The organism is Roseibium sp. RP-7, assembly GCF_053005225.1.
On sequence record NZ_JBRKQA010000002.1, the window covers coordinates 1,082,472 to 1,140,142 of the forward strand.

The window sequence follows — 57,671 nt, forward strand, 5'->3', positions numbered from 1 at the left end:
GCGTGCCGTCCTGTGGATGCCGCCAAGCCCTCAACATCCCCCCGAAATCTTTTCCTATTACGAAACCCATGATCACAGCTTCGATTTCTTCACGGTCGGCGCTTTCGGTCCGGGGTACCGCACCCAGTTGTACGACTACGAATACGAGAACGTGCGCGGCGTCCCGGGAGAACTTGTTCCCTTGAGGTTTCAGGAGGAAACCGGGCTGCCACCAGGCAAGGTGATGTACTATTACGGCAGCCGCGATATTCACACGCAGCTCCCGGCGCCCTCGATCTCCGCGTCGATCAACCTGCTCCTGCCCAAGACCTATCCGGCACACCGCCGGCAATACGAGATGACCCTGGAAGAAACGCCGGAAGGCGTCTTCGGCAAGCTTATCGCCGGGAATGTCGATCGACAGGCGCAGGAGCGCGCGTTGTTCGAAACAGCAGCGGCTATGGGGGATACCGATCTTCATGAGGCCTTGCGCGACATTGCAAGACATCATGACACGCCGCAGGTGCGGGCACTGGCCTGGCAATCCCTGTTGCCCAACAGCAAGCATCTCGCCGAGGATGTCGGCCTGGTCCGCGACGATGGAGACCCCCATGTTCGCGCCGCCCTTTCGCAGTGGGTGTAGAGCGCTGAGATTTACCAGCCTGGCAAAGTGGTGCCTGCGCCGCTTTGCCAGCGACCATCCGAAGCCGTGCAGGTTGGGAAGGATCAACTCCCTTTGGAACAGGTCGGAAAGTGTGGTAATCGCCAGCTAAACAACATCGGGAATGCACCATTGAGCGAACTGACCGTAGCGGAAGCAACGAACCGCGTTTATGAATCCCTGCAGGCTGACAACGAAGATATCGACCTGCATATCGCAGCTCTCAAGGAAGCGTTGAAACGCGAGGGCCAGAAGGAAGCCGTCTTTGATCCGGCAAAGCTCGTCCAGAACAACCGCTCCGGACGCAAGCTTTTGCAGGCCTACTTTCGCCAGCGCGGCGTGAAGGTCACCTTCGCGGCTTCCTGACACGAAGCTGCCATAGGCCTCCTGCCTCACTGAACCCTGTATCGATGCTCCGGACGTCCGACCGGGTAATCTCCACTGGAGCCGCCGCCTTGGTTTTCACCTGAAGGCGGCGGCGCCCTGCGAAGTCTCCAGACAGGTTTCCACCTCACTCGAAAACAGTACTGCTCTGTTCCTGTTTTCTCAGGTGGGCTTTTTCTGCATGTCGAGCACCGCTCGTAAACATGTACCGTTTCGCAACCAGGGAAATCGCGAACACAAAGATCAACAGCGGCACCACAATGACCATGAGGGAGCCAAGCCCGTTCGCAAGTTCGCCTTGCGAAAGAAGAAACCATACGAACACCCCGGTAATAGCTACCGAAATGGCCAGTTCAACAAGCGTCATCTGAAAAGCGGCCCGCCAGGCGAAACCGCTGTCGGGGATGATTTCGTACTTTTTGTAAAAGTGTCGCCCTGCGTCGCTTGAAGCGCCGAGTACGGCACCAATCTGGTTCACCGAACCGCTCACGCTGAAGCCGGTTAGAGTTTCCAGAATGACACTGAAGATAGCCAGGGCGATCAACAGCCCTGTGAACACCAACGCAAATCTCACCAATCCAACACTTTTCTGCACAATAGCCCCCAGGACTTGAAAACACTTTTTTGATAGCGCCGGGACAGACAAGGCATGCCCCATGCGGTCCCGCCCCGGCATTCCATAGTGGAGAATTCCGGCGACGGCCGTCCGGCTTATAGAAGCTAAATCTTAAGTTGTAATTTCCAGAACCACTTGCATTGACGACAAATGCGTATCCGGTGCTGCATCTTGGGGAGTGTCTCCAACAAGGCACAAGTACCTGCCTGAAGTCTGGACCACGTCATCAACACGACACTTAACTTGGAAAGACGCAGTTTCTTGCTTCTTCGGCTATCGCGTGACGAACCTTTTGCTCGATCTGCTTGCGCTCCGGACCCTTGATACCTTGCTCATCCAGAAACATTGAAAGGATGCCAGTGGCCCTGTTTGCCAGGAAGTCAGCTCTTTCCTGGCTACCATCAATCGTTGTATCGAAAACAGAAAGCGCTGCATCCATTGCCGCAGCTTCACGGTCCAAGGGCCTGGACACAGTCGTTGCCGGGGTGACATCTGAATTTGTTGTAGAACCGTTTCCAAGTTCGCCAAAGCGCCTTGCTATTTCTGCATCGAATGCCGCCCAGGTTGCTTCCCGTTCGGCCGGTGTCATTCGATTTTCCGCTTCGGCCCGCGCAAGCAGGTCAACCATGTCCCGCCGCACCTGAACCAGCCCGAATGTTGGCCGGACTGCTTCATCGAAATCCGCAAGGCCCTTTTCCAGCCAAGCCGCTGCATCGAACGGATCACCGGTTTCGGGATCCCTGGCTTTGGCGGAATGCATTTTTTTCCAGAAGCCCAGCAGCCCAGTCATCAAGCAGCCCCATCCATCAACGCCTCAGGAGGTTCAAGTCCGATCTTTTGGTTCCGGATATTCCTGACTTTTCGAAGATATTTCAAAGTCCGGGGAACCTCTCCCAAACATCGAGCAGACCCATGCGTTTTCCCTCGTCGACAAGAGTGCCTGCAGCGGCGAGCTGGCCGTCAGGCATCCGCAGAAGATCATGATAGACGAGGTTGGCGCCCCCAAAGTGGGCAATAGGTTCGAGCTTGTGATTCAGGAATATGACGTAACCCGCGTCGACCCCGTCGCTTGTGTCGCGAAAGGCCACGGAGACCGCGATCGTGCATTTTACCGGATCGAGAGAGTTCGTCCGTTCCTTGCAACTTCCCTCCATGTCCATCAGGTAGCTCGAGCCGCCTTTGGCGCTCACGAACGCCCGGCTGGTAGTTGGACTGGTTACAACAGCATCGTTTCCAGCTTCCTTGGCACGCCGGACATGCACACCGTAAAAGTTCTTCAGTGGCCAGAGACCGTACACGTTGCTGACGGCATCTATCAGACGGGCACGACTGACCGGCCCGCTATCTCCCTCTCGCCTCCAACGCCCGTTCGGGTCTTCCAACTTGGGCGAAAAGATGCTTGCTTGACCGCGCTTGAGAATGTCCCCTCCCTCGACCATTGAGAAATGGGTGGCGGTGTGATCGCCCAGAACAGCGAAGAAGACCTCCCTTCCGCTGACTTGACCGATGGAGACGCTGTCCAGACGTGCGCCTAGTGTTGTTTGCAGCGTGGAAACCCGGCCGTTCTTGACCACGTGCAAGAGCACACCACCGTCATTGGGGGCTTTGGCAACAGTGACCGAAAAACCGCCGGCACTGTCTCCGGCAACTGGCTCCGGACTTGCCTTGGTTCTTTCGCTCGTCAGTAGTTTGCGCTTTTTGTCCAGGTCGAAAAAGTCAATCGGTCCGAATGCTCCGGTAAAGACAGAGTTTCCTTGTTCTGCAGGCCCGGTAATGCCGCGATACTCCCTGTCCTGAGGACGGCCGACTTCTACGATGTTCGTGGTGCGGTTGGTGCTGGGATTAACGATCGTGACGTAGCGGCTCGTGTCACTGTTGCCCAGCATCGATAAGGAGCTAGAGCCTACTGAATTGAGGCCATAGAGCGTATGAATACCCTGGCGGAGATCACCATTTATCCGTTTCGAAGGCAGGAGCCTTTGCGACTTCGCCCATTCGAGAGCAGTGGAAGGTGCTTGTTGCGCAAAGGCATTGGAACCAAACAAAATAAATGCGGCCGCAAAGGCGCCGGATATTCCAATCTTCATGTACTCTCCCACACTTGGTGCAGGCAGAGTCAAGATTGAACCTGACGCTTCGTCAAGTAGCTTTTCCTCAGGAATGGGAGTGGAACGGCAGGAACCTGCTTGCAGTGCCGTTCACTGCTAATCACCAGGCTTACAACACAGATTTTGGGTGAGATGCCAAACGTGTAATCCTGGTGGCAGCGGTTCACGCAGGTCAACTAGCAGGGCACCGACACGAACGTCCGGCGACCGTTGCCGTCAACGACCAGGGCGGTCAAGGCACCGCCATGAACTGCTCCCGTATCGATACCTGTAGCAAACGGAAACATAGCCGGCCCTTGCATGAAGGGATTGTGGCCAAAAATGACGTGGCCGAAACGACCATCATAACTGTCTGCCCAGAATGGATCACCAGCCGTTTCATGCCCTTGAACCAGGAAAGCACCGGTGTCGGCGCTGACAAACCGCGTACGCAGTATCTTGCGAAAGCTGCGACGGCCCTTGCCTTTCAGCTCAAGCGCTTCGTCCAGACTGGTTGGAAACGCAAGCATGTCTCCGGGAATACCGCCATGAACGGCAAGAATGTCATGCGCGTCCAACCGAAAAAACGGCACAGCGCTTTCAAGAAAGGCGACATCTTCCGGGGCGAGCTGAGCATTCAGGGACGCCAGTTCGCCGTTTCCAGCTTCCTGCTCCGCAGCAACCGTGGGGCGGACAGCCAGATTGACACGATAGCGCGCATGCAGATCTTCATGATTGCCCTCGATGAGAACGGTTTCGAAGGCTGCCTCATCCTTCATTTGGCGGACCATGCGCACAACGCCGGCAGCATCGGGGCCCTTGTCCACCAGATCACCCAGAAAGACGACCCTGTCGCCGGCATCGGGAGCAAGCTTTTCAATAAGCACAGCCAGAGCTTCACTCATTCCATGAATATCGCCAATGAAGATGTGCCTGTTTGCCATGGTCTGACAGGTATAAAACGGCGCGTTTCATTTCAATACCTTGGCTGTACCCCGCTCCTGCCGGACCACCGTGTGGTACACATCCGGCAGCTCCAGGTGCGTCGATTGTCCGATCATACGGTCGGACGCACGCCTGGAACGCCATCTGTCCGAGCACGTTCAGATCAATTGGACGGAAACACTTCAAAACGCCACGAAAATATGTTCATTTTGCCTCGATCTTGAAGCCTTATTTCAGCCCAACAAATACTGATGAATGCATGACATCGAACAACAATAATCGTTTGATATTCAGGGCTGAATTTCCTTTCCGTTTTCTCCGTCGAAGCCAAAAGAGGTTTGGATGACTGTACTCATTACCGGCGGTGCCGGTTATATCGGCTCGCATTGCTGCGTGGCTTTTCTTCAGGCCGGGCACGACATCGTTGTCGTGGACAACATGTCCAACGCGAGCCAGGTCAGTCTCGAGCGGGTAGCGGCCATCACCGGCGCGAAGGTATCTCTGGAAACAGCCGATATCCGGGATCAGTCGCGGATGGAGGAAATCCTCAAGCAGTACCGCTGTACGGCGGTGGTGCATTTTGCCGGCCTGAAAGCGGTCGGTGAATCCACCAAGATCCCCCTCGCCTATTACGACAACAACGTCGTGGGAACTCATCGCCTGCTGTCGGCGATGGCCAATTGCGGCGTGAAGCAAATGATCTTCTCGTCCTCGGCGACCGTTTACGGCGACCCGCAATTCCTGCCCCTGACCGAAGATCACCCGACGAGCGCCGTCAATCCCTACGGCCGCACCAAGCTGATGATCGAGGAAATGCTACGCGATGTCGCCGCCAGCGACCCCTCCTGGCGCTTCGGCATCCTGCGCTATTTCAACCCGGTCGGTGCGCATGAAAGCGGGCTGGTGGGCGAAGATCCGCAAGGCATCCCGAACAATCTCATGCCGTTCATCACCCAGGTCGCGGACGGTCGCCGGGAGGAGCTTTCGGTCTTCGGCAACGACTACGACACGCCGGACGGGACCGGCATCCGCGACTACATCCACGTCATCGATCTGGTTGAAGGCCATCTGAGGGCACATGAAGTGCTCGGATCAGGCTCCGCCCCGTCCAATTGTTTTGCGGTCAACCTTGGCACCGGCAACGGCTACAGCGTGCTGGAGATGGTCAAGGCATTCGAGCGGGCCTCCAACAGACAGATCCGCTACTCCATCGCTCCCCGCCGGGAAGGCGATGTGGCACAGTGTTTCGCAAACACGGAATTTGCGGAAAAACTGCTCAACTGGAAGGCCGAGCGCGGCCTTGAGGACATGTGCCGCGACACCTGGAACTGGGTCTGCAAGAACCCGCGCGGCTACGAAACCGTCGCCTGACCAGGACTGACGCCTGACATGTTTGAGCCGGCAAGCGGACTTGCCGGCTTAATTCATTGGCGGAGCCAATCGTTTCTAGGCTGAAGTGTTCTGAAACACTCTCACGGTGCGGATGCTGGTTGCAGCTCCGGCAACGTCGCCATCGTTCTTGCCGGCAAAGGGCGCGACCGCATTGCTGAGAAGCAGCAGCGCTGGCGTGTGAGCAAAATCGTTGGGTGCGTCAAAGACCTCCATGTCATCGACGTAGAAACGAAATCCCTGCCGGGTCCAGAGCATCGCATAGCGGTGAAAGGTGTCGTCCAGCCGAATATGCGCCCGGTAACTTGCGGCAAGCACCTTCTTTTCCGGGCGCCACCGGCGGGCTGAGACCTGAACGATGTTCGGATATTTGACTTCGGCCACATCCAGTTCGAAATGTGTGTCGCCCTCCGTCTCGCGATCGGATATCAGCCAGAAGGCATTGTTGACACCGGCCTCGCGCGCGATGCGCATCTCACACTCGAAATAGCCGTAAGTCTGGCGGAAGGTCCGGGTCCGAACGTAGCCTCCCGTGAAAGGCCGTTTCGGATCGGCCTGATGGCCGAGTTTGAGGTCGAGTTCGCCTTCCCGCATCACCACGTTTTTCGGGTAGCGCATGGTCGGATGACCGTCCCCTCCGATGCGCATGCGGTCCCAGGTTTGCTGAAACCGGTTAAGGTCGTCGAAATCATCCTGGAAGGTCAACTGCCAGTCGCCGTCCATCCGCTGCAGAGGGGCAGGCAGGTCGTTCGAGGTCAGAGCCAGCAAGCTGCGGGGCGACGCAAGAAGCGCCGCACCCGCCATGCCACCGGCTGCCGCGCCGGTCAGAAACCGGCGACGGCTCAGCACAGGTCCGGGTCGTGTCATGATCCCGCGAACCGGTCAGCTCGCCAGTTTCGCGCCGGCGTCCGGCGATGTCTTCTCGCGAAGCTTCAGTTCCAGGTTCCACGCGCGGCTGCGCAGGGTCTCGATCTCGCTGGTCATGAAATCGACCTCGCCCCGGAACCAGTCGGTTACTTCCTCGGTCGTCTGGTCGATCTTCACAAGGTTCGGCTTGACCAGCGGCTGCTCAGGCGGCGAGGCCACCGGTTTTGCGAGCACGTGGTTGAGGCCGTTCTCGGTGAGGAAGCGATGGTACTCGGCATAATTCAGCCGGTAGACATGCTGAACCTTGGAGAAGTCGGCGCTCTCGAAGATCTTTTCCAGGTTGATCGGCATGTAGTCTTCGATCTCGACGGAAGGGATCGCGAACAGCGTCGACAATTCGCGAATGCGGGAATCGTAGGTGAAGAATACGGCGGGAATGCCCTGGTGCAGGCCGATGACGTTGCCGTGGAGGCGGAAGCCGACCAGAACGTCGACATTGTCCCGCGCATCTGCCGCCCATTCATCAACGTCGAAGAATGCCTGCATCCGCTCGCTCATCAGCGCCTCGACATCCTTGTCGCCCTCCAGATTGTACTTTCCGAGGATCGAACGGATATGCTTCTGCTTGGCTTCGCCGGTCTCGAAGATTGCCAGCGTTTCCTCGCGCTCGCCCTGGGAATAGAGACGATTGGCCGGCCGCTTGGCCACAGCCTCGATGAGCGCCCGTTGCATGCGGTTGGTCTTGGTGGCGTTGGACGCATAGTCGGCGGAAAGATACTTGTTCAGCGTCAGGCCGACACGAGCGTTGGCCGGATCCAGCGGCTTGATCTCGATGGACGGCCTCAGATTGCGGTAGAAGCTCGGGCAGCCGATGATCCGGATGTTCTTGATGCCGATGTCGTTGAAGACCTCGGCGCTGTAGACACCGCGTACGCCGATCGTTTCGCATTTGTCGGCGATGATCTTCCACGCCTCGATGCTGCCTTTCGGCATTTCCAGCTTCTTGTATTTCGCCGCCTGGGCGCCGACACCCACCGGGACGATCGGTCCCTTGAGCTTCTTCAGGAGCGGAATGACATTGCCGATATCGACCGTCTCTGTGAGGTAGTTGGATCCGCGAATGACGGTGGCGTCATAATCGTCGGTCGGCCAGAGTTTCTCGTCGGCCGCATGGGCGAACTGCACGTTGGTGATCTGGTCGTAGGCAAGTGCCTTCAACATCGCGTCATAGACGAGAACGTCGCCCGTGTTGATCCCGCCGCGTGCAAAGGTCGACAGGGGGTCATCGATTTTCAGAAATGCCGACTTGTTGCCCGGCTTGACGGCAGCGCCGCCGTTGAGAACGAAGAGCTTCTTCATGTGAACTGCACCTTTCAAAAATGTGGGCTCGGGCCCTTCGATTACCGGACGGACGTCTGACGTCCGCGTTGCTGCCAGAGCGTTGCTCCGTCAGCCGCACTCCCCCGGACGGTCGTTTCGGATGAACTGGAAATCTGCGCCACCGGCGCCTTGGTTCGGCGGATGCTTTGCAGGCGATCCGGGAACCAGTTGTGCAATTGCCGCAGGAACGGCTGCAGGCTCTTTTCCCAACTGCGCTCTGCACTGCGCTGCGACGCGTTGGTCGATAGGGTTCGAAGCAGCCTCTCCGACTTTGCCAATGTTTCGAGCGCGGTGATCAGATCATGGGTCACCACGCCATCGTCAGAGGAGCGCAGCAACAGGCCATCAACCTTGTTCTCGATCAGCTCGCTTACGGCCCCCACATCGGTGGCGACAGGCACACAGCCAAGACGTTGTGCCTCGATAATCGTGAGCGGCGCACCTTCCCATCTGGACGGCAACACGAAGGCATCGGCCCAGGCCAGCAATCGGCTGAGCCTGCGACTGTCATAGATCGGCGGATCGACGCGGATACCAAGTTCGGCAAACCGCTCCTTCCAAGAACCGCCTGCCCCTGCGTCCATGACGTCGGAACCGACAATGCGCCAGTCGATGTCGACACCCTTGCGCTTCAGAGCACGAGCCGCAGCAAAGATCCGCTCGATGCCTTTCTGCCTGTCCAGCCGCCCCAGGAAGACAGCCCGCAGACGGCCATCGCGGTCTTGCTGACGGTTGTCCGACAGCCGTTTGGCTTCTTCCGGCGCCATCGGGTAACCGGCGGCATTCGGAATATGAAGCAGCTTGGCAACAGGCACGCCCATGCCGTGCAGCCACTCCGCCATGTCCCGCGAACAGGTCAGCACACTGTCGTAGATGTGCTCATAGGCAAGCGTCAGATAGGGATGGCCAGCCGGACGGCCGAGTTCGGAACTGTCCAGCACATGCACGTAGTTGACGACCTTGACCCCGCGCCGGCGAAGTTCGCCGAAAATGGCATTGGCCGGGGCAAGCTGGTTGTTGATCACCACATCAAGGCCGGAAAGGAACCCGAGAACCTGTTCGGCCCGCGCGTTTTCGTCATGCCCCATCAGCAACTCGTGGCCGGAGAACATGTTGGGACCACCCCACAGAGGATAGTCGTCGGCCAGAAAGTTGATGGTGTCGAACACCCCGTCGTTGTCGGAGATGTGGTTGTAGACCGGCTTTCCGAACACATAGAGATGGACCTCGCACCCGGCTTTTTTCAGAACCCGGGCAGCCGCGTAGGCAACCTTCTCGACACCGCCGAACGTTGCGATCGGCAACAACAGACCGACCCTGAGGGGCGCGCCCTCACGGCCAAGACGCGGCATGATCGGGTCTGCCCCCGCACTGTGCCGCAGCAGCTCGAAATACTTGCTGCGGTTCGGGAAGTAGGCAGAACGCCAGATCCAGCGTTCACCGGGCCCGTGGCGATAGCCGGACTCGCGCAGGGCCCCCAGCGTGGCCAGAAGGCTGTTGGTGGCAGACAGGGCGGTGCCCTGAATGTCTTCCGCCGAGAACGGTCCACGCACGACGACTTCGGCTATCTTCGGTGCCGGATTGGCACCTCTCAATGTCCGGATCCAGTCGTCGGACTTGTCCTCGACACATTGCTTCATGATGTCGAGCGAACACATCCAGCCAAGCGGCTTCTTGGCAAGTTCCTTGCCTTCGCCCAGCTCGTTCACTTCGATGGCCAACCGGTCCTTGTCGCTTTCGAACCGAAGCGCGACAAAATGATGGGACGTCGACAGGCGCTCGGTCAGCCACAAGACGTTGTGCAGCAGACCGCAGCTTTTCAGCGCGTCCCTGTGTGCCGGCGACATCCACAGCCAGAACGGAGGTACGCCGTAGGTTTCCGGTTCGGCCTGCGCTGCCCAGAAGGTCTTCACGAATTCCTCGATGCTGCGCTTCTTGTGCGCAACGACAGGATCGGTGAAGAGATCGACCAGGTAGGTATCTGCTCCGAATGCGACGAACCGTGGTGCTTCCTCGTGCTCCCAGCCAAGCAGCGTCTCGGTGGAGAACAGCTTCTTGTGCTTGTCCTTGATGTATCCAAGGATGCTGTCACGGGTTCGGTTGGAATCGCGCAACATGCTTTCGGCGCGCTGGCGGTACTCGAAGCCGAAGAAGGGATAGTTCGCTCCCTTGAAGCCATGAGAAATCGCCTGCAGCCAGAAATCCCAATCCTCGAAGCCGGACTTCATGCTCTCGTCGAAACGAACCCCGGCGTCGAGGAGGGATCTGGAGACCAGGCTGCCGGCCTCGCAGATATTGTCGAAGGTAACGTGCAGAAGGCGCGAATATTCCGCCGTGTAGTTGCCGTTCCACTCGATCCCGAACTTGTCGATATTGGGATAGACCCAATCCACGCCATCACTGGATTTCATGAAGTCGAGAAGAACGCGGATCGCCGAGGGCGTGATCCGGTTGTCGGCATCCAGGAAATAGACCGCTTCCAGATCGGAGAAGCTGCGCAAGGCAAAGTCGATGCCGTAGTTGCGCGCAGAACTCAGACCGCCGTTGGCCTTCCGCAGGTAATAGACATTGTCGTAGGCGAGCGCATAGGCCCGCCCCGTTTGCCCCGTTTCGGGAAAGGGACAGCCATCGTCAACGATCACGACCGCGATGTTGAACGGCGCCTGCTGGGCCAATGCCGCGTCGATGGCCTCGGTCAGAAGGACCGAGTGCTTGTAGACCGGAATGACGATGGCGACCGTGGCCGAGGCCGTGCCGGAACCGCCGAACTGTGCGTAACGCACATTCGGCAAGCCCGGTCTTGAACCAGTGTGCTGGAGCATCCCGGCCTACCCGCTCACGACAGCGCGGAAGTTGGCAAATTTCGCCCAGGCAAAATCGTTACCGGTCGTTTCGTTCATCCGGGTGGCAAAATAGACATTCTGCCAGACGCCGATCCGTTCACCTGCAAAGGCGCTCAGATGTGCCGTCTCGCCGTAGCTGACGGTTTTCCAGCCGGAAAACGCCTCGCCGACCGACTGTTCACGCTCCCCCTTGAAGAGCGCCTTGGCCGCGCCAAGGTCCTTGGCAACCACAATGGCGAAATCGATATCGGCGGCGCGGCTGTTGTCGATGAACGCCTTGGCTGACATGCGGATCACCTGCGGCGGACAAGCTGCCGGAAGTTGCCCGATGGTCATGCCTTCCGCAGGCGGGTGACAGCCGATGGCGCGTTCCGTCGGCAACGGCATGATCGCTTCGAAATCGAAGGACACCTCATCGGAATTGGCAAGGCTTGCGTGCTCCAGGATGCCCGGGGCGATCGGCATGTCACGGAAGCCTTCGTCCAGGTTCACCTGTTGCGACTGCGCCGGAATGTAGTTGGCGTGTGGCGGCATGGAAACGCCCGGAATGCCACCCCACACCTGAAGGGCGAGGCTGTTCTTGAGGACCGACAAGCCGTTGGCGGCATCGCGCACATGGAACATTTCGACCGGCTGCAGACCACCGACGGACAGAAGCGGTACCTCATCCTCGGTCTCTTCAACCTGCATGCGGAATTCCAGCGTTCTGCGCAGGCCCGCAGTCGAGCGCGACAGGCCGAAGATGTTCCAGCCCGTGGACAGATCGCCACTGGAGAAATGCCAGGTATCGACGATCCTCTGGTCCTCCAGCGTCATCAACTGGGCACGCAGCTTGATATCGGGACGGCTGCCGGTCTGTTCGACATGCACCGCCACTCCGCTGACACCGGAACTGGGTACCGGCAGGATCTGGCTGACACCATCGACGGAGGCACTTGCCAGCACATTCGGATTGAGCGGATTTTCGGCCGGTTCATTGCTGAACAGGAGATCCAGCGGCTGCAGACCATGCCGGTTGAGGAACGCTTCAAGTGCGGCAAACCGGTTCTGCAGGTCGTCGTTCAGGCTGCGAAGTGTCTTCAACTCCTTGCTGGACAGAACCAGGCGCCGCGCACCCGATTTCACATGATCGGCAACCAGCCCGACCATCGAGGAAACAGCCTCCACTTCACCGCCACGACCCCAACCGATAACCGGTGGCAACTGAACCACACCGCGTTGCTGCATCCATTTGTGCAGTTCGTCCTTTGCATCCATTGCAGCCGGATCCACGATCACGGCCAGTGGCAGAAGCGGCGCTTCCGACACCTGGTACCGGCCTGCGCTCTCGTCGGAAAACAGGGCGAAGTCGTCCTCGACACCCTCGAACCAGACCGTCTTGACCGCCTCGAGCAACGGCCCGGGAATGTCCTGCCTTGATACGCCCACGACGATCAAGGTCAGCTCCTTCAGCAGCAGCATCTCACGCGTAGCGTTGTGAACGGGAAACGTGTCTTGTGTAGCCACGACTGTCATGCAAGCCCCCATCTGAACTGTGAAGCGTCCCCCTGCCGGAGATCCGCTTGCTCAACTAATATACATGCACAAGATTTATGTTTGTTTGTGACAATAATGCGGCGCAACATAGAATTATGTAAATATATTTATCTACTTATTGCTTTTCACAAAATATAGATGCATTTCTATCGCAATATTACTCAAATAATACGAATAAAATACTTCAAAATTCGAAATGATATCCTTATCAAATCACATGAGAGCCACCACCTTCCGCTGCTGCGCCGGCGCACGCTCCCGCATGACATGCGGCACATTGTTTTCGCTCAGGAAGTCACCCATGGCGTAATAGGTGGCCTCATAGGCCCGGTTGAACCGGTCAAAGAGGCCCTGATCCCAATAGTCGCTCAGGCGAAACACCTTCTCGCTGAAGACGTCGAAGCTCGGGATTCGGAACGTATCCGCAAATTCGCGCGTGCGGCTGTCGTAGGTGAAATAAAGCGCCGGGACGCCATTGGCCAAAGCCATCAGGTTGCCATGGAGGCGATAGCCGAGCACCAGGTCGCAGGCTTTGACGCAGGCATCATAGTCCGCAACAACGTCGGAATAGAACATGGAGTTGCGGTAGAGGCACTCGATGTCGTCGTCCAGATACCACTCGCCAACCCAGGCATTCTCCCGAAGCGAGGAGATCGCCTGGTCCTTTTGCGCAGGCGTTCCAAGTACCAGCTTCTTTTCCTCCAACTCGCCTTGCGCCATCAGAACGGTATCGAAGCGGGCCGCAACCGACTTGATCAGGTCGCGATGGAACGTGAGATACTGCCGGATATCCCTGGCGTATGCCGGCGACACTTCGCGCCGCACGGTCAGGCCGACTTTCCGGATACGGTCGATCTCGGGCAGCGTGATCCTCAGACCGGGGTCGTTGTGGCGAAATGCCGTCGGGCAACCGATGATCCGCGTGTTGGAAATTCCGATGTCTTCCAGCACCTCGGCGGTGTAGGCACCGCGAACGCCGACAGATGTCGTCGAACCTGCAATCAGGCGCAGGACATTCTTCGTGGCATCCGACAGCACAAGCTTGCCGTCCACGGGCGCCTGGGCGCCAATTCCGAAAGCCAGAACCGGAAGCCCGAGCCGGCGCAGTACCTGCTCCGCCATTTCCCAGTCCATCTCGCCGTGAATGTAGTTGGACCCGCGCAACACGACATAGTCGAATTCATCCCGCAACCGGTCGACTTCCGCCGGGTTGAATTCGCGGATCGTCAGGGTTTCGAGCCTGTCGTACTTCAGCAGTTTCAGCGAGGAATCGAAAACGAAGGCATCGCCGATATTGTGATAGTGGTTCAGGTTGCGCTGAATGTCCTGATGGCTGTACCAGCGGACATTGTTGTGATCGTAGACTTCGCCGGACGGTATCATCACCAGAACGCGTGTCATTCCATATTCCTTTGTCTTCTCAGGCGCTTTGCTTGAGGGCACCGGGACGAGACGCGAGGCCGCCATCTAGAACCTCGCGATAAAGGGTCACGTGCTCGCCGGCACTTTCGAGATGCGTTTTGGGTGGCTTGATGCCCGTCCGCAGACGCTGCCACAGACCCGGATCGCGCAAGGCCTCGGCCATGCGGTCCGCCAGGTCTTCCGGGCTTGCCGGCCGGGCGTGCAGTCCGTCGACCTTGTCGCGAACCTTTTCGGCCATGCCACCGATGCCGCTGCAGATAACCGGTCGCCCATGGAAGAACGCTTCCTGGATGATCACAGGTGAGTTCTCCCACCATACGGACGGCATCATCACCCAGTCCGTTTGCCGGATCAGCGACGGCATATCCTTGTTCTGGTAGCTGCCGGCGAAACGCACGCGCGATCCGGCTGCTTCCAGAAGCTCTGAAATTCGACTGCGAAACGCTTCGGGCTGACGTTCCAGATTGCCGCCATGAATGGTCAGCGTGGCATCTTCCCCCCAGATGCTTTCGGGAACTCGCTGGACTGCATCCAGAAGTACATCCACCCCCTTGTAGGGCGTCATCTGGCCGAAGAACGCGAAACGGTTCCGCCGGCCACCGGCCGCCACGGAACGCTGCGTCGCCTGTTCGCTCACGTTCAGGCCGTTTTCGATAACGGTCATCTTGTCCGCCGGCAGCCCCCAGGCGACATAGCGGTCCGCCAGGAAACGGCTGGGCGAGATGTAGCCATCGGCAAGCCCGAGCATGGACTTGATGAACTGCCGCCGGCGCAGGAAACTGGCCGGCGAAATCTCCGGAAAGCAACCGTTGCAGGCAATCGGCGTGGCTGCCTCGCAGAGTTTGTGGCCACCTGCTTTGACCATTTGCCCATGATGATGGCAGATGGACAGGAACTCGTGGAAAGTCACCAGAATGGTGGCGTCCGGCAAGGCGTCGCGCACCGTGTAGAGTGTCTCTAGCCCGAAGCCGATGAAATGATGGAAATGCACCACGTCCGGACGCAGGGTGCGCACAAACCGCCGCAGGTCCCTGTGCAGGTCTCCGGTGTTGCGGTTGGACACCAGGAACGGGTCGTAGTCGTCAGCGTGAAAAAGCAGCTCGTCATCGGCGTCATCGACCCCCATCAGCGCGGACTGGCCGTGCCGCGGATAGCCGTCACCAACCCGCGCCAGGAAGAACGATTGTGTTCCCGGCAGGGCCTTCAGGCCCTGGTGCAGATTGTAGGAAGCCACTTCCGCTCCGCCGAGTGACAGTGTCGGATGGCCGTGAGAAATGACGAGCACGCGCAGAGCCGCGGCCTTGGAAGGTGTTCTTTCCTCGTGAGCAGCCGTCATCGGATATCCTCTGCCAGGTCAGCAAGAAACGGAGACCAGGTTCGCTCGAAACTGCGGCGATCGAGTTCTGACACCAGTTTTTTCCAGAACCGCTCTCCCGGGCGACCGTCCTCGGCGTGGATCATCTCCACCTGAGGCACCCAGAGCGAACCGATGCCCGACAGTTTCAGCCGCAGGGCGGCATCGAGCCCTTTCTCGTCCGTGCCAAGATATTTCCTTGAAAAGCCCCCCGCTTCCGCCAGGGCCGATCTCGGCAGCACACAGCAATCGAACGTTGCCGCGGCAACAGGGCTGACATCCGCGCCATGAAGTGTCCGGCGCGGGTAACCGAGATAATGTTGCTTCAACAGATAGCGGCCGTCTTCCGGCTCGATCCAGGCGCCGCCCCATCTGATGGTTTCGTCTTCATAGAGCAGCGTGGGCGCTGCAATACAGGTAGCATCCTGTGCCTGAAACGCCGCAAGCAGCGGCTCCAGCCAGCCCGGACCGCGCGGCAACACGCCGGAAGACAGGCAAACAACCGTCTCCGCCGGTGAGGCCTCGACGCCCGCCTGAAGCGCATCGAGCGCGTCCTCGACGTGGTCCGCCAGCACCAGGCGGACGGCGAGACCGTAGAAACCGGCAAGTTGCCTGAAGTCTTCAACCTGCTCCAGCGCGTCACCCTGCGAGGCAACCAGGACCACCGGCGCGCTCCGCAGCAGCGGATCAAGCGCACACAGCGACAGCAGGACACGTGATTTCTCGAAATTTCCGTCGAGACCGATCACAACGGCGAAAGCGGCGTTTTCATCCACTATCCCGAAGTCGATCGTCTCGACGATGACTGGTTCGGGCGCATCATTGGCCTGCAACACCGGCAGAAGATGGCGCTCCAGAAAGTCAGGACGGAATGCCGTTGCCGGATCCAGCCCGGAAAGAAGTCGCCTTAGCGCGGAGCGCGGCGAAGCCCTGCCAAGCGCCAGCGGAGCAAAGGCGGACCTGCCATCCTTCAGCACGATCTCCAGATACGTACCCTCGGTGCCGGACATTTCCTCGGCAGGCACATGAACAAGGAACCCGTGCCGTTGCAGTGCATCCGGCCCGTTCAGAAAGGGTGACAATGTTTCGAAAGCGCTTGTCACGTCGGGCCGCAGCTGCGTCGTCCAGCGCGTGTCGAGGCGACAACTCATGCAGCCCGAACGCAGGAAGACCGTCTCGACACGGTCTTCCGGATTGAGCAGCCAGCCCGACAACAGGACGCCGGCCCGATCCAGTGAAGCGCTGAAATCGATACCGACACGAACCGGGACGTCGAGCTCGCTAACCGTTTCCCGGCCATCGAACCGCCGGCCCGCCAGCTCCAGCCGGGCCCTGCCGTCACCCGCGGGGGAGAGCTTCGGCAGAAGGGCCCGTATGTGGGAGGGAAGAGCCCGGGCCGGCGGCATCGTCCTGTGTTCATGAACCTCAACCACGCTCCATCCAGCGCGGCCACGGAAGAAAACCTTGCGAAGTTGCGCGGTATCAAGACCGCCCTCAACCTCGAGCAAACCGGCAAAACCATGTGCCTTGCCACCGGTGTCCTTGCGCTCGAAAAGACTTCCGGCCAGCTGACCGAGTTTCAATGCGCCGTCGAAAACAAACACCCGGCTGGTTCCCACCGGCATGCCCTTGGCCCACCCCTGGAGGTAGATATCTCCGGCGTCGAAGACACCCAGCACCTCGATGAAACCGTCGCGCCCCGCGACAGCATCGACAAGTGTGGCGGCCGTCTGCATTGCCTGAGGTGTGGTTCCCGCGCCAAGCAATGCCTGGACCAGGCCGTCAACGATGTCCGGCACCGATTGAGGTGACAGCTCACCGACACTGTTGAGGAAGCTCTTGAGATCTTCCGCCTGATGCCTGACGCCATAGGGGTAGGCATGCCCCTGGCTGCGGATCGTCACCCGGTCTGGCCGGGTGGCAGAACCTGGCACCGGAGACAGGATTGCGATGAACGGACGCTTTTTTCCCGAAAGGCCGTTTCCGGCTGGCAGGACCGTCACCGTGCAGGGTACGACCATCTTCGGGTCTTCGTTGAGGATAGCCGGCACCCCGCCGGCAAAGGCTTCCCCTACCCCGGCGATCAACAGAGTTTCGCGGTCGAGGTTGACGTAAAGAACCGAATGACCGTCGAGTGGAACCTGCGCCCCTGCGCTCCCCTGCGCCTTCAGCGCAGGTGCCTGCCGCTCTGCTCTTGCGGGCAGCTTCTTCACGCCTTCCAGGGTGACGACAGGCTCCATCGTTCCTTACCTCCAGAGACCGCCTGCGGCGGCAAACAGCATGCCCCCGACAAACCCGAGAAGGATCGCCAGCAGCAGGATATGAACCTTGAGGTTGTTGCGGCTCTTTTCTCCAAGGACCTTCAACCGGTCATCGAAACCCTTCAGCGTCGTATCGAAACGCAGCAGGAAGACTTCCAGTTCCTTGACCTTCTGGGAGAGGTCGCCCTGGCCGTTTTTCAGAAGGGACATGGCTTCGCCCAGTTCGCCTTCGTTCGATGCCAGCGCATCGATCCGCTGTACCGTCTCGCGCAAGACCGCCGTTGCATCACGCTGGCCAACAGCGCTTTGGCGCTGCGCCACGATCAGCCGGTCGACTTTCTCCATCACCACAGCCAGAGGCATGGCGACGGCAGCTTCCGCGGCGCGTTCTTCTGCGCTCGGGCGCGGCAGCTTCAGTTGCGCTTCCCCTTTGGGGGTTTCCGCCACCACAGTCAGACCGCCAGGTGCTGCGGCAACGGCCTGGGGCAACTCGATGTCGAACGCATAATGGCCGTCGCCGATGCCGTTGCGCTTCAAGTCGATGCGCTGGGTTTCGGCAACCTTGCTGAGAACTCGCTCACCGTCGTGGAAGACGTGGATGGTCATGCGGTCGCTCGGGCTCGACGCATCCCAGGCCCAGCCGAGCAGCCGGCCGTTTTCGAATGCATCGACACGCCCCTGAAGCCGCGCGGAAACGGCTTGTTCCCTGGCCTCCGCAACAGCTTGCGGCGGCTTGGCGTCCGATCCGGGTTTTACCTGTTCAAGAGGGGTTACACTCATTCCGTTTTCCTCAGGCAGCAGGTTCACGCGCCGCAGTTTGCCGGTCGGCAAACAGGCGCAGATATTGTTCGGCAACAGCGCTGACGGACGGCGGCTTGCGGATGTTGGCTGCAAGTTTCCGGTACTGCGCGGCATCTCCGGCAGCTGTCGCCATCGCGATTGCCAGGCCGACCGGATCGTTCTTGCGCACATGCAGGCCATCGACGCCGTCCCTGACGGCCTCGGCCATGCCGCCGACACCGCTGGTGATCACCGGCCGTCCGTGCTGCTGTGCTTCTGCAATGACCAGCGGCGCATTTTCCCACCACAGCGAAGGCACCACGACCCAGTCCACGGGCTCCATGAGACCGGCCACATCATCAGGTTTGTAAGCCCCCAGGCGCTGCACTCTGGGTGCGGTTTCCTCGAACAGCTTTTCGATGCGTTTGACGAATTCCTGGTTCTGGAAGGGAGCGCCGCCATGGACCCGCAGCTCGAATTCCATGTCCTTTTCCACCAACAGCTTTGCCGCCTGCAGCAGAACCTCGACACCCTTCCAGGGGGTCAGGTTTCCGAAATAGCCGAATACGGTTTTGGGCGTGTCGTCAGCCGACCGGCTCTTGGCCGGTGCCGCGTCCGGCCTGCCATTTCGAATGATCCTGATTTTCTCCGGCGGCAGGCCCCAGCGCACATAAACGTCACGCAGAAACGCGCTTGGAGATACGAACTCGTCGACGGCCTCCAGATGCGTCTTGATGAACCGCTCGCGCAGACGCATGTCGTTCGGCTTTGCTTCGGGCAGGCACTTGCACAGTCCTCCCGACCCAAGCGCGGCACAGGCTTCGTCCGGGCTTTTCATCAGGACGCCATCGTTGGCGCAGATCGCGTAATAGTCGTGCAGCGTCATAACGATGCGCACGTCGGGCAGCACCCGGCGGATAAGAACCGGCAGTTCGACACCGAACAGCAGCAGATGGTGGATATGGACCACATCCGGCCGGAAGCTTTCCAGCAATGTCCGCATGTCCGGTACAAAGGCTTGCAGATCGATCTGGCTCATGTTGAAACGGTCGAAATGACCGGCCCACATCAGCAACTCGTCACCGCTGTCGCTGATCGCCTGAAAGCTGGTACCCGGATGCGGCTCGCGGTGCAGGTGGTTCGTCGCACCGACAAACAGCGACTGGTGCCCGGCCTTGCGATAGGCCCTTGCCAGGTCAAGCGCGACGGTTTCCGTCCCGCCGGGGTGAAGATCCGGATGATTATGCGCGAAGACAAGGATCCGCATCAGGACACCCCCCGCGACGTTTTCACGGCAACGAAAAAGTCCTGGTAATGCGGAGCCCCGTTGCCGCCGCGCCAATGCCCGAACCGCTTCAGGGCGATTTCGAATCCGGCCGTCTCCAACGCCCTGTCGAGGAAACCATCATCGAAGGCGACCGCTGCGAGCGGCGCTTGCGGGTTGCCGTACCAGGCAGGCCCTTCGCCGTCGCGTCGGAACACGACACGTGGGATCAAGCCTTCGCCGCGGTCCGGCGCAATCACGAATGCCGACAGAAACAACCTGCCTCCCAGCTCGATGAGGCGCGAGATTTCGCGGAAATAGGGCAGGATCTCTTCCGACGGCAGATGGGTGACCACCGATGTCATGATGGCAAAATCGAACGAACCGTTGGCGAACGGCAGGGCAATCTCCGTGCCGCGGATATAGCCGTCGGGATTGTAGAGAGCGTTGGCGATATCCAGATGCATGAACCGGAAATTGGGGTAGACCGACCCGATGTTGCGCGTGCACCATTGAATGCCCGCCGACGCCGGATCGATACCCACATACCGGGCGGTGTCCGGATCCAGATACTGGGTCAGAGGCACTGCCATCCGACCAATGCCGCACCCGACATCAAGCACCCGCTCATGCGCGCGCAAGCCCCCAAGGTCGATAAAGTGGCCCAGAAACTCCGTGCCGATGGCAAGATAGTCACCATCTCCGACGAAGTTGTCCTCGCTCGGGGGAACCGGCAGGAACCTGTTACGGCCGATGTAACCTTGCAGGTCTGCAATCCGCTCACTGCCGAGTGGGGATGTGACCAGACTGGTGGCATCCTTGATGAGAACCGGCGAATTCATGCACTCAGCCCTTTTTCACGCCGCTCCGCAGCTTCCATCAAGGCAACGATGTCGTCCTGCCAGCGGGACTGGTGGAGCCAGCGATTGTATTGAGAGGCGACACCGCGCGTGTAATCTTCGTTCTTGCGAATGGAAACACGCTCGAAGTGGTAGAGTTCGACGTCGCCCAGATAGTAGATCTTGCGATTCAACTTGCGGAGTTTCAGGCACAGGTCGCTGTCTTCGTAGTCACCGACGATAAAGTCCGTCGTGAACCCTCCCACCGTCTCGAAATCGGCTTTCGACAGAACGAGGCAAGCACCGGTTACCCCCGGCACCTCGCGGGAGGTGCTGGCTTCCGGAAACTGACGCGGGAAACCCTTGTAGTAGTGATGGTTGAACCAGCGGCCCTTGTCGTCCTGGATAAACTTCAACCCGGCATGCTGAATGGCGTTGTCTGCATAGAGCAGCTTGCCGCCTACAGCCGCTACCTGCTCGTCCATCATCAGGCTGGCACACAGCTGTTCGAGCCAGCCGGCCTCGACCGGCACGACATCGGAATTGATCATCGCCAGATAGCGCCCGCGCGCCGCTTCCGCACCTGCATTGCAGGCAAGCGCATAGCCGCCGTTACGTTCCATCACGACGAGCCGAACGGGAAGGCCATAAAGAAGATGGAACCCGGCGAGCAGGTCCTCCACATGGGTTACCTGCTCGGGAGAGTCGAGCACGAAAATCACCTCGGCGTTCTCCGCCAGCCAGCTGTCGGCGGAAAACGCCGCAAGCTGCGCCTTGATGAACTCGAACACCTTGTAAAGCGGGATCACGATCGACACGGTCGGATCGGCAAGCGGTTTGCCGAACAGAACTTCGGACGGTTCACCGACCGATTGCCGGAAACGCGACTGGATATCGGACAGGACATTCGACAGACAGGTCGCCAGAACCTCGTCGCTCGCATGGCGCGGTGTCACGACGGAAAGCGCCTTCGCCCTCGTGTCGGGAATGTCACCCGGCTGCGGTGGCGGCACCAGCAGTTCCCGCTCACCCGATGCCAAACGGACTTCGAACCGGGGCTGCAGATTGTGTTGAAGCGCCCTGCCGACCGGCGCAAACGCGACAAAGCGCTTTATCGCGTAACCGCCCTGGGTTTCCGGCAGAACGCCGTCGAACGTGTGTAGCTCAAGCGCAACCGGACCGGCGTCACCGGCAAGAATATCGAGCCCCTGATAGACACGGGCGGGATCGCGCAGCCAGCCACCGACCAGGACACCGGCTTCGCAGGCGACAGCGGTTTCCACTGCACAGAAGGAGCCGGTCTCTGACAGCGAGCCATGACGGCGCGCCGGCAAGGGATCGCTCACCTGCAGGTCCCGTATGGCTGCACGCGCCTCATCGGATTTGGCGCCGACGTCCGACACCAGGTAATCCCGCACTTCCGGCAGCTTGCGCGAATTGGTAGCCCACCATGCACCGACAGTGCGCTTCACGTTGTCGGTAGCCAGTTTCCGGATCGCCAGACCCCAGCTTCCGGACAGCACCAGAAAACCGTTGGCAGGCGGCTGCGGCATGTCGACCGCACCGAGGAACAATCTGCTCTTGCCGCCGTTGTAGGGCGTGTTGCACGTTCCGCTATCCAGCCGCAGAACACCCGTATCACCGATCACGACCGCTGTTTTGATGTCGGTGCTGTCGCTGTTGATGAGAGTTTCCAGCAACCGGACGGAACCGATGCTCGCGACAGCATCCACAACCGGCGGCGCATCGTTGACGGAGCGCAGCAGCTCTCTTGCGAAATTGACGAAACTGCGGGAACGCCCCAGCCGGAACATGCCGGACCAGGCGCTCAGGAAAGTCGTGACGAAAACGGCGCAGGCGGCCTGACTGAGCCCGTTGGTAATGGCAAAGGCATCGGCGGCAGGACCAGGCTTTGCGGCGTCGACAGAAAGCGTCGCCTCGGACCCGACCGCGCCGGCGCTCAACTTCAGACTGAGCCTGGTTTTTTCCTTCAGCGAAACAGCCCAAACGACTCGCGACCGGCCATCAAGCCGGTTCAGCCGGACACTCGCAATGGAGCCGAAGGACTGACCGCCCTGCTCCACAAGCCGGGGCGCAGCATTTACCTGATGCGCCGGATCCCAGACAAGAAGAAGAACCTCCGGCGTAAGTTGGAAGTAATGCGGGGACTCAAAGTCCGCCTCGGCGTATTTGCCCAGGGTCTCGAGCATCTTTGTCCATCACTGTTCTAAGGCCTGAGTTGCGGACGGCCACAGGCCAAAGGCCGGTACCCGGGCACACGGACGACCGCGTGCCCGGGTGCGGGATCATCAGGAAACGACGATGTAGCCGTCAGGATTGTCCTGAAGATCGTCGGCATCGACGTTGTTGAGCGTGACGGTATCGCCGTTGCCGAGATCGATGACCGTGTTGTTGCCCACCTGGGTCGCCCGTGCGGCGACATCGGCAGCAGAGGAAACGCCGGTATCGTTGATGTTGCTCGAGATCTGCACCAGATCGCCAACCTGGAAATCCATGACGATGTCGTTGCCGCCACCGCCGGAGAACACGAAGACATCGTGGTCGCCACCACCGAACATCAGATCGTTGCCGGCACCGCCGTCAATGATGTCGGTTCCTTCGCCACCGAAAATGATGTCGCCGCCGGCACCGCCTTCGATGTAGTCGGAGCCCGCTCCGCCGAAGATGGTATCGCTGCCTTCACCACCAAGAATGACGTCTTCGCCACCTTGCCCGAAAATCTTGTCGGCACCCTCTCCGCCGACGATCAGATCTCCACCTCGGCCACCGAAGAGGAAGTCGTCCCCTTCATTGCCGAGCAGAACATCCGATGAGCCCAATCCGAATATGAAATCCTGAGCATTTGTACCTTGCAGGAAATCCTGAAAAGCACTGCCTTCAATCGTGGCCATGTAGCTAACTCCTGAAGTTCGCCTCGTTACATTTGACGCCCCGCGAACCGCGGCACACCGCACTGCACAAACCCCGTATTTTTGCAGCGCGAGAAGTACAATACACAATTACTAATCTCTTCAAAGGGACGAATAGTGAAAAAAATAAGGCAATATTTTGAAGGAGATAAACTAATTCTACTTTTCATTTAATAGTAGTTCGAAAATACAATTCCTTTACGTTTATTTTATTTCGAAATTCAAAATAAAATCAATGAAACCACATGATCCCCCATAGATTGAAATCCAATTTCTGCGATTTTTCAGATGCTTGAAACCGCCCGCACTTCATGCAGAAACAGCACTCAACCGCCTCGCCGGAAAAATAAACCACATGGTGGTTTTGCAACGCACTAATCGCGTTAAAGGTGCAATTTTCGCACTGCACCAGGAAAATGCCCCGACGCTCGGACTGGACCGGGGCTTCGAAAAAGCAACGGGCGGTCAATGCCGCCCGTCGTTAAAAAAATTTGTTGGAGCACAAAAAAATGCGCTTCAGTCTTCCCGGAAAGCTCGATCAAGGCTTTGCGTGATCGGCTCGAGCAGATAGTCCATTGCCTTGCGAGCACGCCGGATAATCAGGACTTCCGCCGGCATTCCCGGATAAAGCGTCAAGGCAGGCTTGCCGTCCAGCTCTTCGGAACGAACCTGTGCGCGCACGATATAGAAGGCGGCCTGCGTCTGGGGATCGACGGTCTGGTCGGCAGCGACATAGGTCACCTCCCCTCCCAGCGGGCTGGTGTTCTGCCGGTCATAGGCAGTCAGTCGGATACGTGCCTCCGAGCCGACACGAACGGTATCGATGTCGTTCAGGTTCATCCGAACCTCGACAAGCATCTTCTCGTCTCGCGGAACGATGTCCATGATCGCCTTGCCAGGCTCGACCACCCCTCCCGGTGTCCGCATCTCGATGCTGGAGACAATACCGGCCTGAGGGGAATGGACCACCAGCCGGTCGAGGACATCCTGCGACGAGATGATCTGTTCGTTGGTGAGGTTCAGTTCAAGCTGAGCCTCGAGGATCTTTCCGGCAATGTCGCTTTGCCATTCCTGTTCGGCCTGCAACAGGGCAACTTCCGCCCCCTGGCGCGCCTTTTCCGCACGCGCCTTCTGGGCCTCCAGCTCACCGCCATCGCCAATCATCTCGCTCAGTTCCAGCTGAACTTCACTAAGCATGGCTTTTGACGTGAACCCTTTCTTCTCCAGACCACTGAGGGCGTCGACACGCTCCTCAAGCAGCTTTCGCCGGTGCCCGGTGGCTTCGATCTGGGCCTGATTGGCCTCGATCTGCGCCACATACTGCTCCATCTCCTTCTGCTGAAAGGCGATCTTGCCCTCGTAGACCTGACGGCGTTTTTCGAACACCCCCTGTTCGGCCGCCACCACTTCAGCGATCAGGGGCTCGCTGCTGTTCTTGAGCTCTTCCGGAAATACGATTTCTTCCGACAGATCCCGCTCGGCCCTGAGCCGGGCCAGTCTCGCCAGCAAACTGGTCCGTTTGCCATGGAGCTGCGCCAACTCGGCACGTGCGCGTGTGTCGTCCAGCTCCACCAACGGCTGGCCGGCATCCACGAAATCCCCTTCCTGCACCAGCAACCGGCGCAGGATTCCGCCTTCCAGATGACTGATGGTCTTGCGCTTGCTGTCGACAATCACCTTGCCGGTGGCAACCGCCGCACTATCGAGATCGGCGGTAAATCCCCAAAGCAGAAATCCGCCAAAGCCGATAGAAACGGCCAGAGCTGCCGCCAGAAGCGGTTTGCGCAAGCTTGGCGGGCGCGCATCATCCGCCTTGAGGGCGGCCATCCAATAAGCCTGGCCTGCTCCGGTCGCCGCCTCGGACGAAGGTGTGGCAACCGGCGGCTTTGCCTGCTCGGAACGCTCGCTCATGCCACTTCTCCACTCGTCGGCAGGGCACGGGGTGCGGCAGGTGCCGGCAGGCGCCTGGAAATACTGCTGACGACATCCGTCCGGTCACCGAACTGGCCGATCCGGCCATCTTCCAGCACCAGGATCTTGTCGGCCGCCTCCATGATTGCCGGTCTGTGCGCGATGACGATGACGATGGCTTTATCCTCCTTTGCCTGCGAAATAGCACGCAGCAGAGCAACCTCCCCTTCCGTATCAAGGTTGGCATTGGGTTCGTCGAGCACGAGCAGGCGCGGCCGTCCGAACAGCGCACGCGCAAGGGCGACACGCTGCTTTTGTCCGCCTGACAAGGTGTAACGGTTGTCACCCACGGGCGTGTCGTAGCCGAGTGGCATCCGGCCGATCATCTCGTGAACGCCGGCAGCACGCGCCGCATCGATCACCATCTGAGGGTCGGCATCATACATGCGCGAGATGTTGTCCCGAACCGTTCCATCCAGAAGAGACACCGACTGCGGCAGATACCCGACCATCGCGCCAAAGGACGCCCGCTCCCAGAGATAGGCGTTGTGTCCATCAAGAAAGACGCCGCCCGTCGTGGGCTGAAGAACACCTACAAGCAGACGGGCTAGGGTCGACTTTCCGGCTGCCGACGGGCCGACAATGCCAAGAACGTCACCAGGTTCAAGCGTGAACGAAATGCCCTTGATAACAGGCACCGGTGCGTTGGGCGGCGCATAGACCAGCTTGTCGATCTTGAGCGACCCCTGGCTGGGTGGGGTCGGCACGGTCTGGCGAAGCGAGGAGTGGTTCTCCAGAACCTCGCGCACCCGGCCCCAGGCGGTTGATGCGAACACCCACTGGCGCCAGTTTTCCGTGAGATTGTCGAAAGGGGTCAGCAGGCGCCCCATCAGGATGCTTGCGGCGATCATCGTGCCGGCAGTCACCTCTCCCTTGATGACGAGATCTGCGCCAAGCGCCAGAACCGCGATCTGCATGCCAAACCGGAGGCTTCGCGTCAGCGCGTGGATTGCCTTGCCGCGCCGGCTTCCCATTGCCATCAGTTCCGTGGCATGGAGTTGCCCCTTGCGCCAACGGCGCGTCAGGGCAGGCATCAACCCCATTGCCTCGATCGTCTCTGCGTGGCGAAGCGTGGAGGCGATCGTCGCGACATTCTGCAAGTTGGCGGTGTTCGCTTCCTTCAACAGCGAGCGTGTCGTCATGTCGGACAGGAGGTTGAGCCCGATCAGCGTAATCGCTGAAACAACAGCCAGCAGCCCGTAAAGCGGATGCAGGGCAAACAGCACAATCAGGAACAGCGGCACCCACATGGCTTCCAGCGGTGCGCTGATGGCGTTGCTGGTTATGAAGGTGCGAAGATCGTTCAGGTCCCGCAGCACTTCGGAGGCCATACCGCCCCCCTTCTCCAGCGAGGATTTCACCCCCGCCTCGATTGCCGTCAAGTTGAGACGCCGAACCAGTTCGCTTCCCATCACCTGGAAAATCTGGCTGCGGATAAATTCCAGAATCGCAAAAAGCATCAGTCCGCCACAGGCGATGATCAGCAACATTGTCAGGGTATCGAGGCTCTGACTGTTCAGAACCCGGTCATGAACCTGCAGCATGAACAGCGGAACGATCATCTGCAGCAGCGTGATGAACCCACTCAGAAGCGCCGCTGCGGCGAGACCGGTTGCAAAGGTGACTCGAGCCTCTCTTATGAGACGGAACGGATCGATTGCGTCCGGTGTTGTCTTTTCAACCATTCAAGATTCTCCGAAGCCTCAACCGATAGGTGTGTTCGCACGTGCGAAAAAAAGAGCGATTGCCCAGAAAACGACACATCTTTTCCATAGGAATGACGAAAGCATATAGACTAACTTGGGGTATCTAGTGCCTTTAATTATGGCAATCGATTGGCAAAGAGAAGAAATGCAAAAACAAAACTAATAAATGCATCAATGTGCATAGACAGGGAGCAGAATAGCGATGAAATTATTTCGAATTTAGTTCGAATGTAGGTGGGAGTTTGGGGCAAATGCACAAAGTCTTAGAAGACGCAACAAGGGACATGAATGGGCACGTTTCGCGGACTGAACCTATGGTTGAAGAATCCATCAATCATTCAGCATACGGGGAAAGGGAAAGGATCGCGGCTCCGGCGTCGCAAGCGAACCATTTCGAACTCGTAAGAGTCATCGAACGAATGTATCGGCGCTACCTTGACCGCCTCCGCGTCGATCTGATCCGAATAGGCGCGGACGACATCTCTCCCGCCCATGCCATGTTGCTTTTCACCATCGGTGACGACGACCTGTCCGTGCGGGATCTGATGGACCGCGGTCACTATCTCGGATCGAATGCGTCCTACAGCCTCAAGCAACTTGTCCAGTCCGGCTACGTCGACCGAACGGCTTCGGCACGGGACCGGCGCTCAGCCCGTATCCGTCTGACCGACAAGGGAAAGATGCTTTGCAGAGCCGTGAAGGCAGCCGACGAGGTCAATCAGGACCAGATCGTGCGATCCGAACAGGACCTGAAGGCTCTCGAGGAAACATTCGCACTGCTGCGCAAGCTTGAAGTCCTGTGGGCAACGGACCTTCAACAATCCCCCTTGCGTCTGGACGGCACCCGTTTCTGATCGAAGGTTTGGCACATGCATATCGTGTTCGTGCACCGGCATGGGCCCGGGCAGTTCGTTCATCTTGCCCGACGTCTGATCGCCGATGGCTGGACTGCCACGCTCATATGCGAATCCCTGGACCGGCCGGTGCCGGGCCTGCGTGTGCTGCGCTATGCCGGTGACACCCGGCAGGCGGCCAGCGCAGGTGGACGGCCATCCGTTCCCTACATCGAGGCGGGCCGCAAGGTTGCCGATATCCTGCACAAGCTGGACCTGAACGGCCACAAGCCCGACATTGTTATGGGACATATCGGTTGGGGCGGCATGATGTTCGTCAAGGATGCCCTGCCGGATGTACCTGCCATCGGTTTCTGCGAATATTACTTCCAGCCGCAGGGCGGAGACGTCGGGTTTGCACCTTCCGACGAGATGTCGCTGCAGCAGCGCCAGACCATGAGGCTCCGCAACGCCATCCAGCTGTCCACTCTGGACCAGCTCGATGCCGGCATCAGCCCGACGGCCTGGCAGAAGAGCCGCTATCCCGCAGAATACCGGGCAAAGATCCTCGTGCAGCATGAAGGTATCGACACGACCCGGGCTCGCCCCGACGCGATGGCCGGATTTCGCCTGCCGGACGGCAGACACCTGACCGCGGGCGATCCGGTGGTCACCTTCGCGGCACGTGACCTGGAACCCTACCGCGGCTTTCCGCAATTCATGCAGGCGGCAGCACTGGTCGCCCGCGAAAATCCGGAAGCCAGGTTCGTTGTTGCCGGGGGCGACGGCGTCAGCTACGGACGCGCACCGTCTCGTGGCGACACATGGCGCAACCGGCTTCTTCAGGAAACCGACCTTCCACCTGATCGGATCCACTTTCTGGGACAGATCCCGCACAAGGATCTCCTGAGCCTGTTTCAGGTCTCTGCAGCCCATGTCTATCTGACCTACCCGTTCGTGCTGTCCTGGTCATTTCTCGAAGCCATGGCCTGCGAGGCACCTGTCATCGCGTCCAAAACCGCTCCGGTTCAGGAAGTCGTTCGAGACGGGGTCAACGGCAGGCTCGTCGATTTCTGGGATACGAAGGCAATCGCTACCGAAGTTTGTTCGGCGTTGCAGTCTCCGGCAGACCGGCAAGCCATGCGCCGGGCGGCACGCCGGACCGTTGTAGCCAGATACGAGTTGTCAGCCTGCGTCCTGCGCCTGCAGGCGCTCTTGAGCAAGCTGCCGAACCGTTCGGCGCAACGGCAGCCCCGCCTTGGACCAGTCGCCGGAAGGCGCAACGTGGTGACGGAGTGGAACCGGGTATGAAGGGAATTGTTCTTGCCGGCGGCGCCGGGTCCCGCCTTTATCCCATGACGCTGGCAAGCTCGAAGCAGCTTCTGCCCGTCTACGACAAACCGATGATCTACTACCCGCTGACCACGCTTATGCTCGCCGGCATTCGAGACATTCTGATCATCTGCACACCGCGGGACCTGAGCGCGTTCCAGCGCGTCCTCGGCAAGGGAAACCGCTGGGGCCTGAACCTGTCCTACGCTATCCAGAAGCACCCTGCAGGCATCGCCCAGGCATTCCTGATCGCGGAAGACTTTCTGGGCGGGGAACCGTCGGCCCTCATTCTGGGTGACAACATTTTCCATGGCACCGGCCTGTCGGAAAAAATGCTGGCGGCCCGGCGAAACGAGACCGGCGCAACCATATTCGCCTATCAGGTTCATGATCCCGAACGATACGGCGTTGTCGGCTTCGACAGCGCTGGCAAGGCTGCCTCAATCGTTGAAAAACCGGTTGCCCCGCAATCGGACTGGGCGGTGACCGGCCTCTATTTCTACGATGCCAGGGTTGTCGACATCGCCCGGACCCTCACCCCATCCGCCCGCGGCGAACTTGAAATCACCGACATCAACAGGGCCTATCTGGAAAGCGGTGACCTCAGCGTCCAGATGCTGGGCCGGGGTTATGCCTGGCTGGATGCGGGAACGCCGGAATCGCTCCTGGAAGCAGCCTGCTTCATCCAGACTCTGGAATCCCGCCAACGCCTGAAGATTGCCTGTCCTGAAGAGGTCGCATTCTACCAGGGCTGGATCTCAAGAGGTGATCTCGAAGCCCTGGCGAGCGAGATTTCAGGCACGACCTACGGCCGTTACCTGAACTGGATCGCCAGGGAAGCGGCAAAAGCACAATATGAACCGGCAAGCGCCCTGGCCTCGTGAGAAGCGTCAGAAGCGCGCCGTGATCGAGGCCTGCAGATTGAGGTCCCCGGCTTCCGTTTCTCCTGCGTCCTGCAGGGCAACGCCCGCGATCAGGTTTGCCGTCAGATTGTCTCCAAGAGAATAGTCGAAGCCGGCGCCAACACCGGACAGCGTCGCATTGTCGTCTGTGGCGTGATCGATCCCGAAGCCGATATCGGCAAACAGATAGGCCGACAGACTGTCGTTTGTCAGTGATTGCGGCCAGCTTTCAGGCAAGTTGCCGGCAAGCGGCGAGAAGGACGGCAGACGCAATTCGTTCCGCCAGATGACACCGCTGTCCACGCTGGCATCATCGTAGTTATAGCCACGCACTGCATACCGCCCACCAAGCGAGATCCGCTCCGTATCCGGCAGCACCTGCCCGGCGAGCGTGCCCGAGAGGGCGCTTACCCAGAAGAACCTGTTCGGAAGAGACGTTGTGCGGCTGATGTCTGCCGCAAGATACGCATAGTCGACCGACTGGACACGCCCGTTGGTAAAGGTTTGCCAGGTGGTTGCCGCATTTCCCTGAAGAACACCTCCCGGATTGGCCTTCACCCTGACATCCACTGCCGTGCGGCCAAGACGGTCATCGAACGAATTGCTCCAGCCAAGCACCATCTGGAACAGATCCGCGGCACCGTCGGCAACCGCGACGCCATTGAAGAAGGTTGTCCGCTCCAGACGTTTCAGCTCGACGCCCGTGTAGATATCCCCCCAATAGCGCCCCGGCAGGAGATTAGAGACGGCAGACCTGTAGATGATCGGCAATTCGTAGGTGGTGTTTTCAAAGTCGAAAAAACGGTTCGGCGTCTCGCGCGACGCAACCAATGCCGGTGCGATTTCAAGACTTTGCCGGGCCCACGTCGGAATGGTGAGCCTACCTGCATGGGACACATAGGAGGGGTAGTCGCCTTCACGCGGAATGACAATTCCCGGATCGCTCCAGAGGTCGTCACTGGCCGTCATCTGGTAGGAAAGCCAAGAGCCGCCCGAAAAGGGAAGACGCGCATTGCCACCCAGAAAATACCGGTCGCGCCCTGTGTCCTGCGATCCGGAATTGGACCACCCTGCAAACACCTGCCAGGGCCTGCCTTCATCGATCGTGACTTCGAGGTCGCTGAGCGCAGCATCCTCGCCCGGGCGAAAGACCCCACCCGCCCGCCTGTAGGGGGAGCGGTTCAACCAGCCGAGATCCTCTTCCAGTGCGCGCGCATCAATGCGCCCACCGGGGTTGATCCGCAGCCTTGCGCGGATCTCCTCGGCGTCGCGCTCGTCGAGCCCCTGAACCGTCACGTTGCCCGACTTGAACTCGATCACCCTGACCTGCAGCACCCCGCCGGTTATTTCCTGCGGTGGCAGGGTAACGGATACGAACGGATAGCCGGCATCCTTGTAAACGCGGGCTATGGCAGCCTGGATTTCCCCCGCAAGGGCGAGGGAAAGCGGCTTGCCGAGATACTCCGACAGCACGGCATCCAGTGCGGCCTGATCGAAAGCAGCCGCCGGACCGCCGATGCCCTTTGGAGCTCGGCCTGCCACATCGTCGGACTGACCGATCAGATAAACGCCGGCCAGGTCAACGCCGAGTGGTGACCTGTCGGTGGCACCGAAGTCCTGGGGGGCGACGTCCAGCGAGACCGGCTCTCCGGGTTCGGCAGCAGGCAGGTTTCTCTCAAGAGCTTGCTGGGCGAATGAACCTTCGGAAACGAGCGCAAGACCGGCCACCAGGGCCGCAGTTATCGTATGTCTTGTCATGCCGGACTACTCTGCCGCCGCACTGAGCCAGCGACCGAACGAGCGGTTGCAGGGGTGAACGGCACCTTCGCCGCCGACGACGCCCGGCTCGCAGGCAGAGGGGTTGTCTTCAAGTGCCTCGTCGGCATCCGGGTTCTGCAACCGGTTGCGCTCCAGCACCTGCTGGCGGGGATCGATGGAGGACTGTCCGCTGCCGGAAGAACCAGACGTTTCGGAAGGACTTGTGATCGTCAACGTGCCATCGACGCTGACAATGTCGTAGCCGAACTGATGCGAATAGAAGCTGTTCCCAATGGCATAACTTCCGGCCGCGGTTGCCGTGACGGCGGCACCGCCATCGAAACTTCCGAGGAGACTCGCTCCGGCAGACGACAAGGCATAGGTGAACCCGCCGGAATAGACCGTTCCGTCATATACTTTCGACTTGTCGTCACCCGTCACCGTAATTGCGGTCAGGAAACCTCGCAGGAGCGGGGTCGTCTGCCCCTCGTAGATGCGCCAGGTGTTCGCCGTGCCGCCCTGGTCGTCAATTCCAAAACCGGCTGAAACGAACGTGTCGAGCTGCTGCATGGCACTGCCGGTCACACCGGAAACATTGGTGACCGAACCGCCAAGCTGATTGCCGACTGCATTGTTCAGCCCGGTAGTCTGTGTATCCCAGACACTGTTGGTGAGCGTGATCGTACCTGCGTCCATTGTGCCGACCAGGCCGCCGCCGTTCAAACTCGCGGAGACGGCACCGGTTGCGTAGGAACGGGTAACGGACGACCCGTCAAGCATCCGCCCGACAAGGCCGCCGATCTCATTGGTACCAGAAACGTCCCCGGTGGCGTAGCTGTCGGAAATGCTGCTGACCGTCAGGCCAACGAGCCCGCCTGCCGTGCTGCCGGTGTGGATCACGTCGCCAGTCGCAAAGGACCGTGTGATAGGCGCTCCGAGGGAGTGGGCAACCAGCCCACCGAGACGCGACGCGATGCTGTCGGAACTTTGCACCGTTCCGGTCGCATAGGAGAGATCGACCGAACCCGAACCAATGTAGCCGATGAGACCGCCTGCGCCATATGGTGTGGTGGTACCACCCGTGTTATCGGCAAGGAGCGTGACAGTTCCGCTGGCATGAGATCTGGAAACGTCAACATTCGACGCCCGGCCCATCAGTCCACCGATGTCATAACGGCCACTGACGTTGCCGGAAGCGGACGAACGGGTAACCTGCGATGCATCAGAAGTCTGGCCGTCACCGATAAGGCCACCGGCAGCATAGGCCGTGGTGGTGACATCCGCCGAGGAATGTGTGTCGGTAACGGAATACTCCGACGCCATTCGTCCGGCAACGCCGCCGACATTACCTGCACCTGTCACCGTGCCGCCAACCAAAACATCCGATACCGAGACCTTGCCACCAACGGCATTGCCGATCAGCCCGCCAACACCGATCCCTCCCGCGATGTTGACGTTCGTCAGTTTTAGATCATGAATGGAGATATCCTGACCATCGGCTCTAACGACGCCAAACAACCCGATCGTGTTGAAGTTACCTGTCGAGGTCAGGCCGTCGATCGTATAGCCGCCACCGTCGAAATTGCCACGAAGGCTTGTCGACGCAAAGCCGGAACCACCGTTCCATGCCGCTGTTCCCGAAGCGTCGATATCCCGGGTCAGCACATAGTTTACCGGCGTGGTTCCGGAACCCGACTGTATGCCCTGAAGACTGTAGACATCGAAGATCTGGTACGGGTTGGCCTGCGATCCATCACCACCAAGCGCACGCACAAAATGACCGCCCTGGATATCGAAGTCCCGGGCATAAAAGTCCGGCAAACTGCTGCCGACCTGCAGCCAGGCGGTATCGGACTCGAAATCGTCGACATGGATATCACCCGTCGCCGTTGAAGTGACATTCGTGGCGCTGCTCGTCTGGTCCACACGCAGCTTGCCGTTCGCCGCGGTGACGGAGCCGTTGATCTTGATGGAGGCGTTGCTGGCGTCGACGTAGAGAGAAAGCTGGTTGCTGTTAGACCACGCGACATCGCCGTTCACTGTCAGGTCACCGTCATGGGCCCACAGGATGGCGTTGCTGTCGCCGACCGAAAATGTGCCATTCGTTGCAACAGTCAGGTTGCCACCGGCGTAAAGATTGTTGTCGAGATTGAAGTTGGACGTCGCATTCAAATTGAAGTCGAGACTGTTGCCATTCTGGTCGGTTCGCACAACCGCCGACGTGATGCGCAGGAAGTTGAGATCGGTGTCGCTGAACGCGCCGATGGTCGTGTCCAGAGCGGTGACCACGTCCGTCGTGGCCGCTGCACCGGTATTGACGTTGAAGGCATTGCCCCAGATATCGGCTCCGGAGACGCCGGTCGACGTTACTGTGTCGGCGAAAGTCGCCGCTTTGGTGCTTTCACCGTCCAGATAGGCCAGTGCCCCGGCGGAATTGAGCGACCCGGCCGTGGTCAGGATGTAATAATACCCGTTTGCCCCGGTCACAGCACTGCCGACAAGATTGCCGCCGGAAAGCGCGCTGACATTTGCTCCGGATTGGGCTGTCGTGCCCGCGTCACTGTAGGCCATGCCTGAGACCGCCTCGGGTGTGGCGGCATACTCCCACTTGAAATAAGGGAAAAGTCCGCTGCCAGTGCCCCAGATGCTGCTGTCCAGGGTAAAGCTGCCCAGGGTCAGGGATCCCTGCATCTGAGAAGTGGTCAGGCCGCTCGTGTTGGTCACGGTAGCGGTATAGGGAGCCGAGTAACCGATCACCTCGGTTTGTCCGGTCGTTTCAGTATCCCAGGCCGAGTCGGTTATTGAAACGCTTGAGTCGGAGACTTCAGCGACCAATGCGGCTGCATACCCTTCAGCCTCTACGAGACCCGTAACAAAGGAGTTCTCAATGACCGTGTTCCTGTCGGCCGTACCGATGAGCCCTCCAGCCGCGGCGCCGTTTGTACCGAGCACCTGACCGGCAAAATACGAGTTCGAGATCGTAAGGTCTTCCGCGTACCCAACCAGTCCACCAGCCTCCCGAAAGCTCCCTGACGAGGTGACTGTCGCCGTCGAATAGGAATTTTCGATCCTGTTGTCGTTGTCGTCTGTGGTGCCGACAAGACCACCGACCTGCCCTCCGGTTATCGATCCTGTCGAGCTGGAATTCGATATTATCAGCCCTTCACCCATAATTGCGATGAGGCCGCCGGTAGCACTGCCCCCATCCGTCGTCGTGACGGAAACATCGGCATGAACATTGGTCATGGTCGACTGGTCGATGTTGCCGTAATACCTGGCCACGACGCCTGCGCCCCAGGAATCCGACTGAACGGTTCCACTGACAGTCACATTCGACATGTTGTGACCGTGATAGTTCCCACCGCCTGTGTCGCCGACCAGAATTGCCGTCTGGCTGTCACCGGTAACAGACGCGTTCGTGAGCGAAATGTCCTTTATCTCCAGGTCACGTCCGGAAGTGAAATAGTTGTCTTGCCAATAGCTTATGAGTGCGACATTGCTTTCGGACGGCCGATTGATATAGAGGCCGTCTATCGTATGTCCCTTGCCATCCAGACTTCCGGAAAAGGAAACGGGGTCAAAGCCAGCACCGTTATTCCAAGATGATGTCGTCGACGCGTCGATATCGTTCGCAAGTTCATAGTAGAGACTGATATCGCCGGACCCGCCACCACGACTGTCATGGGTCGTTATCCCTTGCAGGCCGTAAACGTCAAATAGCGCATAGGGGTTGGAAAAAGTGCCATCGCCACCCTGCGCCCGGATGAAAGTGCCGAATCCAACACTCAGTGCGTTCGTGGCAAAGTCTGGCAGGCCCGCGCCGACCTGATCCCAGACACCCCTTGTGAGAGCGAAAATGTCGACATCGACCGCGCCGGCCGCTCCCGTCGAGATCGTGCCGACAGCAGCCGTGCCGCTGTTACCGTAAGCCAGCAGGGTCAGCCCACCGTTCTGGCCGTCGATGGCCGCATTGATCGCGATGTCGTTATAGGCGTTGAGCGTGAGTGTGTTTGTGCTCGTCCAGGTGATGCCGGAATTGATGGTGATGTTGCCGTCGCCCGCACTCTGGTTGCCCGGACCGCTTGCAGACGAGTTGGTGGTCTGCAGGCTGACGTTGTTGCTGGCGAGGTTGGAAGAGATCGTTGCAGCCGCCGCCGCATCGACCGTCAGGTCAACCGGGTCGATCAGCCAGAGACCGGTCTGACCGCCTTCAGACGAGGTATCGACCGTGATGCCGGCAAAATCGATCGTGTTTCGGGCAGACGTTTCGACAAAGCCGCCTTCACCGCCCACGCCACCCCTGGCGCCCAACGTTCCGGAAACACTTGCCGTGTCCTCGGCAAACACCACGATTTCACCACCCTTGACGCCGCTTTCTTCCGCCGAGGCGTCGAGCGTACCGGTGATCGTGATTTCTCCGCCCGTCACCGTGATGGCGCCACCCTCGGTCGCCGGCTTTGCACCCGGCACCGGAACGTTCTCCGCCAGTCTGCGCGACTTGAGCTTGCCGCGGACCTGGACCTTGCCCGTATTGCCCGCCGTCAGGAATATCCGGCCACTGGAAGTGCTGACACCGGTTGCCTTGACGACACCATCCGTGTTTCCAGCCAGCGCAAAGACATTGCCGCCATTCGCGCGGATTTCAGCGTTGGCCGCCGCGATGGTTCCGGAATTGAGTGCTTCGGTATCGGCTCCGCCAAGCTTGACCGACAACAGGCCGTCTGCATCGGCGACGTCTTTCATGAGGACTTCGTAGCCAGCGGCAAGGGCTGCGGTGCCGTTGGGCGCTTCAAGCGTGCCACGGTTTTCAACGCGGCGCGCAATCAGTGCAATGTCACCCTGCGCAGACCGGATAGTGCCCGCATTTACGACTTCGGCACCGCTCGTGCCGGAAAAGGTCAGGCCGCCGCCATTCAGAAAATCGCTGTCGGTAACGTCCTGCGTCGAAGCGACAAACGAACCACCTGTCGACACAAGCCCGCCACTGCCAACGGCAACACCGGCGGGATTGACGAGAAACACGCTGCCCGTCGCGCTGAGGTTGCCATCGATACGGCTCGGCACATTGCCCGTGACCCGATTGAGCGTGGCACCGGCGCCGTTGTCGAAATGAACCTGATTGCCGGAGCCGATGGAAAAGCTGCCCCAGTTCACGATACCGGCATCGCTTGATTGCTTCACATCAACCCGTGAACCACCTTGCGTAATGGTTCCGTTGCCATGCGTGAAACTGCCCCCTTGCGGCAGGGCATCGCCTGAAAAGGCTGCGGTGGGGACAAGGGCTGTCGTCAGCAGTAGAAATGCGGCAAGGGAGGCTGTCCGGTTTGAGCCGGAGGGAATGGCAGGCTCAACCGTTGCGCTTGAAACGCCGGTGTTTCGGGTCCTGGACGCCATTTGTATCATTACTCCCGCTGTTGCGTCGTCTTGTGCCCACGACGGTCAACATTGGTGTAAATACAGATGGCGAGTGATCGAATTCCACCTACCAATACTAATCAATTCTGACAGATTCTGACGAGACTTGCTTCCTTTGGGTGACACCTGCCTGAAATCGAAGCTGCCGCAATCAGGGCCTCGAAACTGTTACTTGAACAGGCAGGCCGCTTCCGTCATCACAAGCGCATGCTCGATCTCAAGACCATGTTGCTGCTGGAATTCGCGACAACCGCTTTCATGTCAGTTGCCTGGCTTCTCGTCTGGTTCGTCTGGCGCCAGATCTATGAACTGAAGGTCATCGCGGCCGGTTTCTTCGCCATTGCGATTGGATTGTTTCTCTATTTGCAGCGCGGTCCGGACCCATCGCTCATTCGCGTCGTAACGGACAACATGGTGATCAAGTTTGGCCTGGTCCTGTGGGCCGACGGCCTGGCGCGTTTCCTGGGACAACCCCGTTTTGTCGGTATCAGCGCGTTCTGTCTCGCGGCACAGCTCCTGTTCTGGATCTTCGCAGTTATCTACGATCCGACAGACCTCGGCCTGCGCATTCATGCCTCCACTGCCTTCACGGTGGTGATGATGGCACTGATGATCCGGACGCTTTACCGCGACCGCTCCCAACCCCCTTTCCTGCGCTGGATCATGATCTTCCTGCTTGGGGAATATTCCGCCGCAAGTCTGCTGCAGAGCGCACTCGTCTATATTCAGCCATCGACGGTCGCCAATCCGGTGATGACCAACATCAACACATGGTACTTCTTCCAGGGACACATCTTCATTGTCGGCTTTTTCTTCTGTCTGATCTTCATGGTGGGCATGCGCCTGTCCATGGATTTGCGCGACCGAAACGCTGCGCTTGCGCGCGAAGTAACATTGAGACGGCGTCTGGAGGGAGAACTGTCCGCCAGTCTGGAAGGGGAGAAGGCCGCCCGTCAGGACCAGCGCCAGTTGATGCGCATGGTCAGCCATGAGTTTCGCACCCCCCTGGCAGCAATCCGCTACGCTAGCGACATGCTCACCCTGATGCTGGAACGACCGCAGCAGGCTGTCGCCCAACGTCTGAAAAGCATCGACGAGGCCGTTTCCCGCATGACGATGCTGATCGATCGTTTTCTTGCAAGCGAGCGGCAGGATGAAGGTGTGCTGAAGATCGAGCAGGTGGATTTCCCGGCCCTTTATGAGGACGTTCAGCGGCACTTCGACCATGCCGGCCTTGGCGAACGCCTCAGACTTCATCCCGTTGCGCCGATGCCGGCATACCGGGGAGATACCGAGATGCTCCGCACGGTGATCGTCAATCTGGTCGACAACGCGCTCAAATACTCACCAAAGGACGCCGAGGTCGAGATCACGATAGGGGCCCACAACGGTGATATCGTTCTGGAAGTGAAGGACCGCGGGATCGGCATTCCGGATCGGGACCTGGCGCAGATCGGCAATCGTTTCTACAGGGCCTCGAACACTGGCGGAACCGGAGGCAGCGGGCTCGGCCTGCATTCTTGCCGGCAACTCGTCGGCTATCACCAGGGACATCTGGATTTGAGTGCAAGACAAGGCGGCGGCACGATTGCCAGAGTTTTCCTGCCGCTTCCCGGATTTGCGACAGCGGACTCTGAGACCATGCAGGAGGAGGAACCGGCATGAACAGGATTTTGATCGTGGAGGACGAAAGTGCTCTTCGCGCCGACCTGTTGGATTATATGCGTCTCAACGGCTTTCAGGTCAGCGGCGCGGGCGGCGCGGCCGAAATGTGGACCGCGCTGGATGATGCCGACCGACCGGATGTCGTGATCCTGGATGTCTCGCTGCCGGATGGAAACGGCTTCGACCTTGCAGGTGACCTGAGGGCGAAAATCAATTGCGGCATCATCATGCTGACTGCACACGGTGACAGCGAAAGCCGTGTCCGCGGGTTCGACAGCGGCGCGGACATCTATCTCGTCAAGCACACCAGCCTCAGGGAAATACTGGCTGCGGTGCAGAGCCTCATACGCAGACTGTCCGGTGCTTCATCAGAAGGCAACAGCACGGCAGAATGGGTGCTGGACAATGTCTCCTGGAAGCTTCTGCCGCCGGACGGCGACGCCATAAAGTTGACCGCAACCGAAAGGATCTTTCTGGAAGCCCTGGTCTCCAATTCCGGCGCTCCTTGCGCCCGGGACGATCTTTCCCGGCTTCTCTCCAATCGCCAGACCCAATTCGACAACCGGCATCTGGATGCCGTCGTCAGCCGCCTCAGGCGCAAGATCCAGGATCAGACCGGGGTGGAATCGCCCATCAAGTCTGTCTATGGCGTCGGGTATTCCTTCAGCGCCGCCTGCAAGATGGACAGCTAGCCCGGTTTGTCCCGCTCAGGTTGCCGAACACGCGGCGGAACCGGAAGGGTCTGGCACCATCGCCGTGCATATTTCCGTCGACGCTCGGAATTCTGATATAAGGTGCCTCCAAATGAGGCAATCCGGGATGTCAGGCGCAATCAGTTTTCAGAAAATATCCGTCATGCTGGCCGTCATTGCGATGTCCTGCCTGGCGACACTCCTGCTGTTGACTGCCGCAAACGCGCGGGATCTTCGTGTCCTGACGTCCTTTCCGGACTATTTCACAAAGCCCTTCGTCGATGCGTTTTCGAAGAAGTACCCGGCGATCAACGTTACCGTCCTGAACAAGAACACGGTCGCCTCGGTCGAGGAAATCCTGCTGGACAACCCGCGCGGCTTCGACCTGTTCTGGTCGTCATCGCCGGAGGCCTTTTCCCTTCTCGAGAAATTCGGCCGCCTGCGGGAACGCTCACAGGACAGCAGCCAGACCTTTGTCGATTTCGCCTATTCCGGTGTCGGCTGGTGCTGGATGGAAGACTTTGAAGGCAGGCCGCCCACAAGCTGGAACGATCTGCTGGACGCACGCTTTCAGGACAGGCTGGCCATGTCCCACCCTGCCCGGTCAGGGTCCACGCACATGCTGCTGGAAGTCATCCTTCAGGACCGCGGTTGGGATCGGGGCTGGCAGTATATCTTCGGCCTGTCCCAGAACCTCAAGACCATCACAGCCCGTAGTTTCAGTGTCATAGAGGGGCTCAAGCGCGGCCGCTTCGATGTTGGTCTGTCGATCGATTTTCTCGCGCTCACGGAAGCCGACGACGGCGTCCGCTTTCAATATGGTCAACCGGTCATGATGGCCCCTGCCCGGATTTCCGTTCTCAACCACGGTTCCGCCCATGAGGAGGCGGGCCTGTTCATCGATTTCATGTTGAGCAAACCGGCGCAGGAACTGCTGACACAGCCCGACATCCGCAGGATCCCGGTTGACACCACTGTTCGCGAACAATCCCTGAACCAGTTCCCCAGGGAAGTGCAGGCTGCGCTGAAATTCAGCTGGTCCACCTATGACCCCAATCTTGCCGAAACACGGTATCAGGCCGTCAACGACCTGTTCGACATCTTCATCACCAGAAATCTGGTTCAACGCAGAAACCTGTTGAGGCGCCTGGAAACGTTGAGCCGTCAGGCGCCTCCCGAACTCGTTCCTTCGCTGATCAAGATTAAGAAGAAGCTCAATCAGCTTCCCGTGTCCGAGATCGATGCCGTACGCTCGGAACGCTACCGGGACGCACAGGAGGAAGGCGCGAACTCGCTTGTCGGAACGGGCGAGGAATGGAGCCTTGCCACCTGGCGCGTTGCCGCCAGGGAGCAACTGGCGGAAGTCGATGCCATGCTGACCGGGCTCGAGGCAAGCATCCGGAATGGTCTGGCTGTCAATGACTGAGACGGCAAACCGCGGGCGCGGCACGATATGGTTTCGATTGCTGCTGTCCATCCTCACGATTGCCGCGATCACCTGGATCATCCTGGCCATCGGCGTGGTCTTCTTCACTCAGGCACGCAGCGATTTTGGCGAGATCACCGAAAAGAGCATTCCGGAAATCGCCTTGGCATCCGAACTTTCCGAATATGCGACGCGCCTGGCCGTCATCGCGACCGAGATTGCCGCGCAGACCCGGGAACGCGAACCGGAAGCCATGCGCGAGGATGTGGAAGCCGCAAGCCAGGGCATCTCGGGCCTTCTGGAAACAAACATCCTGAGCGATACGAAAAACACCGCGAAGATAATCGAGGCGAAGGAAACCTTGAGCGACAAGCTCGGGTCCTTCCTGCAGGTCTCCCGGGATCTGCAGGCAATCAACAGGTCGCTGGAACACTACCAGGTGGAACTGCGCTGGCTGCAGATCGATATCCAGACCGAAGTCGCTGCCCGCATTCAGGACCTGTCCTTCAACATCGACAGCCTGTCGTCCGAAATGGTCCGCTCGCAGTCGCGCACCGACCGGGTAGCGGCTGCCGCGATCATCCGGCAGGAAACCCTGCTTCGCGAACAGATGCAGACAATCGGGTCAAGCACGGCGACGGCGATTACCTTCCTGCTCCAGGCACTTTACGTCGACACGGCGGAAAAACTCGCGCAGCTTGAAGATCTGAATTTCGACGCGCTTGAAAACCTCCAGGGCATGCTGGCGGAGGTCCCGCAAAAGGCCGACACCGAAACGCTGGTGTCTTCGCTGGAGCGGCTGCAAGCCTTCGCCTATGACGAAACGGGTGTCTTTGCAGGATCGCGTGACCGGATCGAGCTGCAGCAACAGGCACTTGGCGACCTCAGCACAGCACAGGCCGCCGTCGCAGATCTTCAGGCAGCCCTGGTCGAGTTGGGCAGGGAACGCCGTCTTGCCGCCCTCACCTTCACCAATCAGGCAGCCGAACGGCTGCGCATTGCCTCTCTGCTGCTGGCCGTCGCAACTGTCATCTGCGGCGTCATCTGCGCCGGCATTCTGCTGTTTTATGTCCGCAATCAGATCGTTGCCCGACTGCACCGGCTGGCAGAAGCCCTGATCGAGATCGCTCAGGGCAATCTCTCTACGCCGATCCCCACACGCGGCAACGACGAAATCGCCCGCATGGGGGCAGCAACGGAGATCTTCAGATCCTCCGTGGTTGAACTGAACAGAACCCACGAAAACCTGCAAAAGGAAATCGTGGAGCGCAAACGCGCCTTCGACCAGTTGAAGCAGACCCAGCGCGAACTTGTTCAGGCCGGCAAGCTGGCGGCTCTCGGCCAGATGTCTGCTGGTATCAGTCACGAACTGAACCAGCCGCTCGCGGCCATGAAGCATCACCTGCACAACCTTCGACTGCTGCTTGCCAAGGGCAAGAGCGAAGCGGTCGAAGCCAAGGTCGACGTCGTTGAAAACCTTGCCGAGCGGATGTCGCGCGTCATCAAGCACCTGAACGGCATAGCCCGCCGTTCGGACTACGCGGTCAAGGACCTGACGCTGGAACAGGCCCTGGAACCTGTCGTATCGCTGTTCGAGCGGCGCCTGGAGGAAAGCAGCGTCGCGCTCAATGTCTCCGACGCTGCCGGCAAGCTAACCCTCCGCGCGGATCCCGTGTTGCTGGAACAGGTCCTGATCAACGTCATCGGCAACTCGGTCGACGCCATCGATATGAAAGCGGCAGGCGGCGGTGAAATCCGCGTCGAGGCAGAGCAAACCGGCGGTGACGCGACCATCCTGATCGCCGACAACGGCATCGGCCTTCAGGGGCAATCGGCAACGCAGCTGACCGACCCGTTCGTGACCACCAAGGAAGTCGGCAAGGGTCTCGGTCTTGGATTGACCATCTCCTTCAACATCATGCAGGACATGGACGGGCATCTGGAACTTGCGGAAAACGACCAGGGTGGCGTAACCGTTCAGCTGAGGCTGCCATGCGCGGCACAGAACAAGGTGGGGCAGCTTGAGCACTCGGTTTGAAACGGGCGAAATCGTTCTGGTCGACGATGATGCGGATCTGCTGGAAGCAATGCAGGAAACGCTCGAGCTCGCCGGGTTCAGCGTGCGTTGCTACGCCAACGCCAATGTGATTGCCGAGCAGATCCAGCCCAACTGGAACGGCATCGTCATCAGCGATATTCGCATGCCCGGCAGAACCGGCATGGAGTTTCTGCGCCTGATCCAGGAAAATGCCCCCCAGGTCCCCTTCATCGTCATTACGGCACACGGCGACGTAAAGACCGCGATCCAGGCGATGAAGCACAACGCCTATGACTTCATCGAGAAATCCACCGAACCGCAACACCTGATCGACACGGCCCGCCGGGCACTTGAAAAGCGCAGGCTGCAACTCGAAAACCTGGCGCTGCGGCGCAAGGTTCAGCGCATCCGCGATCCTCAGGGTGAGTTAATCGGCAGTTCGCAGGTCATGGCTGACCTGCGGTCGACGATTTCGCGCATCGGCCCGCTGAATGTCGATGTGCTTCTGCACGGCGAAACCGGCACCGGCAAGGACCTGACCGCACGCTGTCTGCATCAACTGTCCCCGCGCGCGCCGGGACCGCTTGTGACGATCAACTGCGGTGCCGTCACGGAGATGGACATCGACCGCGAACTGTTCGGCTTCGAAACCGAAAACGGCTCCTTCCCGGGGCGGATCGAACGGGCGCAGGGCGGAACACTCTATCTGGACGAACTTGATTCCATGCCCAATGCGCTGCAGACGCGGTTTCTGCGTGTACTGGAAGAGCGCAAGATCACAAGGCTGGGCGGCAGCGATGCCGTCCCGGTCGACATCCGCGTCATCGCCGGCGTGAAGACCAATCCTGCCGCCCTCGTTCACGATGGCCGCCTGCGGGGCGATCTCTATCACCGGATGAATGTGGCAACCCTGTCCCTCCCGCCGGTGCGTGAACGCGGCGGGGATGTCATCGAACTGATGGAACACCTTCTGGATCAGGCCTCGGAAAACCACGGCCTGCCGCTTCCGAAACTGTCGCAGCGCCAGAAAAAGCAGTTCCTCACCTATGACTGGCCCGGCAATGTTCGCGAAATTCGCAACATCGCTGCACGGCTTGTCATCGGCCTGGAGGCTGACCTGCAGATAGGCAGCGGCCAACCAATTGAGGTCTCCACAGGCTATGAGGCAGCCATGACCGCCTTCGAAACCGAGCTCTTGCAGAACGCTCTGCTACAGACCGGTGGCCGCAAGGCAGAAGCCGCCGAACTGCTCGGTATCCCGCGCAAGAGACTTTACCTGCGCCTGAAAAGCTGCGGCCTTGCGGAGGAAGACGGGTCATGATCGACACGTTGAACGTGTCAATTTTGACACAAAAATACCAATAAATTCAATAATTTGACTCGAAAATTTCGCCAGTGATAGCGTTTCTTCGCTGAACGAACAAGGGGCTGGATCACCCCCTTGCGTCAGAATGGAGGAGACATAATCCAATGAGGAAATTACTGGGCCTGACGGCACTGGGACTGCTGGTGTCTGCCGGCGTGGCGAATGCTGCCGACAAGGTGGTCGTCGTGACATCCTTTCCGAAGGAACTGACCGATGCATTCGAAGCCGCCTTTGCTGCATCCAACCTGGACTACGAGCTGGAGATCCTGAGCAAGGGAACATCCGCAGCCGTCAAATACATTCAGGAAACCGCCGGAAACAACACGTCCGACCTGATGTGGGCATCCGCCCCCGATGCGTTCGAAGTGCTGAAGGGCAACGACCTGCTTGCCAAGGTCGAAATCAACGCCGAAGGCATTCCGGAAAAGATCGGCACGTACCCGATCAATGATCCCGACGGCTTCTATTACGGTTTTGCCGCATCCGGTTACGGCATCATGTGGAACACCCGCTACCTGCAGGCCAACGAGCTGGCACCGGCAAAGGAATGGGAAGACCTGGCCAAGCCGGAATATTTCGGTCATGTCGGCATGTCCGCACCGTCCCGCTCCGGCACCACGCACCTGACGGTCGAAACGCTTCTGCAGGGCGCCGGCTGGGAAAAGGGCTGGGCCGACTGGAAGTGGATTTCCGGTAACATGAACACGGTCACCGAGCGCAGCTTCGGTGTGCCGGATGGCGTCAACTCGGGCAACTTCGGCCTCGGCGTCGTTATCGACTTCTTCGGCTTCTCGTCGCGCGCGTCCGGCTTCCCGGTCGACTTCGCCTATCCGTCGGTCACTGCCGTTGTGCCTGCCAACATCGGTGTCGTGAAAAACGCTCCGAACCCGGAAGGTGCCAAGGCGTTCATCGAGTTCGTGCTGTCGCCGGAAGGCCAGCAGGTCCTGTTCGATCCGGCCATCATGCGTCTGCCGGTCAACCCGGCCGCTTACGCGACCGCACCGGACGGCATTCCGAACCCCTTCGAAGGCGACGATGTGAAGGCATCGGTCAACTTCGACGCCGACCGCTCGGAAAAGCGCTACAACGTCGTCAATTCCCTGTTCGACGTCATGGTCACCTACCGTCTGACTGAGCTGCGTGAAGCCGTCAGGGCCGTGCAGCTTGCCGAGATTGCGCTTGCCGACAAGGACAATGCGGAAGCCAAGGCACTGATCGCTGAAGCACGCGCACTCATCGACGCTACCCCCATCACCGAGGAAGAAAGTCTCGACCCCTCCTTCGCCGCCGTCTTCCAGCAGAAACGCAAGAAGGAAAGCGACGTCATCGAGGGCCGCCAGGCGGAAGTCGAGCAGCAGTGGGATGCCTTCGTGGTCGAGAACTACGCAAAGGCCAAGGCTCTGGCGGAAAAAGCCGCCAGCCTCTGACGGAAAACCAAAAACAACATCACGTCGAACTTGCCGCACCGCCCGGAACAGGGAAGGTGCGGCCTCTTCCCCGGAGTTCATAGCCGATGACTACGAGCAATGCAGCGACTGCGCCTGCAAGGCAGTGGCGCATATTTCCCGAGCTGTCCGGCACCGCAATTGCGGGCGTCGCGATCGCCATCTTCCTGCTGGCGTTTCTCATCCTTCCCGTCCTGAAAGTGACCTATGTCGCCTTTCAGGATCCCCACACAGGAGCCCTGACGCTCCAGAATTTCGGCGATTTCTTCCGCTCGTCGCTGTTCCGCAGTTCCTTTGTGAACTCCTTCTACGTCTCGGCGATGTCCGTGGTCGTGGCAACGGTTATCGCCCTGCCGCTGGCCTATATCACCACCCGTTTCAACTTCGGTGGAAGCGCGCTGATCCAGAGCATCGGCGTCATCCCGCTGATCATGCCGCCCTTCGTCGGCGCCATCGCGATGCAGCTCCTGTTCGGCCGCAACGGCACGGTCAACCTTCTGCTGTCGCAATACCTTGGCTTCAAGATCCCGTTCATGGAAGGTCTGAACGGCGTCATCTTCGTCCAGTCCCTGCACTATTTCCCGTTCATCCTGATCAACCTGTCGGCGTCGCTCCGCAACATCGACAAGGCAATGGAAGAATCGGCGCAGAACCTCGGCTGCACGGGCCTTCGCCTGTTCCGCCGGATCGTGTTCCCGCTCGCCATGCCCGGTTACATTGCCGGCGCCGCGCTGGTGTTCATCAAGGTCTTTGACGATCTCGGCACCCCGTTGCTGCTCAACGTCAACAACATGCTGGCCCCCCAGGCCTATCTGCGCATTTCCTCCGTCGGCATCAGCGATCCGATGGGCTACGTCATTTCCTTCATCCTGGTGGCCTTCTCGGTCTTTTCGCTGTGGGCATCCTTCCTGTTCATGCGGGGCAAGGATTACGCCACGGTTCAAAAGGGCGGTGGCGGCCTTGCGCGGCGCGACCTGTCGCGCGGCGAGAAGATCGTTGCCTATGGCGTCGTCGTCTTCATCCTGCTTCTGGTTCTGTCGCCGCATTTCGGCCTGACGCTGCTTGCGTTCGGCACGATCTGGTCGTTCAGCCCGCTGCCGGACGGCTACACGCTGGCCAACTTCGCCACCGTGTTCGAACAGTCCCTGCAATATGTGGTCAACACACTGATCTATGCAGGCCTTGCCGCCGGCTTCGACATCATCCTGGGAACGGCAATCGCCTACATCGTGCTGCGAACCGGCATCAAGGGCCGCAAGATGCTCGACTACATGGCGACCGCCGCGCTTGCCGTACCCGGCGTCGTGCTCGGCATCGGCTACCTGCGCCTGTTCCACAGCTTCGAGGTGCCGGTCATCGGCAAGCCGCTGGCGTCCTGGTGGGTCATCATCGTGATCGCCCTGACCGTGCGCCGCCTGCCCTATGCGCTCAGGGCCTGCATGGCCGCGCTTCAGCAGGTCAGCCTGTCGCTTGAGGAAGCAGCGGAAAACCTCGGCGCCTCCAAGGGCCGCTCCATCCGCAGGATCGTCGTTCCGCTGATGGCCGGGGGGATCCTCGCCGGTTTCGTCACCAGCTTTGCCACTGCCGCAGTCGAACTGTCGGCAACCATCATGCTGGTTTCCACCAGCGACGACGCTCCGCTCTCCTACGGGATCTACCTCTACATGCAAAGTCCGTCCGGCCGGGGTGCCGGCGCGGCACTCGGCATCCTCGCCGTCGTGATCGTCGGCCTGGGGACATACCTGTCGAACCGCATCATCGAGAAGGACCGGGCCCGCAAGGCCGAAGTCCGCGCATCCCACTGAGCGTTCAATTTCGAGGAAACACTTCCAATGACCAGAAAAGCAGTCGAAATACGGATCGAGGACCTGCATCTCTCCTTCGGCACCACCGAAGTCCTGCGCGGCGTCAACATGACCATCGAACCGGGTGAATTCTACGCCTTCCTTGGCCCGTCCGGCTCCGGCAAGTCCACCCTCCTGCGTGCCATTGCAGGCTTCGGTCCGACACCCAGAGGACGCATTCTCATCGGAGGCCGCGACATTGCCAAGCTTCCGCCCTGGAAACGCAATGTCGGCATGGTGTTCCAGTCCTATGCCCTGTGGCCTCACATGTCGGTTCGTGCCAACGTCGCCTTCGGCCTTGAGGAGCGGAAAGTCGCGCGCAAGGACATCGGTACCCGTGTGGAATCGGCGCTGGAACTCGTCGGCCTCCTGCATCTCGCCGACCGCATGCCTTCCCAGCTTTCCGGCGGCCAGCAGCAGCGCGTGGCTCTTGCCCGTACCGTCGTCGTCGAGCCGGATGTCCTGTTGCTCGACGAGCCGCTGTCGAACCTTGACGCCAGCCTGCGCATCCAGATGCGCCGGGAACTTTTGTCCCTTCAGAGGAAGCTGGGCCTGACGACCATCTTCGTCACCCACGACCAGGAAGAGGCCAACACCACCGCCGACCGAATGGCCGTGCTCGACGGCGGTGTCATCCAGCAGATGGGCACGCCGCAGGAACTCTACGACACGCCGGCAAATCTGTTTGTGGCAAAATTCCTGGGAACCGCAAACATCATCGACGGCACACTTCAGCGTGGCGACGGCGTAAATACCTTCAAGATTGCCTCCGGCGAAGTGCTTCATCTCGGTGCAGGCAGCCCCGACGGTTCTTCGCTCGTGCTGCGGCCGCAGAACATCGAAATCGTCACCGACCAGAACCACCCGGACCTGATTACGGGCAAGGTCAAGCACCGGGAATTTCTCGGCAGCCAGACGCGCTACCTGGTGGAAGCAGCAGGCAGTGAGCTGATCATCGATCAGAAACATGTGGGCGGTGTCGACTGGTACGAACCCGGCATGGAAGTGAAGATGAGCGTCAACACCCGGAACGCCGTGTTGCTCTGACGTTTTTCGGCATCAGGCCTGCACGGGATCGTGCCGGCCTCCTGCCCGGTGCAGGTGTCTTCACGCCATTCAGATCCGGTGCCCGGCCCAACCTCCTCTCACCCTTCTCCCTGCGGGCGGCCGCCACTGCCGGCCGGGAGGAGCTGAAAGCCCAAGGTTCGGGCGCCGGGGCCCGTGAGCGTCAGTTCACGGGCCATCTTTCGCAGTAACACTTGCCAATATGACGCAAGGTCAAGTTTTTGATATCGGAATCGCGATACAGGTCTCGCACCGCGAAGAAAATCGCACTGCCTTTCAAGCAATTCGGCGGTTCAAAGAAGGTTCCGATGCTCGGTGATATTAGTCAACTTTGGCTAGGCACTTGCCTCACCGATAAAACTGACCTGGTCATAAATAGTTTGGTAACAACTACCACCTAGCTTTCCCGGATTACTCCTGTGGCGGCATGGAGTTCAGTGAACCACTGAAACTCGATTCATGGGGGAAACATGAGAGCCGCCGGCAATCTTCCGATATCGATGAAACTCGCCATCTGCATGGCTGTTTCCGTTCTGCTTACAATGTCCGTTGCGGTCGTCGGCTATGTCGCGACCCGCCAGATGGGCGGGGCAATTCAAACCTCCCAGACAACGGGCTCTGCCCTGATGTCCATGGCCCAGCTGAACCGCCTGAAAGCGCGTTACGTCGAATCCGGCAATCCGGATGACGTCTCCGTGGTGAAGGACAGCATGACCGACATCTCCGCGACGCTGTCCGTTCTGCAAGCAGGCGGAGAAGACGTTGCCTCGGCGACCGGCAACATTGCGGCATTCTCGACTGCTTTCGACACCCTGGTTGCCTCCGAGGAAGAAATCGAACGCAAACGCCTGCAGATGATGACGTCCCTGGAAAACTTGATGGCGATCGGCCACAGCGTTGCCCATGCGGCAGCCAAACGCGAACAGAAGCTGGTCGACGAGCTGCAATCGTTGAGAACAAGCGGGGAAGCAGCCAGTGAACTCGCCCAGGCAGCAACACTTGCCAGCGCCCATTCCATGCAACTCAAGCTGGATCTGGAGACCCTGTTTCGACATCCGGACGCGGCTCACATGAAGGCCGTCAGCAAGTCCTTCGGCAAGTACTATCTCCTGATCCGAAAGCTGACGTCATCCGCAACCGTGGCGGAAAACCTGCAGCCCGCGCGTGACCTTGCCGAAGGCGCCAACGCTATGCGCGCCCTGCTCTCCGCCGTCCAGAAGGATCCGTCTCAGGCCCTGTCCAGGAGAGACGCCCTGACCAGGGGCTTTGACAGCCTTGCCGGACTGACCGATGCCGTGCGCAATGACCTTGGCCGCGCCTTCAAGACGGCCCACGGCGACATGCTGGCGATCGAGGGACTTGCCCGCTCCGCTGTTGCCGAAGCCAAGGCCGGCGACGACTTTGCTGCCGAAGCCCGGGTGTTGTCAGATGCGTTCTGGCAGTTCCAGGTCAACCGGTCGGATCTTACCCGCAAGGCGGTGCTCGACAGCATCGCGGCCCTGCAGATGCAACAGGAACAGGTTTTGTCCACCATGCTGACGGGAGCCGATGCGGTCGCAGCGCGCACCGCAATCGAAACCCTGGGCAGCGCCTTTGGGAAACTGTCTTCGGCCATGGCTGATTTCCGGGTTGCGCTTGCAGCTGCCGACACTGCCGAGACAAAGTTTGCCGAAGGCATTTCCGCGCTCAACGAAAGGCTGGAAACCAGTGCCGCCAGTACGGAAGCAAGGTCGACACTCATCCTGTTGGCGGTGTCCGCGATCGGGCTGGTGTTCGGCATTGCCGCGGCAGTTGCACTCTGGTTCACCGTTGCCCGCCCCGTGTCCGTTCTGACAGCTGCGACCCGTCGTCTGGCTGACGGCGAAGTCGATTTCACGATCGACGGTGCGGTCACGCGCGACGAGGTTGGGCAGCTCCGTCAGGCACTCCTGATTTTCCGTGACAGCCTGCTGGAAAACCGCCGCCTAGGCGAAGAACGGATGCAAAGCCAGTTGGCCAGTGAGGAGCGCCAACAGCATATAGACAGGCTGGTGGCCGGGTTCCGCAATGACATTCAGGACGTCCTGAAGAGCCTGTCCGAAAATGCCGGACAGATGCAGGACACTGCCCAGTCCATGACGGTGATTGCCGAAACGGCATCTTCCCTCACCGGCAACGCCACCGGTTCCTCGAACGAAGCCTCCGGCAACGTTCAGGCCGTCGCGGCTGCCACCGACGAGATGGCTGCCTCGATCGCCGAGATCGCCCGGCAGGTGGAAACGTCGAGCCAGATCGTCAGCAACGCCGCGGATAACGCCAACCGGACCAGCAGCAAGATTACCGGCCTGGCGGAAACCGCACAAAGCATCGAAGGCGTTGTTTCCCTGATCTCCGAGATCGCCGAACAAACCAACCTGTTGGCGCTCAACGCCACCATCGAGGCGGCTCGTGCCGGGGAAGCCGGCAAGGGCTTTGCCGTTGTGGCGGCAGAGGTCAAGTCGCTGGCAACTCAGACCGCAAGAGCGACAAACGAAATCGCCTCGCAGATTGCGGCCATGCAGGCGTCCGCATCGGAAACGGTTACGGCCATCGGCGAGATCGTCGCGATAATGCAGGACGTCTCGGAGTGCACCAGCGCGATTGCCGCTCCCGTTGAGCAGCAGGGCTACGCAACAAACGAAATCGCGCGGAATGCCGCCCTCGCCTCCAATCGAACCATGGCGGTCGTCGAAGACATGTCCAGCGTTTCGGACGCGATCGGGGACACCCGGAAATCCGCAAGCGATGTTCTGAATGCCTCCGACGATCTGAACCAGCAGACAGCACGCATTCGGTCGACCGTGACGACATTCCTCAACGAAGTGGCGGCAGCCTGAGATCAAACGCCTGCCGGGCGGGAGCACTGACTGCTGCCCGCCCAGTTCCCCCCCTGTAAAACCGGTTCGACCCGAACGGACCGCCGACATGACACTTAAAAAGACAATCCGATGACCCATCCGAAAATCATCTTCATGCGCCACGGCGAAACAGAATGGAACCTGATCGGCCGTGCGCAAGGCCGGCTGGATTCTCCCCTGACCGCAAAGGGGCGCGAGCAGGCGACCCTCTTGGGAAAGATCCTCGCCCGCGAACTGGTATCAGCCGAAGGTTACGACCAGATGGTCAGCCCCTTGGGCCGAACTCTGGAAACCTCGCAGTACCTGCAGCAGAACTTCGACTTTTCGCCGGTTGAAACCGACCTGCTCGTCGAAATCGATGTCGGCGGCCTGAGCGGCCTGACAAGGCCCGAGATGTTCGAGAAGTATCCCGAACACATGAACGGCAAGCCCGGCAACACATGGTATTTTGGCGCACCGGGTGGCGAGACACTGCAGCAGATGCGTGAGCGCGCCGGAGCCTGGCTTGCAGGCCTGACGGGACCGACAATCGCAGTGGCCCATGGCCAGATCGGCAAGGTTATTCGGGGTATCGTTCTTGGCCTCGATGACACCGGGATCCTCAGCCTCAAGGAACCCCAGGGCGTGGTTCATGTGCTTGAAAACGGACAGGAAACGGTCTGGAGCTAAAGACTGCGGGCGTGCCCCCCGTTCTACACGCCCTGCACTTTCCCCCGCGAAAAATACAAGACCAATACCGGAAGACGGGACGAACCCGTCACTTTGGCAATGGTCTTCCTCCATTGACGCTGTGGACAGGAAACCGGTGCTGCAGCTATACAAAGGAGAGTAATCAGCAAGAACTCCTTTATTTCATTCACTTAGCGGGGGCTACAAGTGAACTATTTGCTGCCAGCACATATTATTCGTTTGGGCGTCATTTTAACGACCATCGTATTTATTCAAATAATTTCCAGTACAGGATCCGCCTTTGCGGGTAAGCGTGTCGCACTCATCATCGGCAATTCGAATTACGAACATATTCAATCACTGAAAAACCCTCAAAACGACGCCCTTCTCATGGCAAAAACCTTGGGCGATGCCGGTTTTGAAGTGAGGCAACTCATCGACGGCAACTACAGGGATATGAAGCGGGAACTTCTCGAGTTTGGTCGCACCTTGCGGGATTCGTCGATCGAAGCAGGCCTGATCTACTACGCCGGGCACGGTGTGCAGGTACGCGGGGAGAATTATCTCATCCCGGTGAACGCCCTTCTTGCGGACGAGGACGAGGTCGATCTTGAGGGCATCAACGTCAACGACTTCCTCAAGGTGATGAACTCGTCCAGCAGTCCGGTGAACATCGTCGTACTGGATGCCTGCCGCAACAATCCCTTCAAAGGCTCTTTCCGCTCGGCCACCCGTGGCCTTGCCCCCATCGATGCACCCATGGGCACCCTGATCGCCTATGCGACGTCACCCGGGCAGGTCGCGATGGACGGTTCCGCCGGAAATTCCCCCTACACGGCCGCCCTCAGCCGCGCCATCGAAACCAGCCCCGGCGAGCCGATTGAATCCGTCTTCAAACAGGCCAGGCGCGATGTTCTGGCCGAAACCGCCGACCGGCAGGTGCCTTGGGAAGTCAGCTCGATCACCGGTGATTTCTACTTTTATGAAGACGGTCCGCTGCCAGACGATACCACCGGAGAAGCCGGCAGCCAGGGCAGCCTCGACGTCGCCTACTGGACCGCCATTCGCGACAATCCTTCCGTCTCGGAACTGCGCGCCTATCTCGCCCAGTTTCCAAACGGCCTTTTCGCAGGTGTCGCCGCCAACCGTCTGAAGGACCTCGAAGACACGCCGCAGGTCCAGGCAAGTCTTGCACCGAGCGAAGCCGAGCAACCTATAAACGAAGCTCCGGTCCCGTCCGACCCGAAGGAACTGACGAGGGCCGTCCAGGTGGAACTCAACAGGCTTGGCTGCGACGCAGGTTCGCCAGACGGTGTCTGGGGCCCGAAGAGTGGCCGCGCTCTCGACACGTTGAGGAACGAAGCCAAGCTTCAGCTTGCGTCCTTGTCTCCCAACGCGGCTGTCCTGAAGAAACTCCGGCAGCTCGACGGCAGGATATGTCCGCTGACCTGTTCCGCACGCTACGTACTGAAGAACAACGAGTGCGTCCTCAAAACCTGCCCCGCCGGACAACTGCTCTCTTCAGCAGGGCAGTGTTACACGAAGTCAAAACCCAGTCCCCAGTCCTCCTCATCCGGAGGTAACTGCTTCACGTTCAACGGCCAGCAATATTGTGACTGATCTGGCAAAGCGGCACACGTGTTCGAGTTTCAGATGATCGGGGCAAGATGGGGTTGATAAAAACTCTGGCAGCCAGCCTGCTTCTTGCGGCCGGCTTTGCAGGAAACGCAAGCGCGGACGACATGTCCGGCAAGACCATAACGATCGACATCACCATGCCGATCTGCGGTTTTGCCGACGGCACACAGTCCTGCGTCTGGGAACACAGCGCGTGGTTCTATCTCGCCGCCATCTTCTTCGCCGGGAACGATGACTTGTTCTATTCCCTTTCGTTTCACTCGAACTTCGAAACGGAAGGCGTCCGGATACCAACCGGCACGGGATCAGGTGAGAGGGTCAATAAAACCAAATCCGGCGACCCGATCGTCCATTTCGTGGATGTTGAGCGGCTCTCGGCAGACCGTCTTCATGCAGTCCACACCATGGAAATGGTTGAAGACGGATACATCCGGAAAAACGCATTCACGCTGGAAATGAACGGCAAGGAGTGCCGGATCCTGGAGTTCAGGCAGGAGCACTTCTCCAACACCCAGCTCAAGTACGCCTATGGAAAGCCGACCTCGCTGATTTGCAAGGTTCAAGACGGTCCGCAAACCGATGTCTATGGAAAGTGACAGCATGGACAGCGCACCGGCAAACCCGCAACCACAGCTCGAGACAAATCGATCAACATCGAATTTCAAGATCCTCCAGATGGAGGACATTTTCCCGGAAGGAGACTTATTGTGAAGAAGATTTTGTTCCTGGCATTGACGACTTCAATGCTGGGTATGGCCGGTTGCCAGTCGACGGCGCCGGAAGGCGCGTCCCCGGCCCAGAGCTCCAAATCAGCTCCCGCGACCTTCGATCTCGGCAGCAAGAAGATTTTCCTGACCTCGAATATCAAGATCGAGCAGAAGGACTATTATTCCAACACCAACAAGGGATCCTTCACCGAAACCAACAACCGCACGGGCACCACGGCCGTTCTGATCCGCCAGAACGGCGACAATCTGCTGGTCGCCGATCCGGACAACCAGGCGGGAACCGTGTTTGTGAACGGTAAAAGCGTCAAGACCTCCGGCAGCATCTCCGGCAAGGGCAGGACCAACTGCGTCAAGCTGGAAATCGAGGAAGGCTACAAGCGGAATATCTGTTCGCGCTACACCTACAGCAACGGCATCGTCGAGATTTCCGAAGAGGAAAAGGACCCAGCTGAGGACCGCACCACAAAGCGGACCTACAAATTCGCCTATGACGGCAACAGCTGCCGCTTCATCAGTTTCTCGGAGTTCTCGAACGCAAAGCGCGGCTATTGTGACGGCCCCTGCCTTGGCTACTACGGCGTCAACACCAAGTGGCGCTACACGCTCAACAGCACATCGACTTCAGGCAACTGCAGCATTCGCTGATTGGACCTGACGCGTTGCCCCGGGCAGCAGCTTTCCGGCTTGCGTTTCCCCGGGGCAACCATCCTCACCTGACGGATATGATGGCCGGAGCGCAACACGGCGAACGCCTATCATTTGCCGCCACTCCCTTCCAGCGTGGCGCGCTTGCCGGATACTTCCCCACACACCCGAAACCCTGACATTTCCCTGATAATTCGCGACCGTTTTCGTACCGTGCCGTGTTCTCGAAACACGATCAGCCTGTCGCAATCACAAGCCAGCTTTTCCTGACGATTTGAACCCCCGTGTCGTGGCGCTTATGCCGCCATGACGCAATTACGCTATTTTGCCTGTCGATCAGTCGCGATACTGCCGCCACGAAACGGAAATCCGGTGCAGTCGCACGGACCGGACGCAGGCGGACTGCGCTCCGGTCGATGAAAAAGGAATGAGACATGTCAGCATTTCCTGACAAGGCACAGATCGTCATCGTCGGTCTCGGCGGTATCGTCGGCGCGTCGATCGCACATCACCTCATCGAACGCGGCTGGACCGACATTGTCGGCATCGACAAGTCCGGCATTCCGACCGACATCGGTTCGACGGCCCATGCGTCCGACTTCTGCTACACCACCAGCCACGACTACCTGTCCGTCTGGACCACCCAGTACTCCATCGACTTCTTCGACAAGATGGGTCACTACGCCCGCGTCGGCGGTCTGGAAGTCGCGCGCACCGGCGACGACACCTGGATGGAGGAAATCAAGCGCAAGGTCACCTCGGGCAAGGCCTTCGGCACCAATGTGCGCCTCGTGACCCCGGCCGAGATCAAGGAAAAGTTTCCGCTGATCGAAGAGGACATGGTCCAGGGCGGCATGTGGGATCCGGATGCAGGTCTCGTCATCCCGCGCTCGCAGACGGTTGCAGGCAAGCTCGTTGATGAAGGCGAGAAGACCGGCAAGCTGAAAGCCTTTGCCAATACCCCGGCCCAGTCCCTTATCGTCGAGGACGGCCACATCAAGGGCGTCAAGACCCACCGCGGCACGATCATGGCTGACCATGTCATCGTCTGTGCCGGTCTGTGGGGCCGCCTGATTGCCGAGATGGTTGGCGAAGACCTGCCGGTAATGCCGGTCGACCATCCGCTGACTTTCTTCGGCCCGTACAACGAATTCGAAGGTACCGGCAAGGACATCGGCTATCCGCTGCTGCGCGACCAGGGCAACTCCGCCTACATGCGCGACACGGGCGATCCCAAGACGGCCGAAGGCGGCCAGATCGAGTGGGGGTACTACGAACCGACCCATCCGCGCATGTGCCACCCGCGCGATCTCCTTGAGAAGGATCAGGCCCGCCTGTCCCCCTCCCAGCGCGATCTGGAAATGGAACAGGTCATGGAGCCGCTCGAGCGCGCCATGGAGCTGACCCCGATCCTGGGTGAGATCGGCTACAACGAAGGCCATTCCTTCAACGGCCTTCTGCAGGTTTCCGCGGCCGGCGGCCCCTCCTGCGGTGAAAGCCAGAAAGTCCGCGGCCTGTGGTACTGCGTTGCGATCTGGGTCAAGGACGGACCTGGCTACGGCAAGCTGCTGGCTGACTGGATCACCGATGGCCGGACTGAAATCGACCATGCGTCCATCGACTATTCGCGCTTCTATTCCCACCAGCTGTCCGAGAAATACATCGAGGACCGCTGCTACGAAGCTGCGCAGAAGATCTATTTCCCGGCGATCCACCCGCGTGAGCCTTACCTGACGAGCCGCAGCGTCAAGCGGTCCCCGTTCTACGACCGCGAGGTTGAACTCGGCGGCCACTTCATGGAACTGGGCGGCTGGGAACGCGCGCATGGGTATGCCGCCAACGAGCATCTGCTGGAAAAATACGGCGACCGGGTTCCGGTTCGTGAAAACGAATGGGACAACCGCCATTTCTGGCGCGTCTCCAACGCCGAGCAGCTCGAACTCAGCGAGAACTGCGGCATCATCAACCTGTCGCACTTCTACATGTTCGACGTCGAAGGCCCGGACCACGTGGAACTGCTGGAGTGGCTGTGTGCCGCGAAGATCGGCGGCGATGCCAACATCGGCAAGGGTATCTACACCCACTTCCTCGATGACGAAGGCAACGTACGTGCCGACCTC

40 protein-coding genes (2 of these 40 cut by a window edge) are annotated in these 57,671 nt (G+C 59.4%); 20 read left to right on the forward strand and 20 right to left on the reverse strand.

All coding sequences use genetic code 11. The annotated features are described in order from the left end of the window. Both ACVDG9_RS19720 and ACVDG9_RS19725 read left to right on the forward strand, forming a co-directional pair. On the forward strand, nucleotides 1-622 hold the 3' portion of the coding sequence (locus ACVDG9_RS19720; RefSeq protein WP_075282386.1) for a hypothetical protein. 278 nt of this gene lie to the left of the window's left edge; only the last 622 of its 900 coding nucleotides appear in the window; its start codon lies off the left edge, out of view; the stop codon is at nucleotides 620-622. A 150-nt stretch (nucleotides 623-772) separates the two neighbouring features. After that, entirely contained in the window at nucleotides 773-1,006 is a 234-nt protein-coding gene (locus tag ACVDG9_RS19725) for a hypothetical protein (RefSeq protein WP_062487543.1), read from the forward strand. Between the two features lie 145 nt (nucleotides 1,007-1,151). Here ACVDG9_RS19725 and ACVDG9_RS19730 read toward each other — a convergent pair whose 3' ends face one another. The 4 genes from ACVDG9_RS19730 to ACVDG9_RS19745 form a co-directional block, all read right to left on the reverse strand. Then, the gene (locus ACVDG9_RS19730; protein WP_447238762.1) at nucleotides 1,152-1,682 is read right to left on the reverse strand and encodes an ABZJ_00895 family protein; all 531 of its coding nucleotides are present in this window, start codon (nucleotides 1,680-1,682) and stop codon (nucleotides 1,152-1,154) included. Nucleotides 1,683-1,878: 196 nt separating this feature from the next. Continuing rightward, complete coding sequence (locus tag ACVDG9_RS19735) at nucleotides 1,879-2,268, reverse strand: hypothetical protein (RefSeq protein WP_370198641.1); 390 nt, start codon at nucleotides 2,266-2,268, stop codon at nucleotides 1,879-1,881. A gap of 244 nt (nucleotides 2,269-2,512) precedes the next feature. Beyond that, nucleotides 2,513-3,727: a hypothetical protein gene (locus ACVDG9_RS19740; protein WP_139314102.1), complete on the reverse strand. Its 1,215-nt coding sequence runs from the start codon at nucleotides 3,725-3,727 to the stop codon at nucleotides 2,513-2,515. Nucleotides 3,728-3,924: 197 nt separating this feature from the next. Then, nucleotides 3,925-4,671, reverse strand: a complete 747-nt coding sequence (locus ACVDG9_RS19745) for a metallophosphoesterase (protein WP_447238763.1) — start codon at nucleotides 4,669-4,671, stop codon at nucleotides 3,925-3,927. Nucleotides 4,672-5,014: 343 nt separating this feature from the next. On the opposite strand from ACVDG9_RS19745, the gene galE reads away from it, so the two are divergent. Then, the gene (gene galE, locus ACVDG9_RS19750) at nucleotides 5,015-6,043 is read left to right on the forward strand and encodes a UDP-glucose 4-epimerase GalE (RefSeq protein WP_023003336.1); all 1,029 of its coding nucleotides are present in this window, start codon (nucleotides 5,015-5,017) and stop codon (nucleotides 6,041-6,043) included. A gap of 75 nt (nucleotides 6,044-6,118) precedes the next feature. Here galE and ACVDG9_RS19755 read toward each other — a convergent pair whose 3' ends face one another. The 14 genes from ACVDG9_RS19755 to ACVDG9_RS19820 form a co-directional block, all read right to left on the reverse strand. Beyond that, complete coding sequence (locus tag ACVDG9_RS19755; RefSeq protein ID WP_031270450.1) at nucleotides 6,119-6,928, reverse strand: glycoside hydrolase family 16 protein; 810 nt, start codon at nucleotides 6,926-6,928, stop codon at nucleotides 6,119-6,121. Nucleotides 6,929-6,943: 15 nt separating this feature from the next. Beyond that, the gene (locus tag ACVDG9_RS19760; protein WP_023003334.1) at nucleotides 6,944-8,287 is read right to left on the reverse strand and encodes a polysaccharide pyruvyl transferase family protein; all 1,344 of its coding nucleotides are present in this window, start codon (nucleotides 8,285-8,287) and stop codon (nucleotides 6,944-6,946) included. 41 nt (nucleotides 8,288-8,328) lie between these two features. Further along, the gene (locus tag ACVDG9_RS19765) at nucleotides 8,329-11,130 is read right to left on the reverse strand and encodes a glycosyltransferase (RefSeq protein ID WP_447238764.1); all 2,802 of its coding nucleotides are present in this window, start codon (nucleotides 11,128-11,130) and stop codon (nucleotides 8,329-8,331) included. 6 nt (nucleotides 11,131-11,136) lie between these two features. Next, nucleotides 11,137-12,666 (reverse strand): DUF6212 domain-containing protein, encoded by a 1,530-nt coding sequence (locus ACVDG9_RS19770; RefSeq protein WP_031270447.1) that lies wholly within the window; start codon nucleotides 12,664-12,666, stop codon nucleotides 11,137-11,139. A 234-nt stretch (nucleotides 12,667-12,900) separates the two neighbouring features. Further along, nucleotides 12,901-14,088 (reverse strand): polysaccharide pyruvyl transferase family protein, encoded by a 1,188-nt coding sequence (locus tag ACVDG9_RS19775; protein ID WP_447238765.1) that lies wholly within the window; start codon nucleotides 14,086-14,088, stop codon nucleotides 12,901-12,903. Nucleotides 14,089-14,107: 19 nt separating this feature from the next. Further along, complete coding sequence (locus ACVDG9_RS19780) at nucleotides 14,108-15,445, reverse strand: glycosyltransferase family 4 protein (protein ID WP_447238766.1); 1,338 nt, start codon at nucleotides 15,443-15,445, stop codon at nucleotides 14,108-14,110. Next, complete coding sequence (locus ACVDG9_RS19785; RefSeq protein WP_447238767.1) at nucleotides 15,442-17,703, reverse strand: hypothetical protein; 2,262 nt, start codon at nucleotides 17,701-17,703, stop codon at nucleotides 15,442-15,444. Before ACVDG9_RS19785 ends, ACVDG9_RS19780 begins: the two co-directional genes overlap by 4 nt. 6 nt (nucleotides 17,704-17,709) lie before the next feature. Further along, nucleotides 17,710-18,504 carry a hypothetical protein gene (locus ACVDG9_RS19790; RefSeq protein ID WP_145903541.1) on the reverse strand — a complete coding sequence of 265 codons (795 nt, stop codon included), beginning with the start codon at nucleotides 18,502-18,504 and terminating at the stop codon, nucleotides 17,710-17,712. A gap of 10 nt (nucleotides 18,505-18,514) precedes the next feature. Next, nucleotides 18,515-19,771, reverse strand: coding sequence for a glycosyltransferase family 4 protein (locus ACVDG9_RS19795; RefSeq protein ID WP_447238768.1), 1,257 nt, complete (start codon nucleotides 19,769-19,771; stop codon nucleotides 18,515-18,517). Then, entirely contained in the window at nucleotides 19,771-20,610 is an 840-nt protein-coding gene (locus ACVDG9_RS19800; protein WP_447238769.1) for a class I SAM-dependent methyltransferase, read from the reverse strand. Before ACVDG9_RS19800 ends, ACVDG9_RS19795 begins: the two co-directional genes overlap by 1 nt. Continuing rightward, nucleotides 20,607-22,817: a glycosyltransferase family 2 protein gene (locus tag ACVDG9_RS19805; RefSeq protein WP_447238770.1), complete on the reverse strand. Its 2,211-nt coding sequence runs from the start codon at nucleotides 22,815-22,817 to the stop codon at nucleotides 20,607-20,609. Before ACVDG9_RS19805 ends, ACVDG9_RS19800 begins: the two co-directional genes overlap by 4 nt. A 99-nt stretch (nucleotides 22,818-22,916) precedes the next feature. Beyond that, nucleotides 22,917-23,519: a calcium-binding protein gene (locus ACVDG9_RS19810; protein WP_023003324.1), complete on the reverse strand. Its 603-nt coding sequence runs from the start codon at nucleotides 23,517-23,519 to the stop codon at nucleotides 22,917-22,919. A gap of 534 nt (nucleotides 23,520-24,053) precedes the next feature. Continuing rightward, a complete protein-coding gene (locus ACVDG9_RS19815) occupies nucleotides 24,054-25,448 on the reverse strand; it encodes an HlyD family type I secretion periplasmic adaptor subunit (protein ID WP_209169870.1) in 1,395 nt (464 codons plus the stop codon). Next, entirely contained in the window at nucleotides 25,445-27,193 is a 1,749-nt protein-coding gene (locus tag ACVDG9_RS19820) for a type I secretion system permease/ATPase (protein WP_152505724.1), read from the reverse strand. Before ACVDG9_RS19820 ends, ACVDG9_RS19815 begins: the two co-directional genes overlap by 4 nt. 440 nt (nucleotides 27,194-27,633) lie before the next feature. On the opposite strand from ACVDG9_RS19820, the gene ACVDG9_RS19825 reads away from it, so the two are divergent. The 3 genes from ACVDG9_RS19825 to rfbA are packed head-to-tail and all read left to right on the forward strand — an operon-like array spanning nucleotide 27,634 to nucleotide 30,263. Then, complete coding sequence (locus ACVDG9_RS19825; RefSeq protein WP_228148025.1) at nucleotides 27,634-28,068, forward strand: MarR family transcriptional regulator; 435 nt, start codon at nucleotides 27,634-27,636, stop codon at nucleotides 28,066-28,068. Nucleotides 28,069-28,083: 15 nt separating this feature from the next. Then, nucleotides 28,084-29,358: a glycosyltransferase gene (locus tag ACVDG9_RS19830; RefSeq protein ID WP_447238771.1), complete on the forward strand. Its 1,275-nt coding sequence runs from the start codon at nucleotides 28,084-28,086 to the stop codon at nucleotides 29,356-29,358. Continuing rightward, nucleotides 29,355-30,263, forward strand: coding sequence for a glucose-1-phosphate thymidylyltransferase RfbA (gene rfbA, locus ACVDG9_RS19835; RefSeq protein WP_447238772.1), 909 nt, complete (start codon nucleotides 29,355-29,357; stop codon nucleotides 30,261-30,263). The genes ACVDG9_RS19830 and rfbA overlap by 4 nt, the downstream gene beginning before the upstream one ends. Before the next feature lie 6 nt (nucleotides 30,264-30,269). Here the strand turns inward: rfbA and ACVDG9_RS19840 are convergent, their stop codons facing one another. After that, a complete protein-coding gene (locus tag ACVDG9_RS19840; protein WP_447238773.1) occupies nucleotides 30,270-32,039 on the reverse strand; it encodes a ShlB/FhaC/HecB family hemolysin secretion/activation protein in 1,770 nt (589 codons plus the stop codon). 6 nt (nucleotides 32,040-32,045) lie between these two features. Continuing rightward, the gene (locus ACVDG9_RS19845) at nucleotides 32,046-37,433 is read right to left on the reverse strand and encodes a beta strand repeat-containing protein (RefSeq protein ID WP_447238774.1); all 5,388 of its coding nucleotides are present in this window, start codon (nucleotides 37,431-37,433) and stop codon (nucleotides 32,046-32,048) included. A gap of 228 nt (nucleotides 37,434-37,661) precedes the next feature. On the opposite strand from ACVDG9_RS19845, the gene ACVDG9_RS19850 reads away from it, so the two are divergent. From ACVDG9_RS19850 to ACVDG9_RS19915, 14 genes are all read left to right on the forward strand, one after another. Further along, nucleotides 37,662-39,119 (forward strand): sensor histidine kinase, encoded by a 1,458-nt coding sequence (locus tag ACVDG9_RS19850; protein ID WP_447238775.1) that lies wholly within the window; start codon nucleotides 37,662-37,664, stop codon nucleotides 39,117-39,119. Then, on the forward strand, nucleotides 39,116-39,811 hold the full coding sequence (locus ACVDG9_RS19855; RefSeq protein WP_152505720.1) for a response regulator transcription factor: 696 nt from the start codon (nucleotides 39,116-39,118) through the stop codon (nucleotides 39,809-39,811). The genes ACVDG9_RS19850 and ACVDG9_RS19855 overlap by 4 nt, the downstream gene beginning before the upstream one ends. Nucleotides 39,812-39,938: 127 nt before the next feature. Continuing rightward, nucleotides 39,939-41,237, forward strand: coding sequence for an ABC transporter substrate-binding protein (locus ACVDG9_RS19860; protein WP_023003314.1), 1,299 nt, complete (start codon nucleotides 39,939-39,941; stop codon nucleotides 41,235-41,237). Then, nucleotides 41,230-43,275, forward strand: coding sequence for an ATP-binding protein (locus ACVDG9_RS19865; RefSeq protein WP_447238776.1), 2,046 nt, complete (start codon nucleotides 41,230-41,232; stop codon nucleotides 43,273-43,275). Before ACVDG9_RS19860 ends, ACVDG9_RS19865 begins: the two co-directional genes overlap by 8 nt. After that, nucleotides 43,259-44,596, forward strand: a complete 1,338-nt coding sequence (locus ACVDG9_RS19870; protein WP_075282369.1) for a sigma-54-dependent transcriptional regulator — start codon at nucleotides 43,259-43,261, stop codon at nucleotides 44,594-44,596. Before ACVDG9_RS19865 ends, ACVDG9_RS19870 begins: the two co-directional genes overlap by 17 nt. Before the next feature lie 149 nt (nucleotides 44,597-44,745). Continuing rightward, nucleotides 44,746-46,068, forward strand: a complete 1,323-nt coding sequence (locus ACVDG9_RS19875; RefSeq protein ID WP_055656022.1) for an ABC transporter substrate-binding protein — start codon at nucleotides 44,746-44,748, stop codon at nucleotides 46,066-46,068. A gap of 86 nt (nucleotides 46,069-46,154) precedes the next feature. Beyond that, nucleotides 46,155-47,891 (forward strand): ABC transporter permease, encoded by a 1,737-nt coding sequence (locus ACVDG9_RS19880; RefSeq protein ID WP_055656025.1) that lies wholly within the window; start codon nucleotides 46,155-46,157, stop codon nucleotides 47,889-47,891. A 27-nt stretch (nucleotides 47,892-47,918) separates the two neighbouring features. Then, a complete protein-coding gene (locus tag ACVDG9_RS19885) occupies nucleotides 47,919-48,977 on the forward strand; it encodes an ABC transporter ATP-binding protein (RefSeq protein WP_447238777.1) in 1,059 nt (352 codons plus the stop codon). Nucleotides 48,978-49,465: 488 nt separating this feature from the next. After that, the gene (locus ACVDG9_RS19890) at nucleotides 49,466-51,850 is read left to right on the forward strand and encodes a methyl-accepting chemotaxis protein (protein WP_447238778.1); all 2,385 of its coding nucleotides are present in this window, start codon (nucleotides 49,466-49,468) and stop codon (nucleotides 51,848-51,850) included. 111 nt (nucleotides 51,851-51,961) lie between these two features. Continuing rightward, nucleotides 51,962-52,540 (forward strand): histidine phosphatase family protein, encoded by a 579-nt coding sequence (locus tag ACVDG9_RS19895; RefSeq protein WP_023003301.1) that lies wholly within the window; start codon nucleotides 51,962-51,964, stop codon nucleotides 52,538-52,540. A gap of 207 nt (nucleotides 52,541-52,747) precedes the next feature. After that, nucleotides 52,748-54,160, forward strand: a complete 1,413-nt coding sequence (locus ACVDG9_RS19900) for a caspase family protein (protein WP_447238779.1) — start codon at nucleotides 52,748-52,750, stop codon at nucleotides 54,158-54,160. 47 nt (nucleotides 54,161-54,207) lie between these two features. After that, the gene (locus tag ACVDG9_RS19905; RefSeq protein WP_447238780.1) at nucleotides 54,208-54,774 is read left to right on the forward strand and encodes a hypothetical protein; all 567 of its coding nucleotides are present in this window, start codon (nucleotides 54,208-54,210) and stop codon (nucleotides 54,772-54,774) included. Nucleotides 54,775-54,885: 111 nt separating this feature from the next. Next, the gene (locus tag ACVDG9_RS19910; RefSeq protein WP_447238781.1) at nucleotides 54,886-55,551 is read left to right on the forward strand and encodes a hypothetical protein; all 666 of its coding nucleotides are present in this window, start codon (nucleotides 54,886-54,888) and stop codon (nucleotides 55,549-55,551) included. A 434-nt stretch (nucleotides 55,552-55,985) separates the two neighbouring features. After that, nucleotides 55,986-57,671 carry the 5' portion of a GcvT family protein gene (locus ACVDG9_RS19915; protein WP_075282361.1) on the forward strand. The gene runs 876 nt beyond the window's last position, so the window shows 1,686 of its 2,562 coding nt (coding positions 1-1,686); its start codon is at nucleotides 55,986-55,988; the stop codon falls past the right edge of the window.

What these genes read in the sequence shown, in the direction of transcription:
- ACVDG9_RS19745 (WP_447238763.1), bottom strand. Translation starts at nt 4,671, where the DNA reads ATGGCAAACAGGCACATCTTCATTGGCGATATTCATGGAATGAGTGAA.
- ACVDG9_RS19755 (WP_031270450.1), bottom strand. Translation starts at nt 6,928, where the DNA reads ATGACACGACCCGGACCTGTGCTGAGCCGTCGCCGGTTTCTGACCGGC.
- ACVDG9_RS19810 (WP_023003324.1), bottom strand. Translation starts at nt 23,519, where the DNA reads ATGGCCACGATTGAAGGCAGTGCTTTTCAGGATTTCCTGCAAGGTACA.
- ACVDG9_RS19850 (WP_447238775.1), top strand. Translation starts at nt 37,662, where the DNA reads ATGCTCGATCTCAAGACCATGTTGCTGCTGGAATTCGCGACAACCGCT.
- ACVDG9_RS19735 (WP_370198641.1), bottom strand. Translation starts at nt 2,268, where the DNA reads ATGGTTGACCTGCTTGCGCGGGCCGAAGCGGAAAATCGAATGACACCG.
- ACVDG9_RS19770 (WP_031270447.1), bottom strand. Translation starts at nt 12,666, where the DNA reads ATGACAGTCGTGGCTACACAAGACACGTTTCCCGTTCACAACGCTACG.
- ACVDG9_RS19785 (WP_447238767.1), bottom strand. Translation starts at nt 17,703, where the DNA reads ATGGAGCCTGTCGTCACCCTGGAAGGCGTGAAGAAGCTGCCCGCAAGA.
- ACVDG9_RS19865 (WP_447238776.1), top strand. Translation starts at nt 41,230, where the DNA reads ATGACTGAGACGGCAAACCGCGGGCGCGGCACGATATGGTTTCGATTG.
- ACVDG9_RS19775 (WP_447238765.1), bottom strand. Translation starts at nt 14,088, where the DNA reads ATGACACGCGTTCTGGTGATGATACCGTCCGGCGAAGTCTACGATCAC.
- ACVDG9_RS19815 (WP_209169870.1), bottom strand. Translation starts at nt 25,448, where the DNA reads ATGAGCGAGCGTTCCGAGCAGGCAAAGCCGCCGGTTGCCACACCTTCG.
- ACVDG9_RS19855 (WP_152505720.1), top strand. Translation starts at nt 39,116, where the DNA reads ATGAACAGGATTTTGATCGTGGAGGACGAAAGTGCTCTTCGCGCCGAC.
- ACVDG9_RS19805 (WP_447238770.1), bottom strand. Translation starts at nt 22,817, where the DNA reads ATGCTCGAGACCCTGGGCAAATACGCCGAGGCGGACTTTGAGTCCCCG.
- ACVDG9_RS19845 (WP_447238774.1), bottom strand. Translation starts at nt 37,433, where the DNA reads ATGGCGTCCAGGACCCGAAACACCGGCGTTTCAAGCGCAACGGTTGAG.
- ACVDG9_RS19875 (WP_055656022.1), top strand. Translation starts at nt 44,746, where the DNA reads ATGAGGAAATTACTGGGCCTGACGGCACTGGGACTGCTGGTGTCTGCC.
- ACVDG9_RS19730 (WP_447238762.1), bottom strand. Translation starts at nt 1,682, where the DNA reads ATGGGGCATGCCTTGTCTGTCCCGGCGCTATCAAAAAAGTGTTTTCAA.
- ACVDG9_RS19830 (WP_447238771.1), top strand. Translation starts at nt 28,084, where the DNA reads ATGCATATCGTGTTCGTGCACCGGCATGGGCCCGGGCAGTTCGTTCAT.
- ACVDG9_RS19860 (WP_023003314.1), top strand. Translation starts at nt 39,939, where the DNA reads ATGTCAGGCGCAATCAGTTTTCAGAAAATATCCGTCATGCTGGCCGTC.
- ACVDG9_RS19820 (WP_152505724.1), bottom strand. Translation starts at nt 27,193, where the DNA reads ATGGTTGAAAAGACAACACCGGACGCAATCGATCCGTTCCGTCTCATA.
- ACVDG9_RS19765 (WP_447238764.1), bottom strand. Translation starts at nt 11,130, where the DNA reads ATGCTCCAGCACACTGGTTCAAGACCGGGCTTGCCGAATGTGCGTTAC.
- ACVDG9_RS19840 (WP_447238773.1), bottom strand. Translation starts at nt 32,039, where the DNA reads ATGACAAGACATACGATAACTGCGGCCCTGGTGGCCGGTCTTGCGCTC.
- ACVDG9_RS19760 (WP_023003334.1), bottom strand. Translation starts at nt 8,287, where the DNA reads ATGAAGAAGCTCTTCGTTCTCAACGGCGGCGCTGCCGTCAAGCCGGGC.
- ACVDG9_RS19825 (WP_228148025.1), top strand. Translation starts at nt 27,634, where the DNA reads ATGTATCGGCGCTACCTTGACCGCCTCCGCGTCGATCTGATCCGAATA.
- ACVDG9_RS19905 (WP_447238780.1), top strand. Translation starts at nt 54,208, where the DNA reads ATGGGGTTGATAAAAACTCTGGCAGCCAGCCTGCTTCTTGCGGCCGGC.
- ACVDG9_RS19880 (WP_055656025.1), top strand. Translation starts at nt 46,155, where the DNA reads ATGACTACGAGCAATGCAGCGACTGCGCCTGCAAGGCAGTGGCGCATA.
- ACVDG9_RS19790 (WP_145903541.1), bottom strand. Translation starts at nt 18,504, where the DNA reads ATGAGTGTAACCCCTCTTGAACAGGTAAAACCCGGATCGGACGCCAAG.
- ACVDG9_RS19800 (WP_447238769.1), bottom strand. Translation starts at nt 20,610, where the DNA reads ATGAATTCGCCGGTTCTCATCAAGGATGCCACCAGTCTGGTCACATCC.
- ACVDG9_RS19795 (WP_447238768.1), bottom strand. Translation starts at nt 19,771, where the DNA reads ATGCGGATCCTTGTCTTCGCGCATAATCATCCGGATCTTCACCCCGGC.
- ACVDG9_RS19895 (WP_023003301.1), top strand. Translation starts at nt 51,962, where the DNA reads ATGACCCATCCGAAAATCATCTTCATGCGCCACGGCGAAACAGAATGG.
- ACVDG9_RS19885 (WP_447238777.1), top strand. Translation starts at nt 47,919, where the DNA reads ATGACCAGAAAAGCAGTCGAAATACGGATCGAGGACCTGCATCTCTCC.
- ACVDG9_RS19890 (WP_447238778.1), top strand. Translation starts at nt 49,466, where the DNA reads ATGAGAGCCGCCGGCAATCTTCCGATATCGATGAAACTCGCCATCTGC.
- ACVDG9_RS19780 (WP_447238766.1), bottom strand. Translation starts at nt 15,445, where the DNA reads ATGACGGCTGCTCACGAGGAAAGAACACCTTCCAAGGCCGCGGCTCTG.
- ACVDG9_RS19740 (WP_139314102.1), bottom strand. Translation starts at nt 3,727, where the DNA reads ATGAAGATTGGAATATCCGGCGCCTTTGCGGCCGCATTTATTTTGTTT.
- rfbA (WP_447238772.1), top strand. Translation starts at nt 29,355, where the DNA reads ATGAAGGGAATTGTTCTTGCCGGCGGCGCCGGGTCCCGCCTTTATCCC.
- galE (WP_023003336.1), top strand. Translation starts at nt 5,015, where the DNA reads ATGACTGTACTCATTACCGGCGGTGCCGGTTATATCGGCTCGCATTGC.